We start from the raw sequence: 54,881 nt of genomic DNA on the forward strand, positions 1-54,881 counted from the left end.
GGCCTCACTCTAACCATAGCTTTCTAAAATTTCATCCAAACGCTGTAAAGATCATCTTGACGGCGTTTAGATTTGCGCTATCTAAGCATCGTCCAGATTGGCTTGGCCATGGTTAGCCGATGGTTCACCGTGAACCAGGACGCGAAAACGTATGAGGGGCTACCGATATGCTTCGTTCGTTGAATGCCTTTGAAACCGCCTTCGATCGCCTCGCGGGCGCCTATTTCCTGGTTCTCGCCTTGGCCATCGCCGGCGCCGTCATTGGCGTTGTGCTGTAAGCGATCCGTTCGTGATCGGCGGGCCGCCTTTGGCGCCCGCCGCCGCGTCCACGTCTTGAAGCCTTCCGTGTAGGGAGCTAACCAGACTAGGACGCGTTTGGCCTTCGACGCCGCGATCGCGCGTCGCGGGCGAATTCCAGATGATCCAGACTTCCGAGCGGCCATGAGCGTCGCTTTCACCAAAGAGGGCGACAGCGAGGCCTTCGCGGCCGATCTGCCCGATCGCCCGATCTCTCCCCATCCCAATCTCGTCACGCCCGAAGGGCTGGCCCAGATCGAGGCCGAGCTGGCCTCGGCGCGCGCGGCCTATGCCGCCGCGCAGAGCGCCGGAGGCGCGGCCGACGGCGACCGCACGGCCATGGCGCGGGCGACGCGCGACCTGCGCTATTGGTCGGCGCGTCGCGCCACCGCCCAGTTGATGGAGCGCGATCCGGCCAAGACCGTCGCCCAGTTCGGAGACCGCGTGACCTTCGAGCGCGAGGACGGGCGCGTACAGACCTTCCGCATTGTCGGCGAGGACGAAGCCGATCCGGCCAAGGGCTCGGTGTCCTACATCGCGCCGGTCGCCAGGGCGTTGCTGGGCAAGGCGGTCGGCGACTCGGCCGCGGCCCCGGGCGGCGAGATCGAAATCGTCGCGATAGAGTAGGCCGCAAGTTCCGGGTTGCCTTCGCCCTGCAAGGCCTCCACCTGCGATCCATGTTCGTTCCGCCCTCCGCAGACGCCCTCCTGAAAGCCCGCAAGATCCTGGCCGACGCCGATCCGGCGTTGGCGGCGATAGAGGCGGTGACCCCTTCGTTCGACTGGCGCGTGGGTCTGGGCGGCTTTCCAGGGCTGCTGAAAATGGTCGTGCAGCAGCAGGTTTCGCTCGCTTCGGCGGCCGCCATCTGGGCGCGGGTCGAGGCGGGGCTGCCGGACCTGACGCCAGAGGCGGTGCTGGCGCACGAGGACGCCCACCTGCTTTCGCTGGGGCTTTCGCGGTCCAAGGCGCGCTATGCCCGCGCGATCGCGGAGGCTCATGTGGCCGGGACCTGCGACTTCGACGCCCTGCCGGGCCTTTCCGACGACGAGGCGGTGGCCGCGCTGACCGCGATCACCGGGATCGGGCGCTGGACCGCCGAGGTCTATCTGATGTTCACCCAGGGGCGGATGGACATGTTCCCCGGCGGCGACGTGGCCCTGCAGGAGGCCATGCGCTGGATGGACAGGGCCGAGGTCCGCCCGAACGAGAAGCAGGCCTATCGTCGCGCCGAGCTTTGGCGGCCCTACCGGGGCGTCGCCGCGCACCTGCTCTGGGCCTGTTACGGGGCGGTGAAGCGGCGGGAGATCGCGCCTTTCTGAGGTATCGCGACAGATGTCTTGGTTCTGTCGCTGACTTGGCCCATCCTTTCCTCGCGTTCGGGAATGAATGCCGATTCCCAGAATTGCGTAGGAAGGAGGCCCGTCTTCAGTCCTGTCGCGTACACCCTCGGCCGACGCCCTGTTGGGCTAAGCCTCAGGCGTTTTGACGCCTGTCTCGAAGGGAGGATCTGATGCAGGTCCTCACACGCCCGCCGTCGGGCATGCCGGCCCTCGTGCTCAACGCCGATTTCAGGCCGCTCAGCTACTATCCGCTGTCCCTCTGGCCCTGGCAGGAGGTGATCAAGGCGGTGTTCCTGGATCGGGTCGATGTCGTGGCGAGCTACGACCAGGTCGTTCACTCGCCGTCGTTCGAGATGCGGCTGCCCAGCGTCGTGGCGCTGAAGCAATATGTGCCGCAAGAGCGTCCGCCGGCCTTCACCCGCTTCAACCTGTTCCTCCGCGACGCCTTCAGCTGTCAGTACTGCGGCTCGACCGAGGATCTGACGTTCGACCACGTGATCCCTCGGTCGAGGGGTGGGCGAACCACCTGGGAGAACATCGTCACCGCCTGCGCGCCCTGCAATCTCAGCAAGGGCGGCCGAACGCCGCGCGAAGCTGGGATGCAGCCCTATAACCACGCGCGCCGACCCTCGATGCACGAGCTGCAGGAGCGCGGGCGACGTTTCCCGCCGGGCAGGCTGCACGTCAGTTGGCTGGACTATCTGTACTGGGATATCGAACTGGAGGCCTAGGGCGTCGGTCGGCGTTTGGATGCAACCGGACCCATCGCGGCGGGGTTTTATCTCCGAGGCTCAAGCCATCGGAGACAAGCCATGACCCGACCCGACACCCAAAAGGGCGACGATCGCCACTTCACTCACGGCAATGCCGCCTCGACCGCCGACATGGCGGCTGATGGCGCGATCCGGCGCGAGGAAAAATCGTTCGACGCCCCTCACGCCCGCGAGGCGGATGAACCGCTCCGCGAGGGCGAGAAGCACGACCAACTCGCCGACAAGGTCGAGACGGCGGAGAACCGTCAGGAAGCCTTGCTCGACGAGGGTCTGGAAGAAAGCTTCCCGGGCAGCGACCCGGTCAGCGTCAAACGCATTACCTGATTAGCGGGCCGGAAAGCGGTGCGAGGCGCGTTCGGCGAAGCTGGCCGCGTCCGCGACGCCTTCCGAGGGCTCGAAAGTCACGTGGGCCCGACGCGACGCGCGGCGGGCGTCCATGGCGGCGATCTCGGCGAAGGTCAGGGCGCCTTGCTCGCGGATCATCCAGCGCCAGCGCTCGATCATGCTGATCACATAGACGCCGTAGATGCCGACGGCGTCCGCTACCCAGTCGGCTAGGCTGCTGCTGCGCGCGACGTAGGTCTGGGCGATCTCGATGACGGCTCCGATCGCCAGCGCGATGAGCATCATGTCAAAGCGGCGGCGGAACGGGAACGCGAAGAACGCGACCGTCAGCAGCGCCCCGAAGGCGAGCGCGTGGGCCACCTTGTCGCTCATGCCGAGGATTTCCTCGGCGCCCGCGAACGGGCCGATGGTCAGCGCCACGACAGCCAAAACACCCAGGACGAGGACGCCGCGGGCCACGGGAACGATATGGCGGGGCTTGAGGAACATGCGAGGATCTCCAAATGGCGTCCTCGTCTTAGGGTGAAGATTACGCCAACTGGTGAACGAACGGGGTTAGCCAAATATGACTTTTTCGTCTCTTGGCATGTCCTCGCCAGTATTATTTCTGTCCGGACTCGGCTTTCTTCTTTGCCTCGGCGGCCGCCTTGTCGGCTTCGTCCTTGGCTTTTTTCCAGACTTGGTAAGCTTCCAGATAAGGTTGACGGCGAAGGACTTTTGACGCCGGATCGACAATCACCGGAATGGCCTCGCCGACGGTGACCCTGCCGGTTCCGCCCGTCATCGGCGCGGTCACGATCTTGTCCCCGACCTTGACCTCCACCGGCATCGGGAAGGGCTTGTCCTTCGGCGTTTTCCAAGTCAGCACCAGATCGGCGCCGTCTCGGGTTTCGAGCAATTCGGGCTGCTGGGCCTCATACAGATAGACATCGAAGAACCAGCCGTAGTCCTTGCCGGTCACCTGGTTGACGATCTTGATGAAGTCCTTGGTGCTGAGATAGCGCGGCGTGAAATTGCCCGGCTTGGGTTCGGGCGTGCCGTAGACGGCGATCTTCGTGATCTTGAAGAACGCCTCGTCGCCGATCAGGGCGCGCAGCGTGTGCAGGACGTTGGCGGCCTTGTAGTAGATGTCGTTCCCGGGGCCGCGATCGCCGTTATAGACCTCGTCCTCCTTCAGCGGACGGCCCGAGACGATCGGGAACTGGTTCTTGGTGTCGACGCGCATCTGGTTCAGGCGCGCCATGTACTCCATGTCGCCATGCAGCCACTGGGAGAACAGCGGTTGCATGTAGGTGCCGTAGCCTTCGTGCAGCCACATGTCGTCGTTGTCCGCGTTGGTCAGCTGATTGCCGAACCACTCGTGCGCGAACTCGTGCTGCAGCAGCCAGTCGAAGCCGTAGACGTCCTTGCGGTAGTCGTTGCCGTAGGCGTTGATCGTCTGGTGCTCCATGCCCAGGTGCGGGGTCTCGACCACGCCCATCTTCTCGTCCCGGAACGGGTAGGGGCCGATCATCTGCTCGTAGAAGTCCAGCATCGGCGTGAACTCGGCGAACAGCGCCTTGGCCTTCTCGGCGCGGCCTTTCAGGTGCCAGAACGCCATCGGGATCGTGTCGCCGTAGCGGCTCTTGTAAGTGGCGGTCAGCGCCTCGTAGGGGCCGACGTCCAGCGCGATGGCATAGGTGTTGGGGGTCTTGGCGCGCCAGTTGTAGGTGCGCCAGCCGTCCTTCTCGGTCATGCCCAGGAAGACGCCGTTGGCCGGCGCGACCAGCGGAGCTGGCACGGTGACGTGCAGGTCCACGAGCTTGGGCTCGCCCGTCGGATAGTCGATGCACGGCCAGAAGAGGTCGCAGCCGTCGCCTTGCACGGCCGTCGCGATCCAGGGCTCGCCGGTCGGGGTTTTGCTCCAGACGAAGCCGCCGTCCCACGGCGCGCGCTTGGCCTCGAACGGGACGCCGGCATAGGTGATCGCGACCGTGACCGCCTTACCCTTCGCCACGCGGCGCGGCAGGGCGATGGTCATGCGGCCTTCGGGATTGGTCCAGGCCGAAGGCTTCAGCGCCTTGCCGTCGATCGTCAGCTTGCTGATCGCGAACACCCGGTCGAAGTCGAGGACCAGCTTGTCCAGCGGCGACTTGGCCGTGAAGGTCAGGGTCGCCTCGCCCTCGATCGCCTTTTTGTCGGGCAGGATCTTGAACTTCAGATCCGCGTGGTCGAACGCCAGGGCCTGCTGCTCGACAGGCATGGCGCCGCCGGTTTCCAGCGAGAGGGCGCTGGTCTTTAGCGGCTCGGCCGCGAAGGCGCCGGTCGCGGCGGATAGAGCCAGCAGGGAGGCGGCGCGCGCGGCCAGGGCGCGGATACGGACGGACAAGGCGGGCGACTCCCAACGCGAAGATGTTGGGCCGCATCGGTAGGCGTCGGCGAGAGCGGCGCCAAGCGCCGGGTTCAGATCTTTTCGCTGATCTTGATGGCGGCGCGGCAGCCGGCCTGGATGACGGCGCTGAGCAGCGGATAGCCCGGCGCCTCGTGGGCCCCCTCCTCGACGGCCAGGTCGCGGTGGGCCAGTTCATCGTCGCGGAACTGAGAAAGCTCGGCGGCCAGTTCCGGATCGCGATCCTTCAGCTCGGCGATCTGGCCGGCATAGTGCTTTTCGATCACGGACTCGACGGCCTCGGTGCAGGCGTGGGCGGCCTTGTCGCCCATCAGGGCCGTGCCGGCGCCCAAGGCGAAGGCGGCCGCGCGCCAGATCGGCGACATCAGCGTCGGGCGCACGCCGCGCTCGGTCAGCAGTTCGTTGAAGCGCGATAGGTGAACCTGCTCGTGGCCCTCCATCTCCTTCAATTGCTCGGCGATCCGCTCGCGACCTGGCGCGTTCCGCATCACCGCCGCCTGGCCGCGATAGATGTGAACGGCGGCCAGCTCGCCGGCCTGATCGACGCGGAGGATTTCACCCAGGCGAAGCTCCTGAGCGCCCATGCCAGGGCGAGGGGGCGTGGGCTTGGTCATGCCGCGGTTTCCGACTTGCGCAACGCCGCCAGGACGGACCAGACGGCCAGTTTCAGCGAGATCAGGACGTTCCAGCCGGCCATGGACAGGCCCAGGAACACCCAGGCGGCCTTGTCGCAGGCCGGAGCCTTGATCTTGGCCGTCCCCTTCAGCATCGCCTCGAGGTCGGCGGCGCCGGCCGAGCCGAGGCCCGAGCACGACGAGGGGCCCGGCCACCATTTCCACTCCGCCCCGGCGTGATAGGTCGCCAGCCCCGCGCCATAGAGGAACAGCGCCCCCAGCAGCAGGTTGGCGGGCAGGCGAAGACGTGGCCAGAGCGGCGTGCGCTGAAGGATAAGCGCGATCAGGCCGACGGTCCCGGCGGCCCAGTAGATCTCGCGCTGCTTCAGGCAGAGGTGGCAGGGCGCCAAGCCGCCAAAACGCTCGAAGGCGTGGGCGATGGCCAGCATCAGGGCGCTCGACAGGAACGCCAGCAGCGGCCAGTGGCGCGTAACCAGATCATAGAGGCGGCCGATGCGGCCGCCTGCTTCTGTCTGGGCGCTCTGGTTCGTCATGCCACGCAGGCTCCGCCGTGTCCGCTACCGCCAATGAAATGGCTCGCGGTCAGGCCGATGACAATGAGGGCGATCAAGATTCCGGCGAACAGAGCCAGGCGCCGTTCGACCACCGGCAACAGGGCGGGGCCGAATTTCTTGACGATGAACGCCACGAGGAAGAAGCGCGCGCCGCGGGTCGCCACCGAAGCGGCGATGAACATCGGGAAGCTGAACATCGCCAGGCCCGAGGCGATCGTCACCAGCTTGTAGGGGATTGGCGTCAGGCCCTTGGCCAGGATCACCCAGACGCCGTACTTGGCGTACCAGCACTGGAACTCGGCCAGGCCGCCCGAATGGCCGGTCGCGGTCATGATCCAAAGGCCGAAGTCGCGCAGGAAGTAGCCGATCGCGTAGCCGAGGATGCCGCCCAGCACCGAGCCGATCGTGCAGATCATGGCGTAGCGCCAGGCCTTCTCCGGCTTGGCCAGGCACATCGGCGCCAGCATCACGTCGGGGGGAATCGGAAAGAACGAGCTCTCGGCGAACGACACGGCGAAGAGGCTGGTCGGAGCGTGGCGGGAAGCGGCCAAGCTCATGACCCAGTCGTAGAGGCGACGCAGCATGCGAACTCCGAGTAAGGTGAGGGACCCGTAGCTAAAGCGAGATCGCCAAAAGTGTAAGCGGTTTCGGCGACTATCTGGCCTCCCGGCAAACGAACGCCCCAATCCGGGCGAATTGGGGCGAGGCGTCGGGCGATTGTTCGCGAGGATGTCGGCGCGCGCGGCTTCCCATCCGCGCGCGCCCTCCAGCTAGAACTTCAGCGCGAGGGAGACGCTGTAGTTGCGGCCAGGCTGGCTGTAGGCGTCCTTGACGGTGGAGTTGTCGGCCAGGCCGCGCATGTCGCTCCACCACCAGTACTTCTCGTCGGTCAGGTTGAAGACGCCCGCGCGCACCGTCACCGCGTCCGTCACCGCCCACCAGCCGGTCAGGTCGGCGACCGTGAACGAGGGCGGCATGAAGCAGTTGTTGGCCGAGCTGCCCCCGGTTCCGGCGCAAGTCACGCCCGCGCGGCCGGCCGACTTGCGGTCCGAATGGATCACGCTGAGCTCGCCCCCGAACTTGCCCGAAGGCGCGCGGTAGTTGACGCCGCCCGTGATCTTCACCGGATCGATCGAGACCAGCGGCGTGCTGACGCCGTTGGTGCGCGACGCGCCTCGGGCGTAGGAGACCGCCGCCTTGGCCGTGAACCCGGCGCCCAGGTCGAAGGAGCCCTTGGCCTCCGCGCCGCTGATCTTCACGCCCGACAGGTTGACGTACTGGTAGACGGCCGGATTGGCGGCGGTGAAGTTCCCCGAAACCTGCACCTGCTCGATGAAGTCGTCATACTCGCCGGTGAAGCCCGTCACCGCCACGCGCCAGCGATCGCGATGTAGACGGAAGCCGGCCTCCAGGGTGCGGCTGGTCTCGGGCTTCAGATCGGGATTAGAGATCGACTTGTAGTTCGACACCAGGTTGGCGAAGCCGGTGTTGACCTGAGACGGCGACGGGGCCTTGAAGCCGGCGGCGACGTTGGCGAACAGCGTCACCAGCTCGGTCGCGTTCCAGACGACGCCGATCTTGGGGCTCAGGTGCGTGTCGCTCTGGCCCGAAGCCGCCGTCGTGAACAGCGGATCGGCCTTCGGGTCCAGCTTGTAGTAGTCGAAGCGAACGGCGGGATAGATCGTCACCGGGCCGGCGGTGATCTCGTCCTGCACATACAGGCCGCCCAGGGTGAAGTCGGTGGTGGGGAACGCCTTGCCGGGGAAGGTTTCGCCGGCTGGCGGGACCGTGCCGTCGCGCGTGCCTTGCTGGCGCGTGATCGAGGCGTCGCCGCCCCAGACCACTTCGTGCTTCCAGTCCCCGCTCTCGAAGCGGCTGTGCAACTCAACGCCCGCGCCGAACACGCGATTGTCGAAGGTCGCGTCGCGGGTGCGGTCGGCGGCGGTGTTGCGGTCTTCCGCCGAGAACTGCCGGGTCTTGCCGCGCTGCCAGTAGAGCGTGGTCTGGGCGGCCTCGATCAGGCCCCGGCCGCTGTCGAAGCGGTGATCCAGGCTGACGCGGTCGCGCTTCATCCGGTCGAAGGCGGTGAGGCCCAGCACGCTGGTCGAGGCCAGCGGCGGCTTGGCGATGGCCGACAGCACCGTCCAGTCGACGTCGCGATCCAGATGGTCGACCGTCAGGCGGAAGCGATTGCGGTCATTGGGGCTGTAGATCAGCTTGCCGAGAACCGCGTTGGACTTGTTGTCCTCCGGATTGGCGGTGGTGCGGTCGGTGTTGGCCGATTCGTTGGTCCCGGCCGTCTTCTGGCCTTCGCCGTCGCGGCGGGTGTAGGCCAGCATGGCCTCCCAGCGGTCCGAGCGGCCCGCCAGCACCAGGCTCTCGCTCCAGCTTTCATCGGCCGAGGCGTAGGCCACGCGAGCGCGGCCGGCGACGTTCTGGCCAGGCTTGAGGATATCCGACGGATCCTTGGTGATGAAGCTGACCGAGCCGGCCAGGCCGTCGGCGCCGTAGAGCGCCGAGGCGGGACCGCGGACGATCTCGACGGACTTCAGGATGTCGAGGTCCACGTAGTCGCCGCGTCCGGTTGACTGGGCGCCGAAGGCGAAGCCGTCCGGCACGCGCACGCCGTCCACCACGATCAGGACGCGATTGCCTTCCAAGCCCCGGATGTTGAAGCCGGCGTTCCCGTCGCGACCCGTGGAGGAACCGGCGGCAGTGAAGCGGGCGGGGGCGGTGCGCACCGAGACCCCGGGCTCGTCGCGGACCAGGTCCTTGATGTCCTTGACCAGCCCGTCCTCCATCTCGTCCGCCGAGATGACGCTGACGGTCGCGGGCGCCTGAGACAGCGGCTTTTCCGAACGCGTGGCCGTCACCGTGACCTTATCGACCTCATTGGCGTCCGCGGGCGTGGAGGCGTTGTCGGCCGCTTGGGCCGTCGAGGCGAGCAGGGCGGCGGTCGAGGCGGCGGCCAGGGCGGCCAGCTTCAGGCGAGACATCGATATCCCCTTCGATGGTTTATGCGAACCATTCGCAATTGATGCCGACGGGGTAGAGGGCGGCCTCCGCCCGGTCAAGCTATTTGCAATTGATTCTCAGAACTAATCGCAATATCGGAAAGGCGCCGCGTCCGAGCGGCGTCAGGGAAGTCGTCGATGATCCGTTCTCTTCGCGCCGGCCTGCTAGGCGGCGCCCTTTTGCTGGGCCTGGTCGCGCCGGCCGCCCAAGCCCATTCGCCCTATCTGCTGCCCAGCGTGTTCGACGCTTCGGACCGCACGCTGGTGACGGTGGAGGGGGCTTTCACCGAAAGCTTCTTCACGCCCGAGGTCGTGATGAAGTCCGACGCCTACGCCGTGATCGGCCCGGACGGCGCGCGCGCGCCGCTGACCCCGACCTATCTGCGCCAGCTGGCGATCGCCGAGGTCGTGACGGAAAAGCCGGGCACCTACCGGATCACGACGGGCCAGCGCGCCGGCCGCGTCGCCAAGGCCGCCCTGGTCGACGGCGAGTGGAAGTTCTTCGAGGACGGCAAGGCGCCGGCCGACGCCATCGACATGCGAAGCATCACGACCGCCGACGTCTATGTGACGCGCGGGGCGCCCAGCGACGCGGCGCTCGCGCCGACGGGGCGGGGGCTTGAGTTCCGAGCGATCACGCATCCCAGCAAGATCGTCACCGGCCAGCCCGTGGTGTTCGAGGCGCTGTTCGACGGCAAGCCCCTGGCGGGCCTGACGGTGACGCTCAGCGCCGCCGATGACCGCTACGCGGACGCCAAGGCCCCGCCGAAGACCTTCTACAGCGACGCCAAAGGGCAGGTGTCCTTCAAGGTCGAGCGTTCCGGCGTCTACCAAATCCAGGCCCGCCATCGCGTCGCGTCGGCTGGACCAGGACAGCCCGGCCAGAGCCACACCTACGCCCTGACGTTCGAATCCCTCCGCTGATCCCTCATCGATTCAAGGACACGCCATGAACACCCGCATTCTCTTCGCCAGCGTCGCGCTGGGCGCTTCGCTGCTGGCCGGGGCCGCCAGCGCCGCCTCCCACGCGCGTGACATCTTCATCCAGGAGCAGGACCAGAACGGCGACGGCGTCGTCACCAAGGACGAGTACGCGGCCACGCGCACGATCCAGTTCAACAAGACAGACACCGACAAGAATGGCGTCCTGTCCCAGGCCGAGTACGTCGCCGAGTTCAAGGCGCGCCTCGAGAAGAAGCTGGCGGCCTCCGACCGGACGCCCGAGAAGAAGACGGAAGAGCGCGAGCGCCAAATGCGCCAGACCGACGTGCGCTTCCACGTGCTGGACAGCGACAAGAGCGGCGCCATCACCCGGGCCGAGTTCGACTATTCCGGCTGGCGGATGTTCAGCCACCACGACACCAACGAGGACGGTGTCGTCTCGGCGGCCGACCCGATCAAGGACGACCAGCAGACCTAGGCTGGCCACGGCGCGCGGCGTTCGATTTGGACTTTCGGCGTTTCGTGGGTATCACCGCCGGCCAAGACACGGGCCGCGCGCCCGCATCCAAGTTGGAAGACCATGAGCGACACGCCTCCCGACCGCCTCTCCGTCAATCCCGACAGCCCCCACTACGACGCCGATCTGCTCGAACGCGGCATCGGCATCCGCTTCAAGGGCGTCGAGAAGACCAATGTCGAGGAATACTGCATCAGCGAGAAGTGGGTGCGCGTCGCGGCCGGCAAGACGCTGGACCGCAAGGGCAACCCGATGACGATCAAGCTGCAGGGCGAGGTCGAGGCCTATTTCCGCGACACCGCCGAAGGCTGAGGTCTTGGCGGACGATCCCGATCTCGAGGCGATGGCCCGCGACGAGCTCTCGCGGGCCCTGACTCTGCGATGGCAGGATCTGCGCGGGATCATCCCTTGGGGGGACACCTTCGAGGGAATCTCGCCCGCCGGTCGCTATGTCGAGGTTGAGCGGAATTACATCTGGGCGACCGAGGAGGGCGGCGACATTCTCTGCGAAGTCGCCGTCTATGGCGGCCCCTCGCGTTACGATGGCGGCGCGCGCGCCTCGGCGATGATTCCGCGTCCGGCCTAGGGCCGCGGATCAGTCGGCGTTAAGACAAAAATCCGTATTTCTCGGCGGTCGAGGCATAGGAACGCCAATCAGGAAGGCGAGACAGCTATTCTCTGCCCACTGGGCGTGCGAAACTGTGTCATCGTTGGGACGGGCGCCGAGGGGCATTGTGACCCGAGCCGGCCGCGCTCAGATCAAGACGCGCACGGACCATAACGCCAGGGTCCGATACGCGCGATGGACTGGCGAAGGCCGCTCCTTCAAGGCGGCCGCGCCTGGGAGGACGAAAGGAACGGGACATGACCGCCACGGTCTCTCCGATCACGCCGGGCGCGCCGGACGCGCCTGAAACGGGTGTCAGTCTTTCCGACTACGTGCCTTATCGCCTGGCGACCGCCTCGGCGGCGGTCAGTCGTCTGATCGCGCGCGCTTACGAGGACCGCTTCGGTCTCACGATCCCCCAGTGGCGGCTGATGTCGGTGCTGGCCGAAGGCGCGCTGACCCCGCACGCCGCCGTCGCCCGCACGGCGATGGACAAGGTCCGCGTCAGCCGCGCGGCCCAAGACCTGGTCGTGCGCCGCCTGATCGCCCGCACCACGGTGCGCTCCGATCGCCGCTCGCACACCTTGGAGCTGACCGCCGCGGGCCGTCGGTTGTTCGCCGAAATCGCGCCGCTGGCGCTTGCCTACGAGGCCACGTTGCTGGCGGGGCTGGCGCCGCACGAGGTGGCGACCTTCAAGCGTCTGCTGAACCACCTCGAGACCGCCGCCATCCAGTTGGCCGGCGGCGAGACGATCACGCCGCCCTAGCCGCGTGGACGGCGCGGGCGATCGCGCGCGCCAGGCAGTCCGCCGCCGCCGAGCCCAGGCGCGCAAGCCCCGCCGCGCGGGCCGGACCCTCGCCAAGCGCCGTCGCCCCCGAGGCCAGGGCGAAGACGATATCGCCGTCGAACGTCGTGTGGGCCGGACGGATCGCGCGGCCCATTCCGTCATGCGCCATCATCGCCACGCGTCGCGCCTCGGCGGTGCTGATATCGGCGGTGGTCGCCACCACGGCCAGGGTGGTGTTGGCGCCAGGACGAAGCCGGCCCATCGCGCCCAGCTTGGTGTCGTCGGGCATGGGATCGATCGCGGCCGGCATCGGGCCCGGACGACGTCCGCCGAACTCGCCGTCGATCTCGAATGGCCAGGCCCAGAACGTCTCGCCGTCGGGCATGTAGACAGAGCCGACCGGATTGGCCGCCACCAGGGCGCCGACGATCAGGCCATCGCCCAGGTCCAGCGAGGCCGAGCCCAGGCCGCCCTTGACCACGCCCGCCATGGCCCCGCGCCCCGCGCCGAACGACCCGAGCGGGAAATCGACCCCGGCGGCCTCGACCGCCTTCACGCCCAGCTCCCGATAGGGCGGGGACAGCCCCCAGGCCTTGTCGCCGCCGTTGCCCAGGTCGTGCAGCGACGCGGCCGGCACAATGGGGATCGCGGGCGATCCAGCCGCCAGCTTCACGCCCACGTCGCGGGCGGAAAGGGCGATCGCCGCGCCGTCGGCGGCGCCCAAGCCGAACACCGAACCGCCGGACAGGCAGATCGCGTGGGCGCGGGAAAAGCTATTCTCGGGGCGCAGGGTGTCGGTCTCGCGAACGGCCGGCCCGCCGCCGCGCACATCGACCGCCGCCGTCCAGGCCTCGGGGCAGAGCAACACCGTCACGCCCGTGCGGACGGCTTCGTCCTCGACGCATCCGACGGTCAGGCCGGGAACATCGGTGATCAGATTGCGGGGGCCGGGACGGGGCATCGGGAATCTCCGTGATTTTCGATGCTAGACCGGTCTTCGCGAGACTGGAATTCGCCCGCGACGCCTGCTAGGAAGACCACCCTTCGCGTTGCGAAGCCTGCGGGCGTGGTGAAACTGGTAGACGCGCCGGACTCAAAATCCGGTTCCGAAAGGAGTGTCGGTTCGACCCCGACCGCCCGCACCAACTCTGTCTTCCCTTTAAATGCAAGCGCCGGATTCGGCTTGAAAAAGCGCTGGCGCCGCAGCAGCATCGATGCTGATACCGGTGTCAGGAGACGCATCGGGGGAGGAGACGCCATGACCGTGTTCAAGGGCGCTGGCGAGCTTTCGCCGCCGATCGGACGGCGAGTCGTTTTGGGAGGTCTGGGCGTTCTATCGGCTGGCCTTCCAGCCGCCGCGATGGGCCGGCGGCCGCCGCGTGACGCGCCCGACCAGACGCGCTGGGTCTTCGATCGGCTCTCGAACATCGGCGGCGCCGCGACAACGATCGAGGGCGATCCGCGCTTGATCGACACGCCCCATGGCAAGGCCGTGGAGTTCGACGGCGTTGACGACCGGCTGGTCATCGACCGTCATCCTCTGGCCGGCATGTCGCAATTCACGTTCGAGGCGCTGTTCCGGCCCGACGGCGGGGTCTTCGCCCAGCGCTGGTTCCACTTGAACGAGGAGGACCCGACGCCTGGCGCGGCGCCGTCCGTGACCCGCATGCTGTTCGAAATCCGAGTGACCGGCGAGGTCTGGAGCCTGGACGCCTTCGCCACCGGGCCCGGCTACAAGCAGACCCTTCTGTTCCAGGACAAGACCTTCCCGGTCGGGCGCTGGTACTGGGTCGCCCAGAGTTATGACGGCAAGACCTACCGAGCGTTCGTGAACGGCCAGCTGCAAGGCGAGGCCGAGATCGACTTCAAGCCGCAAGGGCAAGGCCGTTCCTCGGTCGGCGCGCGGATGAACAGAGTCGACTACTTCAAGGGCGCTGTTCGGGAGGCGCGCTTCACGCCGCGCGCCTTGGCGCCCGAGGCGTTGCGGCGCATCGGTGGCGACTAGAGCCGCCGCGTCGCCCCGACCCGGTCGATCAAACCCTTGAGCAGCGGCCGCCCCTTCAGCCAGGGGCCATGGCCCGAATCGACGTTGATGTGCCCGGCGCGGCCCAGGTCGACGAACTCAGAGCCCCAACCGCGCGCGAAGGCTTCCGCGCGCTCGATCTCGACATAGGGGTCGTTACGGCTGGCCACGACCAGGCTGGGGAAGGGCAGGCGCTGGCGCGGGATCGGCGAGAAGCCGACCAGCAGGCGGCCGGCCGGACCCTCGCGATTGACGTCGGCTGGCGCGACCAGCATCGCCCCGCCCACGCCGCGACCGCCGGTCACCTGGGCGAAGTGGGCGACAAGCGCGCAGCCCAGGCTGTGGGCGACGAGGATCGCCCCAGGGCGCTGGCGGACGGCTTCGGCCAGGCTGATCGTCCAGTCGCCCAGCAGGGGGCGCTCCCAGTCCTGCTGCTCGACACGTTCGGCGTTGGGGAGCTCGCGCTCCCAGTGGGTCTGCCAGTGATCGGGCCCCGAATTGTAGAGCCCCGGCACGATCAGGATCGGCGGGCCGTCGGCGTCGTCGCGACCGCGGCGACGCGGCGTTTCGAAGATGTGCGGGGCGGGGGTCATGGATGCGCTCGGGTCAACGGGTGGCCGTCGAGCGCACATGGCTCCTTTCGCGGTCTCTGCTCAATTCATATGAATTCAATAGGAATTCAGAAAAGCTGGGGCGAGACCGTGGTTTCGCGCCTTGATCAGGCGATCTTGTCGCCGCGATGCAAGGGATCGGGCAGGGGATCGCCGGATGTCACGAACTGGAGCGAGACCGAATTGATGCAGTAGCGCAGCCGCGTCGGGGCCGGGCCGTCCGGGAAGACGTGGCCCTGGTGGCTGTCGCAGCGGGCGCAGCGAGTCTCGATGCGGACCATGCCGTACGAGGTGTCACGGACGCCGACCACGTGGTCCTCGGCGAACGGCGCGTAGAAGCTGGGCCAGCCGGTGCCGCTCTCGAACTTGGTCTCGTGCTTGAACAGCGGCAGACCGCAAAGCCGGCAGCAATAGGCGCCCGGGCTCTTCTCGCCCAGCAGGCCACCGCAGAACGGCGCCTCGGTGCCGTGGTGAAGGAGGACGCGCGCCTCCTCGGCCGTCAGGTCGGCCTCCAGGCGTTCGCGTTCCGGCTCCGTCGGCGGGGTTAGATCGAAGCCGGCGGTTGAAAGGATGGCTGCGTCTGTCATGACAGCCAATGTAGGCGCTCGCGCGCCGAAACGGTAGAACCAGGAGCGTCTCATGACCGTCGCCGTCGCCTTTTTGCAGCCGGGCTGGGCCGATTGGGAGGCCGGCGCCGTGTTGGCCCTGCTGCGCGAGCACCTGAAGGTTCAGATCGAGATCGCCACCCCGACCGGCGATCCGGAAACCTCGATCGGCGGGATTCTGGCCGCCGCCGACTACCGGTTCGGCGACCCGGTGCTCGGCGACGCCGACCTCTTCATCCTGATCGGTAGCGACGAATGGTCGAAGGGCGAGAACCCGGCGATCACCGCGCTGCTGCGCCAAGCCTTCGCCGACGGCAAGCCGGTGGCGGGCATCTGCGCGGGCACGACGGCCCTCGCGCGCGCGGGCCTGTTCGAGGGGCGCAAGCACACCTCGAACGGCAAGGACTGGCTGGAGGGCGTGGTCCCCGGCTACGCGGGAGCCGAGCACTACGTGGACACGTCCAAGGCGGTGGCGGATGGCAGGGTTGTCAGCGCCTCGGGCCTGGCGCCCGTCACCTTCGCCGCCGCCGTGGCGCGGCTGGTGGCGCCAGAGGCCGAGGCGATGATCGCCGAATACGAAGCCCTGTTCGCCCGGGAGTTTTCCTAGATATAAATATACCTCATAGATTGTAATTCACCGTCGTTCCCTCTATGTTCTCGATGCTGTAGAGAGAGGGGCGGCGAATGGCGGATCCGTTTCCACCGGGGCGAGGAACGGTCGAGGCGGCCGGACGGCTGAACGTCCGACGCGACAAGCCGCGCACCATCTCGCCGAAGGCGCGGGTGCTGGAGGCTGGGACGCGTTTCACCGTCAGGAACTCGGTGACCGGAGACCTCGTCTCCGGTGTCAGCCAGTGGTTCGACCTGGGCGGCGGGGAGTATGCGTGGGCCGGCGGCTGCCGGGACTTCCAGCCGCTCGTGGAAGAGGACGCCGATCGCCCCGACCGAAGTCAGCTTCACGACTATGTCCCGCCGCGTTTCAAGATCGCGCGGGGCGTCCGCCACAGGATCCAGGGCCGCCGGCCCAACGGCCTCGAAGGCCTGATCATCCACTTCGACGCCTACCGCGTCAGGAAGGCGGGCAACGGGGTCGAGGATTCCGACGCGCGAACGCTGGACATGATGCGCTCGGGTCAGGCCAACGGCTTCCACTACGGCGAGATCAGCCGCACCGGGACGATCTTCCTGCCGGAGAATTTCGAGTGGAGCGAGTGGGGCTCGCACGCCGGCGTCAGCCAGTGCCCCGTGACCCAGCGGACGGGCGTGTCGCGCTACTATGTCGGCTTCGAGATGAACAATCCGGGCCGGCTGTACGAGGCCCAGGAGGATGGCGTCTTCTGCCCATGGTTCAACGCCGTGCGCGACGCCGACGGTGAGGTCGTGCTGGACGCGCGCGGCCGCTGCCAGCGCAAGTCGATCCATGACGAGTGGTATTCGGCCTCCGACGTGCGCACGGTCACGGCGGACGGAAACATCAAGGCCGGGACCTATCTGCCCTATAGCTTCGACCAGTTCGAGGCGCTGACGAACCTGTGCCTGTATTTGGCCAGGACCTTTCCCGCCAACTTCAGCCTGGACCGGGTGTTTGGCCACGACGAGGTGGCGCCGAACCGCAAGAACGATCCGGGCGGAGCCTTGGCCGACCCCGCCCGTCTGATGACCATGGCCGCGTTCCGGGCCTATCTGAAGTCGCTTATTTGAGCGTCGCGGCGGCCGCGCGCGCGATGATCCCGTCCTGCGGCGCCGAGCCGCCTGAAACGCCGAGCGCGCCGACGATCTTGCCGTCCACCAGCAACAGCTCGCCGCCCTCGATGGCCATGGCGCCGGTGAAGATGGCGTTCAGCGTGCCGGCCTTCACCGCGTCCTGGAAGTAGGACGTCGGACGACGGAAGTTGGTGGCGGTCTGGGCCTTCTTCAGCGCCACGTCGATCGAGCCATACTGTGCGCCGTCCATCTTCTCGGAAAGCACGACCGCGCCGTTGGACTCCACCACGGTGATGACCATGGACCAGCCGTTCTTGCGCGCCTCGGCCTCGGCGGCGGCCACGACCGACTTGGCCTCGGCCAAGGTGATCACGCGGGCCGCGTAGGTCGGATGGACCGCCGGGGCGGTGGTCTGGGCCAGGGTGGGCGCGCTCGTTAGGCAGAGACCGGCGGCGACCAGAGGGAGAAGCTTCTTCATGGCAGCACGACCTCGTCGTTCAGGCGGGTGTTCTGGGGTTGGCTGGTGGCGATCCGCACCCGCAGGCCCTGAGCCTTGACGCCGGCGGGGATCCTCAGCTTGACCGAGGCGGTCTTGGGCAGCAGGTCGCGCGGCGCCTTCAGGGCTGGAGTGGGGGCGCTGGCCAGCACCTTGCCCGCGGCGTCGACCAGCTCAAGCTTGGCCGGCGCGGCGTCCTGGGCGCCCAGGCTGTGGACGGTGGCGGTGACGGCCGCGCCCTTCACCACGACATCGCCGCGACCGACGCCAAGGTCCGCGCGCTTGGCCGGGTCGTCACCCGCCCTTTCCAGCTTCATGTCGATAACCGTAGTCTGGCGCGGGGCCAGAACCACCTGGGTCCCCAGGCTGCGCTCGAAGGCGACCGAACGAGCCTCCCCCGCGCCATCGATGGCGTCATCGCCATTGGCGTCGAGGCCTTGAGCCAGGCTCCACTGGCCCGGCGCGACGTTCCAGCCGGTCATGGTCGCCGTCACCGGCTTGTCGGTGGTGTTGTAGGCGATCACCTTGAAGCGGGTCTTGGTCGCGTCCTTGACCAGCAGCGCCACGTCCGTGCCGTCGGCGTTGTCGAAGCGCCAGGAGACGACGTGGCCCGGCGTCATCTGGGCGCGCTTGTTGGCGATGCCGCCCAGACGGGTGCGTTGCAGGTAGTCGGACGGCAGCTCCACCCGGTCGGACCACCAGTGGCCCTCCGTGTGCATGTACATGTGCTGGGCGTTCCACTGGATCTCGTCGGCGTAGAGCGCCTCCAGGAACGACTTGTCGCCGGTCAGCGACCAGGCGGCGTAGCGCTCGAACGCGCCGCCCTTGCCCGCGGCCTTGACCAGGGCGTCCTTGTTGGCCTCGCCGAGCTTCAGCTCGGTCAGGGCGTTCTCGTTGACGTTCTGCAGCGACTTCAAGCCGTTCTTGCCGATCCGCCATTGGACGGGGACCAGGTATTTCGGATCACCCGTCAGGCGATAAGCCGCCCAGAACACCTGGAACGGACCATCCGCGCCCGAGCCCTGGAGCACCGTGCCGCCGCGCTCGGCGTCGGTGCGCCAGTTGATTTCGTTGGGATACGAGCCGTCCGGCCGAACGTGGGCCAGATAGCCGTCGGCCAGACCAATCACGGTGTCGCGCGCGGTCGGATCGCCGTTGTAGTCGCTGATCAGGATCGACGGGTGGGTGACGCCGAACGAATAGGGCTTTTGCCACTCCCACGGGCCTTCGCGATAGAAGACCTTGCCGCTGTACCAGTTGGTGTTGAAGTGGACATGGCCCGCGGGGTTCTTGCTGACCACCTTGGGCAGGGCCTTGACCGTCGTGAACAGCCGCTCGACCGCCAGCGGATCGCCGTAGTTGACGTACATCGCCTCCGAGTTGGAGTTGATGCCCTCTTCGTAGGCGTGAAGTTCGTCCGTCACGATGGTCGAGAGTCCATCGGTGAACATGTCGTTCTTGTAGACGGCGTCGGTCAGGCGGTTCAGTGAATGGGTGATCTTGTCCGGCTGCACGCCCATCAGCGCCACGCCGGGCCATTGCTGCAAGAGATCGCTGTCGTCCGACAGGCCGCCGCCGAAGTCGCCGAAGTCGGCCTGGCGTTCATCGATCCACCAGTTGACGTACTTGGAGACCAGCTTGAGGTCCTCCAGCTGGCGGAACGCCCAAAGCGGCGTGTCGTCCTTGGGCTTGGGCTGTTCGAACGCCGGCCAGCCCTGGCTGCCATAGGTGATGTCGCCCCAGTACTCGCGACCGATCTGGTTGTCGGGATCGACGCGCAGCAGGTCGGAGATGTCGGCGTAGAGGCGGCGATAGAGGCCCTGGCGTTTCGAGGTCGTGTGCTCCTCGACCAGGAAGGCCCAGTTGTCCTTCACCTGGTTCAGGCGGTCCTGGATATGCTCGACCTTGGCCTTGTCGCGGGCCTTCAGCACCAGGCGGATCTTGGCGCCGTCCAGGGCCTTGGGACCAAAGTCGGCGCTGTCGGCGGCGAGGGTGAGATAAAGGCTGTCGGCGGTCAGGATGCGGTCGCGCAGGTCGAGCCACACGGTGCGGGCCTCGCCGGCCTTCACCGAGACGCTGACGTCGATCATGTTGCGGCCCGGCCAGATCGGGTCCTTCACCTGAATGTTCAGGGGAATGATCGCGCCGGCCGCGCCGGGCAGGGCGGGGATGTCGATGGCGATCCCATCCAGGCCGTCGCGCGCGTTCTCCCAGCCATAGGCCCAGTTGCGCGCCAGCGGCTTGGCCGCCGGCGCGTCGCCGAAGCCGGACGGGATCAGGACGTGGACGATCGGCAGGCTCTTGGCGGTCAGATCGGTCGCGGGACGCGGGCGCGCGGGCGCGGCGTCCGGAATGGCCACGACGGTGGCCCGCTCGCCCGCTGGATGACGACCGGCGATGTAGGCGTTGAGCTCGGCGAGGTTCAGATAGTCCGGCGCCACGTCGGCGCGGACCGTGTAGCTCATCTTGAACGCGTCCTTCGGCTCGGCGCCGGCCGAGACGTTGTAGGTCCATAGCTCCTGGATCGGGGTCTCTTGCGCGATGTTGGTGAAGGTCAGCACCCCGCCCTTTAGCGGCTGGGCGAGGGGGGTGACCGTGCGCTGCTGGTCCTTGGGCCGCGTCCCGACGCTGTTTCCCTTCTCGCCCGCCTTGGCCGACCAGGAGAGGGCGCCATAGGCCGGCCCCTGGATTTCCAGTCGGTTGATGGGCTCGTCGGGCAGGGTCAGCGTCAGCGCCTTGCCGCCGTCGACATAGACGTTCCAGTCCGGCAGCTGGAAATAGTCGTCGCGGCCGGGCAGGCGCGAGCGGTTGTAGACGCCGGGCCAGGTGGTCTCCGAGATCCCGTCATTGGCCCGCCACATCCATTGCTTGATGTCCTTGGCGTCGGCGATCTCCACCTTGCGGATCGTGGTCTGGGCGTCGGCGAGGAGGGGCGGCAGGTCCTTGTTCCAGCCGTGGCGCTGTTTCCAGGCGGCGCGGATGGCTGGGTCGTCGAGCGTGGCGACCGGCGCGGCGACTGTTGGTGTTTCGTCGCGGGCGAGGGCGGCGATGGCCGAGCCCTCCAGCGCGCGATCATACACCCGAAGCTCGTCCAGATCGCCGCCGCGCGTGAAGTTGTAACGGCTCTGCACCTGGTGCGGGGCGATCACCCGGCCGGCGACGCCGAACTGATCAAGACCGGCGTCATAGACCGCCTTGGCTTCCTTCTTCGCCGCCAGCTTGCCGTCGACGTAGAGCTGGACGCCGCTCGTCTCGTCCCAGGTGAAGGCCAGGTGCGTCCACGCGTCGGGCGCGGGGTTCTTGTCGACCTTGAAGGAGACGCGGGTGCGCGAGAGGCCGTTATCGGTGACGAAGGCGTCGAAGCCGTGGCCGTTCCAGTCAATGCGCAGGAACGCCATGTCCCAACTGGAGTGGTCGGCATAGCCCACGCGGAAGATGACGAACGGCGCGACGCCCACCGGATAGCCCGAGCGCCAGAAGAGCGAGAGCGTGCCGCGCTGGGCCAGGATGTTGCCGGGCGCGTTCCACGAGACGATCCCCTCGTCGGCGGCGCGGAAACCCTTGCCGGTCTTGCCGTCGATCGGCGTGACCTTGTCGGCGAAGTTGGGAACGGGATCGCCGGCGGCGACGTCGGCCACGAGGCCCTTGTCGCCCGAGAGCTTGAACAGCAGGCCTGGCTCAGCCGAGGCTTGGGCGGCGGCCGCGTTGGCCACGATCAGCGCGCAGGCCGAGCCCAGTAAAATCGCCTTCATGCAACCGTCTCCTCCGGCTAGCGGATGTCCCGTTTTTTGGTAACCGGTGTCATTCCACTTCCTTGGTGTAGCGCCGTAAGGGCAGGGTTGCAAACCCGACGCGGCCTGATAGGCCATGCTGCAAAGCACAAAAAATCACGGGCGGAAGTAGCCGATGTTCAGCAAGATCCTGATCGCCAACCGCGGCGAGATCGCCGTTCGGGTCATCAAGACCTGCCGTCGCCTGGGGATCGCCACGGTGGTGGTCTATTCGGACGCCGACGCCGGCAGCCTGGCGGTCGAGATGGCCGACGAGACGGTGCACATCGGCCCGTCGCCGGCCGCGCAATCCTACCTTGTCGCTGACAAGATCATCGCCGCGTGCAAGCAGACGGGCGCCCAGGCGATCCACCCAGGCTTTGGCTTCCTGTCCGAGAACGCCGGCTTCGCCCAGCGCTGCGCGGACGAGGGGATCGTCTTCATCGGTCCCAATTCGGGCGCCATCTCGGCGATGGGCGACAAGATCGAGAGCAAGAAGTTCGCGCAAAAGGCCGGCGTCTCCTGCGTGCCCGGGCACATCGGCGAGATCGCCGACACGGCCGAGGCGGTGAAGATCTCCGAGGAGATCGGCTATCCGGTGATGATCAAGGCCTCGGCCGGCGGCGGCGGCAAGGGCATTCGCGTCGCCTGGACCCGCCAGGACGTCGAGGAGGGCTTCCCGGCCGTGCGGGCCGAGGCCAAGGCCAGCTTCGGCGACGACCGCATCTTCATCGAGAAGTTCATCGAAAGCCCGCGCCACATCGAAATCCAGGTGCTGGGCGACAAGCACGGCAATGTCGTCCACCTGTTCGAGCGCGAATGCTCGATCCAGCGTCGCAACCAGAAGGTCATCGAGGAAGCCCCGTCTCCCCTGCTGGACGAGGCGACCCGCGCCGCCATGGGCGCCCAGGCCGTCGCCCTGGCCAAGGCCGTGAACTACGACAGCGCCGGCACGGTCGAGTTCGTCGCCGGCCAGGACAAGAGCTTCTTCTTCCTGGAGATGAACACCCGCCTGCAGGTCGAGCACCCGGTCACCGAACTGATCACGGGCCTGGATCTCGTCGAGCAGATGATCCTCAGCGCGGCCGGCGAGAAGATGGCCTTCGAGCAGAAGGACCTGAAGATCAACGGCTGGGCCATCGAGAGCCGCATCTACGCCGAGGACCCGTACCGCAAGTTCCTACCCAGCATTGGCCGACTGGTCCGTTATGACCCGCCTTCGGAAGGCGAGAAGGACGGTTACAAGGTCCGCAATGACGCCGGCGTCCGCGAGGGCGACGAGATCTCGATGTTCTACGACCCGATGATCTCCAAGCTCTGTACCTGGGCGCCCACCCGGATCGCGGCGATCGACGGCATGGGTCGGGCGCTGGAGGACTTCCACATCGAGGGCCTGGGTCAGAACATCCCGTTCCTGGCCGCGGTGATGGACCAGCAGCGCTTCCGGTCCGGCAAGATCTCGACCAACTACATCAAGGACGAGTTCGCCGAGGGTTTCCATGGAACGGAACCGACCCCCGAGCAGATCGACATCCTGACCGCCGTCGGCGCGGCCATGCAGCGCGTCTACGCCGCCCGCGCGCGGTCCAACGCCTCGGGTCTGGCCTCGGCGGCGCGTGACGAGTGGATCGTGTTCGTCGGCCACGCCAAGCGTCGGGTGAAGGTGGCCGGAGAGGGCGACATCACCATCGAACTGCTCGATGAAGGCCGGGTTCTAAACCTGACCGACATCGACTGGCGTCCGGGCAAGCCGGTGTTCAAGGCGGCGCTGGACGGCAAGGCCTTCACGGTCCAGGCCAGCCCGGCCGCCGAGGGCTTCACCATCCGCCACCGCGCGACCAAGGCGCGCGTGCTGGTCCTGACCCCGCGCAGCGCCGAGCTGCACGGCAAGCTGCCCGAGAAGCAGGCGGCCGACACCTCCAAGCTGGTGCTGTCGCCGATGCCGGGCCTGGTGGTCTCGATGGACGTCGCGGCCGGCCAACAGGTCCGCGAGGGCGAGGTCGTCTGCGTGCTCGAGGCCATGAAGATGCAGAACATCATCCGCGCCGAGCGCGATGGCGTGGTGAAAGCCGTCAACGCCAAGGGTGGCGACCCGGTCGCGGCCGACGAGGTGCTGGTGGAGTTCGCCTGAAGCCGCGCTTAGATTGGGCGTGAGCCGAGTCGGAGCGAAGGTGAGATGAGCGAACGTAGCGAGTGGGCGGAGCTGTTCCTGTCGTCGAACGGCCGGCTGGCGCGCACGCCGTTCCTGATCGCCGCGGCGGTGCTGCTGGGCGTGGCGGTGCTTTACGAGGCCATCGCCGGCTACACCCTGCACTGGCTGACCGGCTGGGTCGTTTATCCGGCCCTGCTGTTCTCGGGCGCCTGCGTGCTGTCCAAGCGCTTGCATGATCGCGGCCGGTCGGGCTGGTGGGCGCTGTTGATCCTCGTGGCCTTCATCGCCGTCTGGCCCCAGCCCGAGCACTTCCTGGACTTCATGTTCTGCCTGGTCATCGCCTGGGCGGTGGTCGAGCTAGGCGTGATGGGCGGCGAGCAGGGCGCGAACCGTTACGGTCCCAATCCTCTGAAGACGATTTCGATCTAGGTCGTCGGTCCTAGACCGGCGTCGTGGCGTCCTCGGCGGGCCCGAACACCTTCTCGAAGCTCGCCCGTAGCGCCGCGTCCGCTTCGTCCAGAGTGACGGGCAGGCCAAGATCCACCAGGCTGGTGACGCCGTGCTCGGTCTGGCCGCAGGGCACGATGCCGGAGAAGTGCGACAGATCCGGCTCCACGTTCAGACTGATCCCGTGGAAGCTGACCCAACGGCGCAGCTTGACGCCGATGGCGGCGATCTTGTCCTCGCGGCTCCAGCCCGCGCCCTTGCGCTCGACCCAGACGCCGACGCGGCCCTCGCGCAGCTCGCCGGTGACGTTGAAGGCGGCCAGGGCGTCGATGATCCAAGCTTCCAGCGCCGCGACGAAGGCGCGCACGTCGCGCCCGCGCTTGGTCAGGTCCAGCATCACATAGGCCACGCGCTGGCCTGGGCCGTGATAGGTGAACTGCCCGCCGCGCCCGCTCTCGAACACCGGGAAGCGGTCGGGTGTCAGCAGGTCGCCGGCCTTGGCCGAGACGCCGGCGGTATAGAGAGGCGGGTGCTCCAGCAGCCAGATCAATTCGCCCGCCGTCCCGTCTGCGATGGCGGCGGCCCGCGCCTCCATGGCGGCAACGGCTGCCGGGTAATCCACGTAGTCGGTCGAAACCGCCCAGCCAACGGGCGCCGCGTCATCGCGCCTCATGGTCGGAAGTCCAGTGTTTTCAGCGTTTAACGGGAGCGCAAGCATACGGCCCTAATCTTGCAATCTTGGACGCGGCGACCCGGTCGGTCGCGTGTGTCAGTTCAGGGGCCTTACTTCGTGACCCAGGTCAACGCCGTCAATGTCGAGATCTCCGTCCTTTTGGGCCGTTCGATCCTGCCCATGCAGCAACTGCTGCGCATGGGCCGTGGCGCCGTGATCCCGCTGGACGCCAAGACGAACGACGAAGTCTGGATCCTGGCCAACAACCATCCCATCGCCCGCGGCGAAATCCAGATCAGCGACGACCGCATCGCCATCCAGGTGACCCGCGCGGCCGACGTCTACGACTACATGGCGGGCGGGACCTAATTCGTCGCGGGGGAGAAGTTCGCGATAGGCGAACTTCCGACTTCCCAAAGCCGATTCAGTTTGCTACGTGCCGCCCCTCACCACGAGCGGTCGTGGCGGAATTGGTAGACGCGCAGCGTTGAGGTCGCTGTATCGCAAGATGTGGAAGTTCGAGTCTTCTCGACCGCACCAGGTGAACTTGAATAGGGCGCTCCGGCGAAATCGGTTTCCGACTCGCAAGGGGCGCTCTAATCGTTTCTGGCCCTGATTTCGCCTCGGGGTCGCTTCATCGGACCAACCAGCACGAACCCACGCGCTCTAAGAGCTCAGGAGGCCCCCATGACCCGGGACACCGCCGAACTGACCGACGACGTGCTGGACGACATCCCGCTGGCCAAATCCGAGACCCCCGAGGAGCTGGAAGACCTGGCCCTTGGCGAGGACTACGCCCTCAATCCCGAATACGTCGAGATGGTGGTCGACGCCGCGGACAGCGGCGACGCCAAGCGCCTGCGCGAGCTGGTGGGCGCCCTGGACCCGGCCGACGTCGCCGACCTGATGGGCTTCCTGACCGCCGACTATCGCGAGCAGATCATCCCGCTGCTCGATCCCGAGGCGCTGGGCGAGATCATCTCCGAGCTCGAGGACAACATCCGCGAGGAGGTGCTGGAGGCCACGCCGTCGGTGACCCTGGCCCGCGCGCTGGAAGAGCTGGACACCGACGACGCCGCCGACGTCATCGACGACCTGGACGACACCAAGCGCTTCCAGGTGCTGGCCGCCATGGGCGAGACCGACCGCGCCGCGATCGAGACGACCCTGTCCTACGAGGACGAGACGGCCGGCCGCCTGATGCAGCGCGAGTTCCTGGCCGCGCCCGAGTTCTGGACGGTCGGCCAGACGATCGACCACGTCCGCGAGGCGGGCGAGACGCTGCCGGAGCTGTTCTTCGACGTCTATGTGGTCGATCCGACCTACAAGCCCGTCGGCGCCATTCCGATCAGCATCCTGCTGCGCAGCCGGCGCGAGACGCCGCTGGCCGAGCTGATGGAGGCGGTCACCGAAATTCCGGTCGACATGGACCAGGAAGAGGTCGCCTACATCTTCGACAAGTACCACCTGATCAGCGCGCCGGTGATCGAGCCGGGCGGGCGGCTGGTCGGCCAGATCACCGTCGACGACATCGTCGAGGTCATTCGCGACGAGGCCCAGGAAGACATCCTGGCCCTGGCCGGCGTGTCCGACGCGGGCCGCGACGCCTCGGTGGTCGAGATCGTCAAGTCGCGCCTGCCGTGGCTGATGCTGAACCTGGCCACCGCCACCCTGGCCGTCAGCGGCGTCGCCATCTTCCAGGCCGAGATCGCTCAGTTGGTCGCCCTGGCCATCCTGATGCCGATCGTCTCGTCGCTGGGCGGCAACGCCGGCACCCAGACCCTGGCCGTCGCCGTGCGCGCCCTGGCCAGCAAGGAGCTGACCACGGCCAACGCCCGCCGGATCATCCTGCGCGAGCTGCTGGTCGGCCTGGTCAATGGCCTGTGTCTTGCTTTGGTGATGGGAACGGCGACCTATCTGTTCTTCGGTCCGGCGGATCATCACGACAAGCTGGCGATCATCGTCGGCGCGGCGTTGGTGGCCAACATCTTCACCGCGGCGGTGGGCGGCATCCTGATGCCGCTGGCGCTGGAGAAGATGGGGCGCGACCCAGCGGTGTCCTCGTCGATCTTCGTCACCTTCCTGACGGACTTCACGGGCTTCTTCGCGGTATTGCTGATCGCGTCCCTGCTTTTGCACTGAGGAATCCAGCCAAACTGGCGCGGTCCTTGCGCCGGGACAGGCGAGCACACCCGCGTCTGTCTCAATTTGGGTCAAACTAGGCGATGAAACCGCGTCATCAGGTCTCCCGCGCCGCCGTCGATCTCATCAAGAGATTCGAAGGCTACCGTCAGTCGTCCGCCCAGCTTCCCGATGGGCGCTGGACGATCGGCTATGGCCACACGCTGACCGCGCGCCCGGGCGCGACTGTCTCGGAAAAGGACGCCGAGGCGCTGCTGCTGTACGACCTGATCTCGGTGGCCCACTCGGTCAACGAGCACACCTATACGCCGCTGACCCAGAACCAGTTCGACGCCCTGGTCTGCTTCGCCTTCAATATTGGTCTCGAGAACTTCCTGCGCTCGGGCGTGCTGCGCCGGATCAACGAGGGCTCGCTGCTGCAGGCCGCCTGCGCCATGGAGATGTGGCGCAAGGCTGACTTCGAGGGCGAGCGGATCGTCATCGACGCCCTGGTTCGCCGCCGATCGGCCGAGAAAACCCTGTTCCTGACGCCCGCCAACGGCGAGTGGGTGCCCGCGCCCAGCCCCGTCTTGCGGCCCAAGATCGACTACGACGCCAGCAACGCCATTCCCAAGCAGACGCCGGCCGCCGTCAGCACGCGCACCGAAGGCGATCGCATCGTCGCGCATCGCGACGGTGATTTGCCCTTCAGTATCGCTGTCCCGGAAGAGGACAGGCCCTCCGCGACGGAACAGTCCGCCGCCGCCGTGAGCGCGCGGCTGGAGGCCATTCTCGCCGAGACGGACGCGACGCCCAGCAAGGCGCAGCCGGATCTTGGCTTGCCCGAACCGCCGGTCCCGCGGATCGAGAAGGCCGCTGGCGCCGCGTCCGGCCCCGTCCTGTTCCAGGACACGCCGGTCGTCGAGCTGACCCCATTCCGCCCGTCGCCCCAGGCGCCCGAAAAGCCGGCCGCCGCGGAAGCCTTCGCGCCGGGCCCGGTCGCCAACGAGCCGACGCTGTTCGGCGCGGCGACGGACGGCGGCTCGGCGTTCAATCTCGACGGCTTCTCGATCAGCGCCGCCACGGATGCGTCGCCCGCGGCCGAAATCGCGGGTGGCCGTCGCAAGCCCCCGCGCTCGCGCGGCAGCGCTAGCCTGTTGATCGTGCTGGGCCTGTTGGGTCTGTCGCTGTTCGGCGGCGGCGTCCTGTGGATCCTGACCGTCGCGGTCGGGGCCGCCGATCAGGTCCGGCTGTTCGGCTATGGCGCCAGCATAGTTGGCGCGATCTGCTTCGTGGTTTCGGCGTATCTTCTGTTGCGCCGACTGGCCGGGCCGGATAGGGCGGGCGAATAAGAAGTTTCCTTACTCAAGGGAAGCTGAGCAAGAACGCCCGCGGGTCTAGCTGATCCGCGGGCGTTCGTGCCATGGGAGGACTATCATGACGAATTTCGCACCCACGATGGACTTCGCGCTGGGCGAGACCGCCGACGCGATCCGCGAGACGACCGCCCGCTTCGCCGCCGACCGCATCGCGCCCCTGGCGGCCGAGATCGACGAGACCAACACCTTCCCGCGCGCCCTGTGGGTCCCGATGGGCGACCTGGGCCTGCACGGCATCACCGTCGAGGAGGAGTTCGGCGGCCTGGGCCTGGGCTACCTTGAGCACGTCGTGGCGATGGAGGAGGTTTCCCGCGCCTCGGCCTCGGTGGGCCTGTCGTACGGCGCGCACTCTAACCTCTGCGTCAATCAGATCCGTCGCTGGGGTACGCCCGAGCAGAAGCGGCGCTACCTGCCCAAGCTGATCAGCGGCGAGCATGTCGGCTCCCTGGCCATGAGCGAGGCGGGGGCGGGCTCCGACGTCGTGTCGATGAAGCTGCGCGCCGAGCAGCGCGGCGACCGCTACGTCCTGAACGGCACGAAGTTCTGGATCACCAACGCCCCGCACGCCGACACCCTGGTGGTCTACGCCAAGACGGGGGAGGGGAGCCGCGGCATCACCGCCTTCCTCGTCGAGAAGGGGATGAAGGGCTTCAGCGTCTCCAAGAAGCTGGACAAGATGGGCATGCGCGGCTCGGACACCGCCGAGCTGGTGTTCGAGGACTGCGAGATCCCGGAAGAGAACGTCATGGGCCCCGTTGGCGGCGGCGTGGGGGTGCTGATGAGCGGCCTCGACTACGAGCGCGCGGTGCTGGCGGCGGGGCCGCTGGGCATCATGCAGGCCTGCCTCGACATCGTCCTGCCGTATGTGCGCGACCGCAAGCAGTTCGGCCAACCGATCGGCGGCTTCCAGCTGATGCAGGGCAAGATCGCCGACATGTACGTGGCCCTGAACTCGGCCCGGGCCTATGTCTATGCCGTGGCGCGGGCTTGCGACGCCGGAAAGACCACGCGCTTCGACGCGGCCGGCGCGATCCTGATGGCCAGCGAGAACGCCGTGAAGGTGTCCCTGGAGGCGATCCAAGCCCTGGGCGGCGCGGGCTACACCAAGGAATGGCCGGTCGAACGGCTGCTGCGGGACGCCAAGCTCTACGACATCGGGGCCGGCACCAACGAAATCCGCCGCTTCCTGATCGGTCGCGAGCTGATCGGGGCCTGAGACCAGCCAAAGCAGGCGACGGACACGAAAAAGGGCCGCCCCGATCGGGACGGCCCTTCCATCGTCGTAGCCGCTCGCGCAGCGCGTGACTTAAACCTAGGTGCTCAACACCTTAGGCGGAAACCTCGTTCTTCAGGCTCCAGGTCACGACTCGCGACCGCGGTTGGAGACAATGAGACACTGGATCACCTCCTTTCAGTGGTTGAACAACACAAGGAGGATATGGGCCTTTTCTCCCCGATGGGAAGAGGCTCCGCGCGCGACGCGAGGTCGCGGTCAGAGCGTCAGCAGGCGAAGGCCAATCAGGATCGCGGCCCACATCGCCATCGCGGCGCCGATGGCCAAGGGGCGGCTCAGGTTAAGCCGGCGGAGGCTGGGGGCGGGGGCGGGAGCGCCGCCGGGAGCCAGATGAATCTGCGTGACCATTCCGCGTGATTTCCTTCCCTATGGCCCCTCTGTCGGAAGCCTGTCTCGAACACTATGATGAATCTTCTTCGTTGAGAAGAATTCTTCACAAACCGCGAAGTTGCACGGTGTCTGATTGTCGCACCGGGGAGGGATAGAATGGCGCGCTGGGATCCGGACATCTACGCCCTCTATCGTCGATACCGCGAGCGCCCCGCTCAGGACCTGATGTCGATTCTCCCCCCGGAGATGGCCCCCCGCGAAATCTGGGACCTAGGGTGCGGCATGGGCGAGCAGGCCGCCTTGCTGGCCGAGCGTTTCCCGCGGGCGCGGGTGCGCGGTCTCGACTCAAGCCCGGACATGCTGCGGCGAGCCCGGGCGCTGTCCCAGCAGGTGGAGTGGATCGAGGGCGACATCGAGGGTTTCGCTCCGGACGCGCCGGCGGACCTGATCTTCACCAACGCCGCTCTTCATTGGGTGCCCGATCATAAGATGTTGATCCCGCGCCTGGCCGCGGCCCTGGCGCCGTCGGGCGTGCTGGCGATCCAGATCCCGGTGGTCGACAGCCTGGGCTGGCGCGGCAGCCTCGCCGAGGTCATGCAGGTGGGAACCTGGGCCTCCAAGCTCGCGAACGTCGCCGGCGCCGGTCCGACCGCGTCGCCCGACGACTACTATGACTGGCTCGCGCCGCTGTGCGCCGAGATCGACGTCTGGACCACCACCTACCTGCACGCGCTGCGCGGCGAGGATCCCATCGTGGAATGGACAATGGGCGCGACCTTGCGGCCCTATCTCGACGCCTTGAATGGCGACGAGAGACCGCTTTTCCTCGACGCCTGGCGCGCGCGTCTGGCGCGTCGGTTTCCGCGTCGGGACGACGGGGTGACCCTGTTTCCGTTCAAGCGGCTGTTCGTCGTCGCCCGACGGTCAAGCGCGGCTTGAGGCGGCTTGGCGCTCGCGCAGGCTCAGCCTGCGACGCAGTGTCGTGACGGGTTGGCGCAGGGTGTCGAGCGCGAAGCCGGCGGCGACCCGACCAGCCTTGACCGAGGGCTCGAAGGCCCGCCAGTCGCGGATGTCGACGCCCTCCAGCTTGGGCGTGATCAGGACGTCGGTGGCTTCGCGGGCGGCGGTGATGTCGCGGCCGGACGTCACCGTGGCGGCCCGCATCAACAGGGCCACGATGGGCGGACCGCGCCGCCACTCGCCCGACGTGATCCAGCTCCACAACGAGGGCGGCGTCACCAGGTCCTCGGGCGTGATGCTGCGGCCGCGGGTAACGTCCACGCCGACGATCGGGCCGGGCTGAAGCGCGCGCATGACGTCGGCGGGGAAGTTCTTCATCACCGCCCCATCGACCAGCACCGAGCCATTGTCCGTGGCCGGCGGCATCACGCCGGGCAGGGCGATCGTGGCGCGCAGCGCCGCCTGTAGCTCGCCCGTGCGATGCAGTTGATAGGCGCCGGAGGTCAGGTTCGACGAGACGCAGAAGAACGGCAGCCAAAGGTCGCTGATCTGGACGCCGCCGAAGTGTTCCTCCAGCCGGATCCTGACCTTCTCGCCGCGGGTCATGGCGATCATCGGGAAGGCGATGTCGTCCAGCGGGCTTGAGTCCACGAAGGCCTTGTGGATGCGAGCCTCCATCTCGCCGTCGTCCCAGCCCATCGCCAAGCCCGCGGCGATGATCGCGCCCATCGAGGCGCCGCCGACGAAGTCGATCGGTATGGCCCGCTCCCGCATGGCCTGGATAGCGCCGATATGGGCGTAGGCCCGCGCGCCGCCGCCGGACAGCACCAGTCCCACCGACTGGCCGGTCATGACCCGCGCCAGGCGCTGCAGGTCGGCCACGCCGTTCTCGCGCAGATGGAACAGTCGGGCGGGCTGGGTGGCGGCGACCCAGGCCTCCGAGCCGCTGGGCCGCTCCAGGCTGGCCGATTGCAGCAGGATGAGGTCCACCAGGCGCTGGGCCTGCAGCGGGCCGGAGGCGTAGCTGGGGATCACGGTCGGCGGCGCCCGATCACCGCGCCCCACGCGGAACAGCCGGTCGACTTGGCGACCAACCACATGCTTCCAGGCGGTTTCGTCGGCCTCGGCGACATAGAGGACGAAGTCGTGCGCGTGCTCGACATTGCCGAACCACTCGGTCGGCGCCAGCAGCGCTTCGCCGCCCTCGACGGTCACCGTGTAGCCCAGGTTCTCGATGCAGCGCCCGAGCCGCTCGACGATCGGCCGGATCGGCGCGCCAGGCTCGACGGCGATGAAGCCGAACACCGAAGGGTCGCCGACCGCCGGCTGATTGCGCGCCTGTCGCGCTCGAAGGATCATCAGCCGCGACAGCTCCAGCAGGACGCTGGGATCCTCCTCGGCCGCCTCGAAGAAGATGTCGCGCGGCATGGCCAGCATCTCGCTGTCGCGCAACGCGACCATGCTGGCCGAATGGGCGGTGTCGCCGATCATCGCCATCTCGCCCGCGGGTTCGCCGGGGCGGATCAGGCCCAGGAACTGGGGCTCCTGGCCGTGCTCGCGGCGGAAAGCGCCCAGGCGTCCGGTCTTGAGAAAATAGAGCTGATCGGCCGGCTCGCCTGGCTCGAACAGAGTTGCGCCGCCCGGCAGCGAGAACCACGCCGCTGTTCCTTTCCGCCGCTCGCGGGCGAACAGGCGTGCTAGTGCCGAGTCATCAGGCAGGGGCGTTTCCACGGCGCGGACCGTAGAGCCCTCGGGGCAAAGCTGTAAACGGCCTCGCGAATGATCGGCAGGCTTGACCCCGCTCGGGCGTTCAGGCGCAATCATTGCTCTGGAAGATAAAATGTCCAAGAACGGTTTTGACCCTGAATCTCTGGCTTCGGGGTCCAAAAAACTCCGACTTCCGGGGATGGGTGGAAAAGGCTAAGCGTCGGTCATGCCGAAGTTGAACTCCGTTATCGACGCGTCCAGCGACGCCTTCGCCCGCAACGCCGCGCACAACCGCGCCCTGGCCGCCGAATTACGCGCCAAGGTCGCCGAGGCGGCGCTGGGTGGTCCGGAGAGCGCCCGCGAGCGTCACGCCGCGCGGGGCAAGCTGCTGCCTCGGGAGCGGGTGGAGCGCCTGCTGGATCCTGGCTCGCCGTTCCTGGAGATCGGTCAACTGGCGGCCTGCGACCTCTATGGCGGCGAAGCGCCGGGGGCGGGGATCATCTGCGGCGTCGGTCGCGTGTCGGGGCGCGAGGTGATGATCGTGGCCAACGACGCCACGGTGAAGGGCGGCGCCTACTTCCCGATGACGGTAAAGAAGCACCTGCGCGCCCAGGAGATCGCCGCCCAGAACCGCCTGCCGTGCGTCTATCTGGTCGACAGCGGCGGCGCGAACCTGCCCCATCAGGCCGAGGTCTTCCCCGATCGCGACCACTTCGGCCGCATCTTCTTCAACCAGGCGCGGATGAGCGCCGCCGGGATCGCTCAGATCGCCTGCGTCATGGGCTCGTGCACCGCCGGCGGCGCCTACGTCCCGGCGATGAGCGACGAGACGGTGATCGTCCGCGACCAGGGCACCATCTTCCTGGCCGGCCCGCCCCTGGTGAAGGCGGCCACGGGCGAGGTCATCAGCGCCGAGGAGCTGGGCGGGGCGGAGACCCACGGCCGCCGCTCGGGCGTGGTCGACCATGTCGCCGAGAACGACGAGCACGCGCTGGAGATCGTCCGCTCGATCGTCGCCAACCTGAACACCACCAAGCCGCAAGAGCTGGTCCTGGCCGAAGCCGAGCCGCCGCTCTACGACCCCGAAGAGCTGTACGGCGTGGTCCCCACCGACGTCCGCGCGCCTTACGACGTGCGCGAGGTGATCGCCCGCATCGTCGACGGTTCGAAGTTCGACGAGTTCAAGGCGCTGTACGGGACCACTCTGGTGTGCGGTTTCGCGCGCATCTGGGGCCAGCCGGTGGCGATCCTGGCCAACAACGGCGTGTTGTTCAGCGAGAGCGCCCTGAAGGGCGCGCACTTCATCGAGCTGGCCTGCAAGCGCAAGATCCCGCTGGTGTTCCTGCAGAACATCTCGGGCTTCATGGTCGGCGGCAAGTACGAGGCCGGCGGCATCGCCAAGGACGGCGCCAAGCTGGTCACCGCCGTCGCCTCGGCCGAGGTTCCGAAGTTCACGGTTCTGATCGGCGGCAGCTTCGGGGCCGGCAACTACGGCATGTGCGGCCGGGCCTATTCCCCGCGCTTCCTGTTCACCTGGCCCAACAGCCGCATCTCGGTGATGGGCGGCGAGCAGGCCGCCAGCGTGCTGGCCACCGTCCACCGGGACGCGGCCAAATGGACGCCGGAGGAGGCCGAGGCCTTCAAGGCCCCGATCCGCCAGCGATACGAGGACGAGGGCAACCCCTATCACGCCACCGCGCGGCTTTGGGACGACGGGATCATTGACCCGGCTCAAACGCGGGACGTTCTGGGGCTTGCAATCTCGGCTAGTCTCAACGCCCCTATTCCGGAGACGACCTTCGGCGTTTTCCGGATGTAGCGTTCAAAGGAGCTTTCCCATGACCAACCCCATCGCCGATCCCATCGTCGAGGTTCCCGACACCGACGCGATGAGCCCGCTGGTCCACATGGAGAGCACGCCCGAGGGCGCGGTCACCGTCTGGATCAATCGCCCGGAAAAGAAGAACGCCTTCGACGCGGCGACCATCGCGGCCCTGCGCCAGACGTTCGAGACCCTGCACGGCGCCGAAGGCGTGCGCGTGGTGTTCCTGCGCGGCGTCGGCGGGGCGTTCAGCGCCGGCGCGGACCTCTCTTGGATGGCCGACGCCGTCGAATGGGACGAGGACGACAATCGCGACGACGCGCTCGAGTTGGCCCACATGCTCAAGGCCCTGCACGACATCCCGGCCCTGACCGTGGCCCTGGTCGAAGGCGCGGCCTACGGCGGCGGCGCGGGTCTCGTCGCGGCATGCGATCACGCCCTGGCCACGGCCGACGCCCAGTTCTCGTTCTCCGAGGTGAAGCTCGGCCTCACCCCGGCGACCATCAGCCCCTATGTCATCGCCGCCCTCGGCCCGCGCACGGCCAAGCTTCTGTTCGCCACGGGCCGCGTGTTCGACGCCGACGCGGCCTGGAGCTACGGCCTGGTCGACGAGGTGTTCGATGACGTGGCCGGCCTCGAAGCCGCCCGCGATGCTCTGATCGAGGAGATGGTCCCCTGCGCGCCGGGCGCGATCGGCGACGCCAAGGCCCTGGTCAACGACTTCGCTGGTCAGAAACTCGACAGAGGCCTCGTCGAGGAGACCGCCCGCCGGATCGCGCGCCGCCGTGTGTCCGAGGAAGGACAAGAAGGCGTGCGCGCCTTCCTCGCCCGTCGTAAACCGTCCTGGACTGAATAGATTCAACCGGGGGGATATGGGGTGGTTACAGGCGCGGAACTGGAAGCGGCGGCGGCGGATTCGGCGGGGAGCTTCGCTCGGTCGAAGAAGAAGCCGTTCACGCACAAGGGCGAACCTTGCAAGAACTGCGGGACGCCCTTGGAGGGGTGGTACTGCTATTCGTGCGGCCAGAACGCCGACACGCATCATCGCTCCATCCTGCACCTGATCTGGGAGACCATCGAGGGGATGTTCCACCTCGATGGTCGCCTGGCCAACACGCTGCCGCTGCTGTTCTTCAAGCCGGGCGTGCTGGCCAAGGACTTGATGGAAGGACGGATCGCGCGGCACGCGCCGCCGTTCCGCACCTTCCTGGTCGCCCTGCTGCTGTTCATCTTCGCGGCCGAGCACGCCATCCATAAAATCCGCCACGAGATCGAGCTCAAGGAGGAGAGAGAGATCGCGGCGCTCGTCACGCCCGCCGGCCGTAAGGCCAAGGCCGACGAAATGCGCAAGGAAGCGGTCGAGATCCGGGACGGACGCATCCGGGACGCCGCCGAGGCGCGCGACGAGGCGCTCAAGGAGCCCGGCGCGGACAAGGCCAGGATCGCCGCCAAATACGACGAGAAGGCCAAGAAGGCTCAGGACCGTTACGCCGCCAAGGTCGCCGAGGCGGACGCCCTGGAAAAGAACCCCAACGCCGCCGCCGAGGCCAAGGCCAAGATCGAGAAGCGCGGCGAGGAAGTCGCTCAGCAGATCCGCGGGTTGGATCTCGATGACCCGGACAACATCGACGAGAACACTCAGAAGATCGCCGAGGCGCAGATCGGCGGCCAGCACTTCAACGTGGTCAGGCCCACTGGCGCGCCGCGGCAGGAAGCCGCGCCGCATGCGGGCGCCTCAACTCAAAAAGAGGTGACGGCCGACATCGATCTGGGCGGACATTCCAAGGGAAACAGCGTCGCCTGGTGGCCCAAGGAGGGCTTGGCGAAGGCCATAGCCAATCCTGAATACTATCTCATCGTCATGTTCGGTTGGGCTCACCGCCTGGCGGTGCTGTTGCTGCCGATCATCGGTCTCAGCCTCGCGCTGGTCTATGTGAACCGCCGCCAGTTCTATATCTACGACCACCTGCTGGTGGCGACGAACCTCCTGTCGTTCGCGTTCCTGACCAACGCCATCGGCATGGTGCTGCCCTCCGCGCTGATCGGCCCGTGGTTCGCCATCCTGACCTTCTGGACGCCGATCAATCTCTTCCAGACTCTGCGCGGCGGTTACGGCTCCTCCATCGTGGGGGCCATCTTCAAGACGCTGGTGGTCTGGTTCATGAGCGTCTTCGCCTTCGCCATGCTGATCACAGCGTTGATGCTGTTCACCCTCACACAGATGTAGGTCCCGCTTGATCGCCTCCGTCCTGATCGCCAATCGCGGCGAGATCGCCCGCCGCATCATCCGCACCGCCCGCGACATGGGCGTGCGGACGGTCGCGGTCTATTCGGAGGCGGACGCCGATGCGCCGTTCGTGATGGAAGCCGACGCGGCGATCCTGATCGGACCCGCGCAGGCCAAGGAGAGCTATCTCGACCCGCGCAAGATCCTGGCGGCGGCCAAGCAGATGGGCGCTGACGCGATCCACCCCGGCTATGGCTTCCTGTCCGAGAACGCCGACTTCGCCCAGAGCGTGATCGACGCCGGCCTGACCTGGATCGGCCCGCCGCCCTCGGCGATCCGCGCCATGGGCCTGAAGGACGCCGCCAAGGCGGTGATGATGGAGGCGGGCGTGCCCACGACGCCTGGCTATCTGGGCGAGGACCAGTCGGTCGAACGCCTGGCGGCCGAAGCCGGCAAGATCGGCTACCCGGTGCTGATCAAGGCCGTGGCGGGCGGCGGCGGCAAGGGCATGCGCAAGGTCGAGCGGGCGGAGGACTTTGAGGCGGCCTTGGGCTCGTGCCGTCGCGAGGCCTCGGCCGCGTTCGGCGACGACCGCGTGCTCTTGGAAAAGTACGTCACCCGGCCACGCCATATCGAGGTGCAGGTGTTCGGCGACAGCCACGGCGACGTCGTCCACCTGTTCGAGCGCGACTGCTCGCTGCAACGCCGCCACCAGAAGGTCATCGAAGAAGCGCCGGCTCCCGGCATGGACGAGAAGACCCGGCAAGCGGTCTGCGCCGCCGCCGTGAAGGCCGCCAAGGCCGTGGGCTATGTCGGCGCGGGCACGGTCGAGTTCATCGCCGACGCCAGCGAAGGCCTGCGGGCCGACCGCATCTGGTTCATGGAGATGAACACCCGCCTGCAGGTCGAGCATCCGGTCACCGAGATGGTCACCGGCCAGGATCTGGTCGAATGGCAACTGCGCGTAGCCGCCGGCGAGCAACTGCCCTTGGAACAGGACGAAATCACCCTGGACGGCTGGGCCATGGAGGCGCGCCTCTACGCCGAGAACCCGGCGACCGGCTTCCTGCCGTCGACGGGCAAGCTCAAGCACTTCCGCCTGCCCGAGGGCGACGTCCGCGTCGACAGCGCGGTGGAGGAGGGGGGCGAGGTCACGCCCTTCTATGATCCGATGATCGCCAAGCTGATCGCCCATGGCGTCGATCGCGAGGACGCCGCCCAGCGCCTGGCCGAGGCTTGCGCCCTGGTCGAGGTCTGGCCGGTCAAGACCAACGCCGCCTTCCTGGCCAAATGCGCCAGCCACCCGGACTTCGTCGACGGCGCGGTTGACACCGGCTTCATCGAGGCGCGGTTGGATGAGCTGACCGAGCGGACGTTCAGCGACGAGCCGGCCATGGCCGCGATCGGCTGGCGGCTGGACAGCTTCCTGGAAGCCGAGGCGCGACCCGATCCGTGGGAGAGCGCGCCGTCCAAGCTGCTAGGCTTCCGGATGAACGCCGATCGCGCGGCCATGACCCTGCCGATGTCCGCGGACGGCAAGCCGACGCCGCTGCGCGTGGCCTTGCTGGGCGGCGGGACCGAGGACTGGTCCTGGGACATCCGTCATGTCGACGGCCGCACCTTCGATGAGGTCGCGCGCCTGCCGACGACCTACGGCACGGGGCCGATCCACGTGTTCGAGGGCGGCGACGTCCAGGCGTTCGACTTCGAGGCCCATGTCGGCGGCGCGGGCGAGGGCGCGGCCTCGGACGGCGCGATCCTGTCGCCGATGCCGGGCAAGATCGTCTCGGTCTCGGTGGAAGCCGGCCAGACCGTCAGCAAGGGCCAGACCCTGCTGACCCTGGAAGCCATGAAGATGGAGCACGCCCTGGTCGCGCCGTTCGACGGCGTGGTGGCGGAGCTTTCGGCCTCGGCCGGCGGCCAGGTCAGCGAGGGCGTGGTGCTGGCCCGGCTGGAAGGCGCCTGAGCGGAAGAGCGGGCCAGGCCGCGATCGGCCCGGCCCTCGCGCCTCAGCTGAGCTGGGCGAGCAGCGCCTTGGCCGCGTCTTCGGAGCTGGCGGGGTTCTGGCCGGTGACCAGCTTGCCGTCCACGACGACGAAGGGACCCCAGTCGGCGCCCTTCTCGTAGGTCGCGCCGAGTTTCTTGAACTCGTCCTCGACCAGGAACGGAACGACGTCGGTCAGTTCGACCGCGGCTTCCTCGGAATTGGTGAAGCCGGTGACCTTGCGCCCCTTCACGAGCGGCGAGCCGTCGGCCGCCTTGACGTGGCGCAGGACGCCCGGCGCGTGGCAGACGAAGCCGATGGGCTTGCCGGCGCGCTCGAAGGCTTCGATCAGCTGGATCGAGGCGGGCAGTTCGGCCAGATCCCACAGCGGGCCGTGACCGCCGGGATAGAAGACCGTGTCGAAGTCTTCCGCCTTTACGGTGTCCAGCCTCACGGTGCTGGCGAGGGCCTTCTGGGCCTCCGGATCGGCTTTGAAGCGATGCGTCAGTTCGGTCTGGGAGTCGGGCTGGTCGCTCTTGGGGTCGATGGGCGGCTGGCCGCCGGCGGGCGAGGCCAGCACGATCTCGGCTCCGGCGTCCTTGAAGGCGTAGTAGGGCGCGGCGAATTCCTCGAGCCAGAAGCCGGTCTTCTTGCCGGTGTCGCCGAGTTCATCATGCGAGGTGAGAACCATCAGGATCTTCACGGGCCTTCTCCTTTTTCGGGGCGGGGGCGGGCGTCGTTCGCGCCGCGGGGAGTAACGCGCGACGACGCGACTGGATCGCGAGAGGCCTTATTTGGTGAGGCAGGCGTCACGAAACCAGGCTCGCCTTGAGCCTGAAAAAGAGAACCGCCGCTCTGGACGCATGCGACAACGTCCATAGCGGCGGCGCCGGGCGGACGAATCCGCCGAGTCATCGCGCCCTGGTGAAGCGCGATGGTTCCAGCATACCGGCGTGATGCGGGGCGGCGAGGGCATTCACCCTTCGCGCGAATGGCGGACCCGGCTTGAGCGATTGCCTTGCCACGCCAGCGCGCTATCTACCAGGCCATGGCGCTGCACATCATCAAGCTGGTCGTCGGCTGCGACACGATCGAGGATCTCCTGGCTTGGCACAAGGAAGGTCACCCTTGGATCATGCACACCCGCATGACGCCCAAGCGGATCGACGATGTCCTGGACGGCGGCTCGCTGTACCGGGTCTTCAAGGGCCAGATCCTGTGCCGTCAGAAGATCCTGGCCATTGATACGGTCGGCTCGGGACCGTCGTCGCGCTGCGAGGTCACGGTCGATCCGACCATCGTGCGGGTGGCGCCGCAGCCGCGGCGGCCGTTCCAGGGGTGGCGCTACCTGACCCCCGAGGACGCGCCGCCGGACCTGACGGAAGGCGAAGCCGCGGACCTGCCGCCGGAGCTGGCTCGCCAACTGCGCGAGCTGGGCGCCTGGTAACTCACGCGGGCGTTGTTAGTTTAGTGGCAACCAGGGCGGGTGTTCTCTTTCTCCGTAGGGAAACGGAGGGCGCGATGAAGGCCGGTTCCGCCATCTTGGGCGCGGCTATGGCGTTCGTGGGCTTTGCCGTCGGCGTCTTCATGGCGCTGAACCCGATGCTCTGATCCGATGAGGTCAGGCTGGCCCGACGGCCATGTTGTCGATCAGGCGCGTGCCTCCCAACCAAGCCGCGACCAGAACGCGACCCTCCGCGGCGCCGATCGGGCCTGGTCCCAGCCGCGATAGATCGCTGGCTTCGCGAATCTCCACGTAGTCGACCTGGCGGAAGCCGGCCGTCTTCAGCGCCTCGACCGCGGCCGCTTCGGCCGCGTCGATCCGGCCGCCCGCCGCCACCGCATGGGCGGCGGCCTTCATGGCGTTCGGCAGGGCCACGGCCGCCGCGCGCTCTTCCGCCGACAGGTAGGCGTTGCGCGAGGAGAGGGCGAGACCGTCCTCGGCCCGGGCCGTTGGCGCGCCGATGATCTCGATCGGGATGTCCAGGTCGCGGGCCATGCGCTTGACCACCTGCAGCTGCTGGTAGTCCTTCTCGCCGAACACGGCGACGTCGGCCTGGGACTGGATGAACAGCTTGGCGACCACGGTGGCGACGCCACCGAAGAATTGTGGGCGCGCCGCGCCTTCCAGCGGCTCCGACACCCCCGACACCGTGATCAGGGTCGAGAAGCCTCGGGCATACATCTCGCTGGCGTTGGGCGCGAACATCAGGTCGCAGCCGACCGAGGCCAGCTTTTCGGCGTCGACGGCCTCGCCGCGCGGGTAGGCGTCGAAGTCCTCGTGCGGGGCGAACTGCTTGGGATTGACGAAGACGCTGGCGATCACGCGGTCGGCGTTCTCTTGCGCCAGGCGGATCAAGGAGAGGTGGCCCTCATGCAGCGCGCCCATGGTCGGGACCAGGGCCACGCGCTGGCCGGCGGCCTTCCAGGCGCGGACATGCTCGCGCATTTCGGCGACGGTGCGGACGATGGTCGGTTGGGTCATGGCGGCCTCCACGCGGACAGGCGAGCCTGTCTGGTTTAGATGGAACCATCTAAGCCAGATAAACAGGCTCGAATTCATAGACTTAGAGCGCGCTCGAACGGTTTGGCCGCTCGGGCGCGCTCGGGGCTTATGGCCTTCGCGCGGCCGAAGGTCCACCGCGACGCAAGGGAAACCCTCATTCGGGAGTGATGCGACAATTAGGGCTGTGGATTGACGCCGTTGACCCCATGAGGCGGCGGTAACATCGTGTTAACCTCCGTCCAAGGTCGCGCGAGTCGCGACGCATCAAGGATCGAACTCATGGCTGAAACGCGTGTCATCGTCGTCGGCAACGAGAAGGGCGGGGCGGGCAAGTCGACCATCGCCGTCCATCTCGTCACCGCGCTGCTGTACGGCGGCGCCAAGGTCGCGGTCATCGACCTGGACCTGCGCCAGAGCACCTCGGCGCGGTTCTTCGAGAACCGGCGCGCTTGGCTGGAAAGCAAGAAGCTCGAGCTACCCGAGCCGCTGTCGCTGCGCCTGTCGGGCAACGACATCGCCCTGGCCGAGAAGTCGGACGAGGAGCAGGTCGCCGGCTTCGAGGCGGCCTTCGCCAAGGGGCTGGCCGAATGCGACTTCGTGCTGATCGACACCCCCGGAGGCGACACCGCCGTCTCGCGCCTGGCCCACGGCCGCGCCGACCTGATCGTCACGCCGATGAACGACAGTTTCGTCGACTTCGACATGCTGGGTCATGTCGATCCGGTGACCATGGAGCTGACCAAGCCCAGCCTCTATTCGCTGACCGTCTGGGAAGCGCGGAAGCAGAGGGCGCTGTCGGGCCAACGTCAGGCTCTTGATTGGGTCGTGTTGCGCAATCGTTTGGCGACCACCGAGGCCCGGAACCGCAAGCGCCTGGAGGATCGTCTGACGGCCCTGGCCAAGCGGGTTGGCTTCCGCATCGGGCCTGGCCTGCGCGACCGGGTCATCTATCGCGAGCTGTTCCCCTTCGGCCTGACCATCGCCGACCTGTCGCCGCAAGTGCGGCCGGTGCCGGTCTCGCTGCAGCATCTGGCCGCGCGTCAGGAACTCCGCGCCCTGATGCACAGCCTGGGCCTGTCGGCCTATTCGGGCGAGACGCTGCTGGCGGCGCAGTAGTCCAAGGGCTACATGATCTGGGGCGGGCGGCCGGGGCGACCCTGCCGCCCGTTTCGTATCCGGAGTCGTGATGATCTATCTGCTGCTGGGCGCGGCCATCCTGGCCTTCCTGCTCTGGCCGCGCCGTCGCAACCTGCTGAAGGGCGACGGCTGGCGGGTCGGGGCCGGCGTGGCGGCGATCGTCGCCTTCGCTTTCGCGGGATACGCCACGATCCGGGGCTCGTGGGGCACGGGCATTGTGCTGGGCGTCCTGGGTCTGTGGACCGTCACCGAGGCTCGCCGGCGGCCGGTGATCCGTCGCCAGTTTGTTCAGCCGCCGCGCGACGAACTCAGCCTATCCGAGGCGCGCGCCATTCTGGGCGTCTCAGCCGATGCGACCCTCGACGAGATCAAGGCCGCCTACGCCCGCCTGATCCGCATGGCCCACCCCGACGTCGGCGGCACCGAGGGCTTGGCCGCCCAACTGAACGCCGCGCGGGATCGTTTGATCAAGCGGCGCGGCTGAGCTAGGACAGACGCCATGATCAATCGCGAACGCTTCTGGCGCCGCCGCTCTTCGGGACCGACCTGCTCGGTATGACGCCCTGAACCCCTTGTTCAGGCGAGACGCCGTCGCGCGTCTCTTTACAGTGTCTTTCCCCTTCGGACTTCTGATCGCCCCATGACCGACCAATCCCACGACTGGGCCGCGCGCTTCAGCGACCGCATGGCCCGCGTCCGCGCCAGCGAGATCCGCGAGCTTCTCAAGCTTCTGGACCAGCCCGACATCCTGTCCTTCGCCGGCGGCATTCCCGATCCTGGCCTGTTCCCGGCCGAGGAGATTCAGAGCGGCTACCACGCCGTGCTGGCCGATCCGGTGCTGTCGCGCCAGGCGCTGCAGTACTCGGTCAGCGAGGGCTATCTGCCTCTGCGCCAGTGGATCGCCGAGCGCATGACCCGCGACGGCATGCCGTGCGAGCCGCATAATATCATGCTGACCGCCGGTTCGCAGCAGGCCCTGGACCTGATCGGCAAGCTGTTCATCAGCCCGGGCGACCCGGTGGTCGTGGCGCGCCCGACCTATCTCGGCGCTCTGCAGGCCTTCAACGGCTACGAGCCCGCCTATCGCGACCTGCCGGACGGCGCGCTCGCCGCGCCGGAGGCGGTCGATCTGCCCCGCGGCGCGCTGGGCTATTTCGTGCCCGACTTCGCCAATCCGACGGGGGTCAGCCTGACCCTGGCCGAGCGCGAGGCGCTGCTGGCCCTGGGCGACCGGCTGGACATGACCCTGGTCGAGGACGCCGCCTATCGTGAGCTGCGTTTCATCGGCGAGCCGACGCCGACCCTGCTGTCGCTCGACATCGCTCGCGCGGGCGGCATCGACAACACCCGCACCATGTTCCTGGGGACCCTGTCCAAGACCCTGTCGCCGGCCCTTCGGATCGGCTGGGTCTGCGGGCCCAAGGCGGTGATCGAGAAGCTCGTGCTGCTCAAGCAGGGCGCGGACCTGCACGTGTCGACGATCAACCAGATGGTCGCCCACCGCGCGGTCTCGGAAGGCTATGACCAGCACCTGCACCGTCTGCGCGGCGCCTATGGCCACAAGGCGCGGGTGATGCTGGCGACGCTCGACAAGACCATGCCCAAGGGCGTGACCTGGTCGCATCCGGAAGGCGGCATGTTCGTCTGGATCGACCTGCCAGAGGGGATCGACGGCGCCGAGCTGCTGGCGCGGGCGATCGCCGAGGAGCGCGTGGCCTTCGTGCCGGGCGCGCCGTTCTTCGCCGAGGTTCAGCGCGCCAACGCGATCCGCCTCAGCTACTCCTTGCCCACCGACGAGCAGATCGAGGAGGGCGTCCAGCGCCTGGCCCGACTGATCGGACGGGTGATGGCGGAGGCCTAGGCAGAAAAAAGCCCCGGAAGGACGACCTTCCGGGGCTTTTCTTTGTTCTTGGAGCGTGTGGGGCCTAGCGCGGCGACAGCACCATGCATGGCACGCGCTTGGCCTTCAGCGTCGAGCAGGCGCCGCGAGCGGCGTCGGCGGTCAGGCCCTGGAACTGGGCGCGGAACGTGCCGCCCGCGCCTTCGACGGCGGCTTCGGCGTCGGCGACGACCTTGGCGAAGCGGCCCCGCACCAGTTTCAGCTGCTCGTTGGCCAGCGACTTGGACTTGAACGCGCCGACCTGCACGGCCCATTCGCCTTGCGGCTTCTTGGCCGGCTTGGCCTGGGCCGCGCGCAGGGTGGGGGAGACCTTCATCGGGCCCGGATTGTGCGGGTTCTCGGTCAGGACGATCTTCAGCCCGGCCTGGTCGCCGTCGCCCTGTTCGACCGACGGACGATCGATCGGACCCGAGGGCTCGTCTTCATAGATGTTGGCGGCGATGGTGGTCCGCTCGCCGCGCGAGCGACGCTTCATCACGTCGAACCCGGTCAGCAGCAGGTCTTCCATGTTGTTGTCGCGCCAGGCGGTCGAGGGGCCGCCCAGGACCACGGCGATCAGGCGGCGCCCGTCGCGGACGGCCGAGCCGGCCAGGTTGAAGCCCGAGGCGTTGGTGTAGCCGGTCTTCAGGCCGTCGAAGCCTTCCATGTTGTCCAGCAGGCGGTTGTGGCCCTTGATGTAGTTGCCCCGGAACGTGAAGCCCCGCACCGAGAAGTAGCTGTAGTACTGTGGGAAGTCGCGCATGACGGCGCGCGACAGGATGGCGAGATCGCGAGCCGTCGAGATCTGGCGGCTGTCGGGCAGGCCCGAGGCGTTCACGAAGCGGGTGTTGCGCATGCCCAGTTCCTGGCCGCGCAGGGTCATCAGGGCGGCGAATCGCGACTCGCTGCCGGCCAGGCGCTCGGCCATGGCCACGGCGACGTCGTTGGCCGACTTCACGGTCATGGCCTTGATGGCCTCGTCGACGCTCATGCTGTCGCCCGGGCGCAGGCCGATCTTGGTCGGGGCCTGGGCGGCGGCGCGAGGTGACATCACCACCCGGTCGGTCAGCTTCATTCGGCCTTCGCCGAGCGCTTCGAAGGTGAGGTACAGCGTCATCACCTTGGTCACCGAGGCCGGGTAGCGGGGGCTGTCGGCCCTTTTGTCGTAAAGGACTTCACCCGAATTGGCGTCGATCACGATGGCCGCGTACTTCGGTTCCGAAGCGTTGAGCTGGAGATAGGGTATGGCGGCCGAGGCGGGCGCCGGCGCGACAGCGCCAATCAGGGTCGCCAGCGCCAAGCCGGCGGCTGCCAGAACGGAACGAGCGGAGGTAAGCTTGGCGAACATGAGGGACGTCCGTCATTTGAACTGAGCGGTTCCGCACCGCCACACGCGTGTCCTTAGCATGATGGCTGGCCCCTTTCGCTAAAGTAAACAAGTGGTGAGCGAACTTGCCGCGGGGGCGAAAAAAATGAGCGCGTGGTTCCAATGCTGCAGCTTGGGTGAGCGGCACGGAAGCATGACCTTAAGTCATGGTGCGCTGCACAAAATCCTTGACTGCTGCACTGCAACATGGCAAACCGCCGTTGTCCCAAGCGCAGGTGGACGAGTTGCAGCTCGCGCCATCGGCCCCGCCTCCGTCCTCCCCAGGAGAGATCCCCATGGCCGCCGCCGAAACCGTCAAGAACACCGTCGAACAGTTCACCACCGCCTCGAACCAAGCGTTCAAGGACGGCGTCGAGAAGTCGCTGGCCGCCCTGGCCGAAGCCAACACCCATTCGAAGAAGAACCTCGAAGCCGTCGTCGCCTCGGTGACGGCCGCCACCAAGGGCGCCGAAGCCCTGGGCGCCGAGACCTTCGCCTACGGCAAGAAGCTGGCCGAAGACCAAGTCGCCGCCGCCAAGTCGCTGGCCGCCGCCAAGAGCGTGCAGGAAGCCGTCGAGCTGCAGACCGCCTGGGCCAAGTCGGCCCTCGAAGCCTACATCGCCCAGGTCAGCAAGGCCTCGGAGATCGTCTCGGCCTCGATCAAGGACTCGGTCAAGCCGCTGAACGAGCGCATGAGCGCCGCGGTCGAGAAGTTCCAAGCCGCTCGCTAAGAGCAGCCTGTCGCGTCCCGCCGACGCGACCCAAGACCAGAAAGCCCGGGCCGGAAGGTCCGGGCTTTTTTCTTTTGCGCCCGCGCCGCCCGCGTTAAGGATGCCATGGAAATCGTGGGAGCGTTTGTATGTCGAAGGTTGAAGAGCGTCTGAAGGCGATTGGCGTGGAACTGCCCCAGCCGGTGGCGCCGGTGGCCAACTATGTTCCCTTCGTCCGCTCGGGCAATCTCGTCCACATCTCTGGCCAGATCTCGCTGGACGCCGGCGGCGGCATCAAGGGCACGGTCGGCGTCGACGTCGACCTTGAGACCGCCCAGAAGGCCGCGCGCATTTGCGGGATCAACCTGCTGGCCCAGATGAAGGCCGCCTGCGACGGCGACCTGGATCGCGTCGTGCGCGTCGTCAAGCTGGGCGGTTTCGTCCAGGCCGGTCCGGACTTCATCGACATCCCCAAGGTCGTCAATGGCTGCTCGGACCTGATGGTCGAGGCGCTGGGCGACGCCGGACGCCACGCCCGCTCGGCGGTGGGCGTCTACAAGCTGCCTCTCGGCTTCGCCGTCGAGGTCGACGCGGTGGTGGAGATCGCCTGATGCGCTCGCGCGAACGCCCCTCGACCGAAACCTTCGGCGAGGCGTGGGAGCGCCTGTTCGACCCGCCGGCGGCCCATCGGGGCCTCTGGAGCCCCGAGGGCGCGCCGGAAAACTCCTTGGCCGCGTTCCAGGCCGCCTGCGCCCACGGCTACGCCATCGAGCTGGACGTCCAGCTGACCGCCGACGGCGAGGCGGTGGTGTTTCATGACGACCGCCTAGAGCGAATGACGGGCCGGGAAGGGCGCTTGCGCGACCACACCGCCGCCGACCTCGGGGCCATGACCCTGAAGGGCACGGACGAGACGATCCCGACCCTGGCCGACGCCCTGACCATGATCGGCCACCGCGCCATGGTCTTCATCGAACTGAAGACCCCCTTCGGCGAGGTCGGGCCGCTGGAAAAACGCGTGACCGACGTACTGGTCGACCATAACGGCCCGACCGCCGTGATCGGCTTCAATCCCTATTCCCACGCCTGGTTCGCCGACCACCACCCGCAGATCCTGCGCGGCCTGAACTCCTACGGCTGGAACGATGACAACGCCCGCAAGCTGGCGCCGGAGATGCGCAAGTCGTTGGCGGCGCTGGAGCAGGTCGAGCTGGCGCGACCCGACTTCCTGTCGCTGGGCCTGGACATGTTGCCCAGCCCGCGCGCCGACCTATATCGCGGCAAGGGCATGCCGGTGATCGCTTGGACCGTTCGCGGCCCCGACCAGTGGGAAGGCGTGCGAGACCATTGCGACAACCTGATCTTCGAGGGCTTCCACGCGTGACGGAACGTCCCCTGGGCGTCCGTCCGGCGGTTCGCGTCCATCGCGCGATCGCCGAGATTGGCAAGGACGCCTGGGACGCTTGCGCGGGGGCGACCGGCGATCCGTTTGTCTCCTACGACTTCCTGTCGATCCTGGAGGAAAGCGGTTGCGTCTCGGCGCGCACCGGCTGGGCGCCACAGCACCTGTCCGTGGAGGACGAGGACGGCGTCGTGGCGGGCGTAATGCCCCTCTATCTGAAGTCCCACAGCCAGGGCGAATACGTCTTCGACCATGCCTGGGCCGACGCCTATGAGCGCGCCGGCGGGCGCTACTATCCCAAGCTTCAGTGCTCTTCGCCGTTCTCGCCGGTGACCGGCTCACGCCTGATCACGCGGCCCGACATCGACAGCGACGAGGGGCGTTCGGCCTTGCTGGGTGGGGCTCTGACCCTATGCGAGCGCATGGGCGCCTCGTCGGTCCACGTGACCTTCCCAATCGAGGATGAGTGGCGCTGGATGGGCGAGCGCGGGATGCTGCTTCGCCAGGACCAGCAGTACCATTGGGAGAACAAGGGCTACGCGACCTTCGACGACTTCCTCGCGGCCCTATCGGCCAACCGTCGCAAGACGATCCGCCGAGAGCGGCGTGACGCTCAGGAGGGGCTCGAGATCGTCGCCCTGACCGGCGCGGATCTCACCGAGGATCACTGGGACGCGTTCTTCGCCTTCTACATGGATACCGGAAGCCGCAAGTGGGGGCGGCCCTACTTGAACCGCCGCTCTTTCTCGTTGTTGGGCGAGCGGATGGCGGACAAGGTGCTGCTGCTGATGGCTCGGAGACCGGGCGGGCCGTTCATCGCGGGGGCGCTGAATCTGCTGGGCCGCGATTGTCTCTACGGCCGCCACTGGGGCTGCGTCGAGGACGTGCCGTTCCTGCACTTCGAACTCTGCTACTACCAAGCCATCGAGCACGCGATCCGGCTGGGGCTGCCGCGTGTCGAAGCCGGCGCGCAGGGGCAGCACAAGATCGCGCGGGGCTATCTGCCTAGTCCCGTCTACTCGGCGCACTGGATCGCCGATCCGGCGCTCCGCGAGCCGGTGGCGCGCTATCTCGAGCGCGAACGCGAGGCGGTGGCCGCCGACATCGAGATGCTGACCGAGGAATATTCGCCGTTCCGGGAGGAGCGGTAGGGCCCCTCCCGATCGGGGCGGCTACTGCAGGCGGACTTCTGCGGCCTTGTCCTTGTAGTCCTTCTTGGGATCGGCCCCGAGCATCATCTTCAGGCCGGCGAACAGGCTGTTCTCGTTCAGCCAGATCTGGGCGTCGCCCGGCTCGAAGCGCAACAGGCGCAGCTTGTGGTCGTCCTTGCCTTCGTACCAGGCGGCGATGAAGGGGTTCCAGAGGCGCTCGATCGTCTCGCGATCGTTGTCGATCCGCATGCGGCCCTCGACGGTCGCGAAGACGTCGTGGCCCTTCGAGGCGAAGTGGAGGATGGCGTCATGCTCGCCGTTGTCCACCGCCCGGACCAGATCCACATCGACCGCGCTGAAGATCCAGATCGGACCGGAATGATCGCCCTCGAACACCGCGGTCATCGGTTGGGCGCGGCCGTTCTCGTGATCGGGTAGGCCCAGCATCACGGTGCGGTCGGACTTCAGGGCCTTCCAGAACTTCTCGGCCAGCTCGGCTTCCTTGGACATCGTCGTCTCCTTTGCTCGTGAGACGAACGGCGGCGAGGGAGCCGCGTTCCTAGGGTGAAGCTTGGCGACTTCAGGACCGGTCGCACGCCGCCTTCAGCAGCGCCTTGACCTCGGAGTCCACGTCGGCTGGCGAGGCGAGGGCGAGCTTGGCCTTGAGGCGCTCGGACCAGCCTTCGTTCTTGGGTTCGGAGAGGCGCGGCGAGGCGTCTGGCGTCACCGCCAGCCCCAGCACCGCCTGGCCGCCCTTGAGGGGCTTCAGCGCCGCGAACTGGGCCTTGTGGGACCAGGCCGTGTAGCCCTTGCGCTGGCCGGTCACGAGGCCCGGAAAGTCCGCGATCGCGGTCTCCACGGCGCTCAGGATCGCGGTCGACGCCGGATCGGTCCACAGCGCCGCGCGCAGGCCGGCGGCGTCGTCCCAGCCGCCGCTCTCCGGATAGGCGACGGCGAAGATGCTGGCGGCGCGGTTCTGGCCCAGGCCATGGGTCGCCTTCAGCCACTCGGCGCGGGCCTTGGGCTTGGTCTCCGTGCACTCGCGGCGGACGATCTCGACCCATTGGTCCAGGGTCTTGCCGGTCTCGCGCTCGAGGTTGGCGCGCAGGGACGCGAACCACCTCTGTTGTTGCTCCGTCAGGCCTTGAGGCTTCTCGTCCATGGTTGCGCCCGTCCCCTGGTTTGCTACGACCGATCCGAGACAGGGAGACGGTCATGAGCCTCGACGGACGCTACGACGCGGACAACATCTTCGCCAAGATCATCCGGGGCGAGATCCCCAGCGTGAAGGTGTTCGAGGACGACCGCGTCCTGGCCTTCATGGACGTGTTCCCGCAGTCGCGCGGCCACGCCCTGGTGATTTCCAAGGTCAGCCAGGCCCGCAATCTGCTGGAGGCCGAGCCAGAGGTGCTGACCGAGCTGGCCGCGGCGACGCAGAAGCTCACCAGAGCGGTGGTCTCGGCCCTGAAGCCCGATGGCGTGGTCGTCACCCAGTTCAACGGCGCGCCGGCCGGCCAGACGATCTTCCACCTGCATTTCCACGTGATCCCGCGCTACGAGGGCGAAGCCCTGGGGCGGCACGGGGAGGGCGGCATGGCCAACACCGACGAACTGAAGGCGTTGGCGGCCAAGATCGCGGCGGCGCTGTAAGCAAAGAAAAAGGCCCGGATCGCTCCGGGCCTTTCCGTTTCAGGTCGAGGCGGAGGCCTACTCGGCCATGGCCGGTTCGGTCTCGTCGGTCTTGCCGGCCTTCGGATCGACATTGCTGTCGATCTCGAACTCGATCTTGCCATTGACCAGCATGACCTTGACGTGGCCGCCACGGACCAGGCGTCCGAACAGGATGTCATCGGCCAGGGGCTTCTTGATGTGCTCCTGGATGACCCGGGCCAGCGGACGGGCGCCGTAGAGCTCGTCGAAGCCGTTCTTGGCCAGCCAGTCGGCCGCGTCGTCGCTCAGCTCGATCGTGATGTTGCGGTCGGCGAGTTGCGCCTCCAGCTGCATGACGAACTTCTGCACGACCTGACGGATGATCTCCGGCGTCAGCGGCTTGAAGGCCACGACGGCGTCCAGGCGGTTGCGGAACTCCGGCGTGAACAGGCGCTTGAGGGCGGCCTCCTCCTCGCCTTCGACCTTGCTGCGGCCAAAGCCGATCGAGTTGCGCTGAGCGTCCGAGGCCCCCGCGTTGGTGGTCATGATCAGGACCACGTTGCGGAAGTCGACCTTCTTGCCGTTGCTGTCGGTCAGGGTGCCATTGTCCATCACCTGCAGCAGGATGTTGTAGACATCCCCGTGCGCCTTCTCGATTTCGTCGAGCAGGACGACGGCGTGCGGGTGCTGGTCGACCGCGTCGGTCAGCTGACCGCCTTGGTCGAAGCCGACATAGCCGGGAGGGGCGCCGATCAGGCGGCTCACGGTGTGCCGTTCCATGTACTCCGACATGTCGAAGCGCAGCATCTCGATACCCAGGGTCTGCGCCAGCTGCTTGGCGGCTTCGGTCTTGCCGACGCCGGTCGGGCCGCTGAACAGATACGAGCCGATCGGCTTGTTCGGTTCGCGCAGACCGGCGCGGGCCAGCTTCATGGCGGCCGACAGCTGGGTCAGGGCTTCTTCCTGGCCGAACACGGCGCGCTTCAGGTCGGTCTCGAGTTCCTTGAGGGCCTCGGTGTCCGACTTGCTGACCGACTTCGGCGGGATGCGGGCGATCTTGGCGACGACGCTTTCGATCTCCTTGACGCCAATGGTCTTCTTGCGGCGGCTTTCCGGCAGCAGCATCTGGCTGGCCCCGGCCTCGTCGATCACGTCGATCGCCTTGTCCGGCAGCTTGCGGTCGGTGATGTACTTGGCCGACAGCTCGACCGCGACCTTCAGGGCCTCGGCCGTGTACTTCAGCTTGTGGAAGTCCTCGTAGTAGGTCTTCAGGCCCTTGAGGATCTTGATGGTGTCTTCCACCGTCGGCTCGTTCACGTCGATCTTCTGGAAGCGACGGACCAGGGCCCGATCCTTCTCGAAGTGCTGGCGGAACTCCTTGTAGGTGGTCGAGCCCATGCAGCGCAGCGAGCCAGAGGCCAGTGCCGGCTTCAGCAGGTTCGAGGCGTCCATCGCCCCGCCGCTGGTCGCGCCGGCGCCGATCACCGTGTGGATCTCGTCGATGAACAGCACCGCGTTCGGGTGGCTTTCCAGCTCCTTGACGACCTGCTTGACGCGTTCCTCGAAGTCGCCGCGATAGCGGGTGCCGGCCAGCAGCGCGCCCATGTCGAGCGAGTAGATGGTGGCGCCTTCCAGGACCTCGGGGACCTGGTGCGTGACGATCTTGCGAGCCAGGCCCTCGGCGATGGCGGTCTTGCCGACGCCGGGATCACCCACGAGCAGCGGGTTATTCTTGGTGCGACGGCACAGGATCTGGATCGCGCGTTCCACTTCGTTCGCGCGGCCGATCAGCGGGTCGACCTTGCCCTGGCGGGCCTTTTCATTGAGGTCGACGCAGTAGGCTTCCAGAGCCTCGCCGCCCGTCTTGGCGTTGGGCTTTTCGCCGTCGTCCTCGGTCTGGTTCGAGCCGGCGCTGGCGCCCTTGACGCTCTTGGCTTCCGAGGCGCCGGCCTTCTTGGCGATGCCGTGAGCGATGAAATTGACCGCGTCGTACCGCGTCATGTCCTGCTCTTGCAGGAAGTAGGCGGCGTGGCTCTCGCGTTCGGAGAAGATCGCGACCAGCACGTTGGCGCCGGTCACTTCCTCGCGGCCGGACGACTGGACGTGGATCACCGCGCGCTGGATCACGCGCTGGAAGCCGGCGGTCGGCTTGGCGTCTTCCTCGTCGTCGACGACCAGCGAGGCCAGCTCGACGTCTAGATAGTTCGAGAGGCTCTTCTTCAGCGCGGCGAGATCGACGTCGCACGCGCGCATGACTCCGGCGGCGTCGTCGTCGTCGGTCAGGGAAAGCAGAAGGTGCTCCAGCGTGGCGTACTCGTGCTTACGCTGGTTGGCGTACGCGACGGCGCGATGCAGGGACTCTTCGAGGGGGCGCGAAAAAGAGGGCAACGGGGAGGCTCCTCAGTCCTTTTCCATGGTGCACTGTAGGGGGTGCTGATGGCGTCGCGCCGAGTCGATGACCTGGGCGACCTTGGTTTCTGCGACTTCGTAAGTGTAGACGCCACACACGCCCACGCCGTTTTGGTGGACATGCAACATGATGCGGGTCGCATCTTCGCGCGACTTGTTGAAGAACCGTTCGAGTACGTAAACGACGAATTCCATCGGGGTGTAATCGTCGTTGAGAATCAGAACTCGATACAGCGAAGGCTTCTGCGTCTTCGGCTTCACTTCCGTGACGACCGACGACCCAGCGCCGTTGCTTTGTCCGCCTTGCTTCCGCTCGGCCATCGACTTGTTCTCTCCTGGCGAGCAAATCACCCGCCTACTCTGGATTAGATATGGAAACGCGGCGTCTTTGGAAGGCCCTGAAGCGCCGCTGCGCCGCTTTAGCACAGGGGCGCCTCGGAAATCGGCTTCACGTTTGGGAGAGCGAAGACCGCGCGCGAACGGTTCCGTGGTGGAGAGGCCCAAATGGTGAACCAAAACCTACCCCGCAAGAGGGGGGCGCGCGACTCAGCGGCTCTTCAGCGCGCGGCCTGTGACGACGGCCGCGGCGCCGAACTTTCCGCGCAGGGCGTCGATGGCGGTCTCGCTTTTCAGGGAGCGCCGCTCTTCATCGGCGAACATGTCCGAGCCGGCCGTCTCGGCGTCGACGAACTCGGTCAGGCCGGCGCCGATCAGCCGGTAGGAAAGACCCTTGGGTTCCGCCGCCAGCAGCTCGCGGGCCACCTGGAACAGGGTGCGGGCGGTCTGGGTCGGCACCGCCAGGGTGCGGCGGCGGGTGTGGATCTTGAAGTCGGGCGTGCGCAGCTTCAGCGTCGCCACGCGGCCCGCGACGCCTTCCTTGCGCGCCTGCTTGGCGACCTTCTCGCAGAGGGGCCAGAGCTCGTCCTCCAGATCGTCGCGCTTGTGGAGGTCGTCGTTGAACGTGGTCTCGGCGCTGATCGTCTTGCGGGCCTGGTCGGGATCAACGAGGCGGCTGTCCTGGCCGTGGGCCAGGCGATGCAGGCGCAGGCCGCCCGAGCCCAGGCGGTTGGCCAGCAGCTTCAGGTCGGCGGCCGCGATGTCGCCGACGGTGCGCAGGCCGATCTCGGCCAGGGCCGAGACGGTGGCCGGACCCACGCCGGGCAGGATGGCGACCGGCTTGTCCGCGAGGAAGGTTTGAGCTTCGGCCGCGCCGATGGCCGAGAAGCCACGCGGCTTGTCCAGCTCCGAGGCGATCTTGGCCAGGAACTTGTTGGGGGCCAGGCCGATCGAGACGGTCAGGCCGATGTCGCGCTCGATCTCGGCCTGCAGCTTGGCCAGCATCGCCGCCGGCGGCGCGCCATGCAGGCGCTCGGTGCCGGTCAGGTCGATCCAGGCCTCGTCCAGCGACAGCGGCTGGATCAGCGGCGTCAGCTTGTCGAGCTTCTCGTGGATGCGCCGGCTCTCTTCCTTGTACTTGGCGAAGTTCGGCTTGATGACCACGGCGTCGGGGCACAGCTTCAGCGCCTTGAACATCGGCATGGCCGATTTCGCGCCGCTCATGCGGGCGATGTAGCAGGCGGTGGTCACCACCCCGCGCTTGCCGCCGCCCACGATCACCGGCTTGTCGCGCAGGGACGGATCGTCCCGCTTCTCGACCGAGGCGTAGAAGGCGTCGCAGTCCAGGTGCGCGATCGAGAGCGTCCCCAGCTCTTCATGAAACACCGTGCGCGGCGAGCCGCAGGACGGACAACGCGCGGCCTTGGCCTCGCCCGTCCACCCGCAGTCGCGGCACAGGGATTTCATGCAGGGCTCCCTAGATCTCCCGCGGCCACAGCCAGGCCGCGCCGCGCACGCCGGAGCTGTCGCCGTGGATGGCCTTGCGGACCGGCGTCTCGAAGACGTCGGAGAAGACGTGCGGGGCGATGGCGGCCTGAAGGCGATCATAGAGCGCGTCGACGTTCGACATGCCGCCGCCCAGCACGATGACGTCAGGATCGATCAGGTCGCAAACCACGGCCAGGGCCCGGCCGAGCCGGTCGACATAACGATCCAGCGCCGCGGCGGCGGAAGCGTCGCCGGCGGCCATCGCCTCCATCGTCGCCTGGCCGTTGGGGAAGCCGGCGTCGCGGGCGAAGCTGGGACCCGCGATCCAGGTCTCGAGGCAC

The 54,881-nt window shown here is 67.3% G+C and carries 57 protein-coding genes, 2 tRNA genes and 2 pseudogenes (1 of these 61 running past the window's edge); 36 read left to right on the top strand and 25 right to left on the bottom strand.

Annotated features, from left to right (window positions below):
* Window positions 1–167 precede the first annotated feature (167 nt).
* The 5 genes from J2728_RS16990 to J2728_RS17010 all read left to right on the top strand — a co-directional run bounded on the left by J2728_RS16990 (window position 168) and on the right by J2728_RS17010 (window position 2,734).
* Window positions 168–278: a hypothetical protein gene (locus J2728_RS16990; RefSeq protein ID WP_310001063.1), complete on the top strand. Its 111-nt coding sequence runs from the start codon at window positions 168–170 to the stop codon at window positions 276–278.
* Window positions 279–441: 163 nt separating this feature from the next.
* Window positions 442–924, top strand: a complete 483-nt coding sequence (greA, locus tag J2728_RS16995; RefSeq protein ID WP_310001065.1) for a transcription elongation factor GreA — start codon at window positions 442–444, stop codon at window positions 922–924.
* 50 nt (window positions 925–974) lie between these two features.
* Entirely contained in the window at window positions 975–1,616 is a 642-nt protein-coding gene (locus J2728_RS17000) for a DNA-3-methyladenine glycosylase family protein (RefSeq protein WP_310001066.1), read from the top strand.
* A 188-nt stretch (window positions 1,617–1,804) separates the two neighbouring features.
* Window positions 1,805–2,368, top strand: a complete 564-nt coding sequence (locus J2728_RS17005) for an HNH endonuclease (RefSeq protein WP_310001212.1) — start codon at window positions 1,805–1,807, stop codon at window positions 2,366–2,368.
* 81 nt (window positions 2,369–2,449) lie between these two features.
* The gene (locus tag J2728_RS17010) at window positions 2,450–2,734 is read left to right on the top strand and encodes a hypothetical protein (protein ID WP_310001068.1); all 285 of its coding nucleotides are present in this window, start codon (window positions 2,450–2,452) and stop codon (window positions 2,732–2,734) included.
* On the opposite strand, the gene J2728_RS17015 is transcribed toward J2728_RS17010, so the two are convergent.
* The 6 genes from J2728_RS17015 to J2728_RS17040 form a co-directional block, all read right to left on the bottom strand.
* Window positions 2,735–3,244 carry a VanZ family protein gene (locus J2728_RS17015; protein WP_310001070.1) on the bottom strand — a complete coding sequence of 170 codons (510 nt, stop codon included), beginning with the start codon at window positions 3,242–3,244 and terminating at the stop codon, window positions 2,735–2,737. It abuts the gene before it with no gap.
* A 112-nt stretch (window positions 3,245–3,356) separates the two neighbouring features.
* Window positions 3,357–5,123, bottom strand: coding sequence for a M1 family metallopeptidase (locus J2728_RS17020; RefSeq protein WP_310001071.1), 1,767 nt, complete (start codon window positions 5,121–5,123; stop codon window positions 3,357–3,359).
* A 74-nt stretch (window positions 5,124–5,197) separates the two neighbouring features.
* Entirely contained in the window at window positions 5,198–5,758 is a 561-nt protein-coding gene (locus J2728_RS17025) for a demethoxyubiquinone hydroxylase family protein (protein ID WP_310001072.1), read from the bottom strand.
* Entirely contained in the window at window positions 5,755–6,312 is a 558-nt protein-coding gene (locus J2728_RS17030) for a disulfide bond formation protein B (protein ID WP_310001074.1), read from the bottom strand. Before J2728_RS17030 ends, J2728_RS17025 begins: the two co-directional genes overlap by 4 nt.
* Window positions 6,309–6,917 carry a YqaA family protein gene (locus J2728_RS17035; protein WP_310001075.1) on the bottom strand — a complete coding sequence of 203 codons (609 nt, stop codon included), beginning with the start codon at window positions 6,915–6,917 and terminating at the stop codon, window positions 6,309–6,311. Before J2728_RS17035 ends, J2728_RS17030 begins: the two co-directional genes overlap by 4 nt.
* Before the next feature lie 186 nt (window positions 6,918–7,103).
* The gene (locus tag J2728_RS17040) at window positions 7,104–9,329 is read right to left on the bottom strand and encodes a TonB-dependent hemoglobin/transferrin/lactoferrin family receptor (RefSeq protein ID WP_310001077.1); all 2,226 of its coding nucleotides are present in this window, start codon (window positions 9,327–9,329) and stop codon (window positions 7,104–7,106) included.
* A 156-nt stretch (window positions 9,330–9,485) separates the two neighbouring features.
* Here J2728_RS17040 and J2728_RS17045 point away from each other — a divergent pair, with 156 nt between their 5' ends.
* From J2728_RS17045 to J2728_RS17065, 5 genes are all read left to right on the top strand, one after another.
* Entirely contained in the window at window positions 9,486–10,271 is a 786-nt protein-coding gene (locus J2728_RS17045) for a DUF4198 domain-containing protein (protein ID WP_310001079.1), read from the top strand.
* 25 nt (window positions 10,272–10,296) lie between these two features.
* Entirely contained in the window at window positions 10,297–10,767 is a 471-nt protein-coding gene (locus J2728_RS17050; protein ID WP_310001082.1) for an EF-hand domain-containing protein, read from the top strand.
* Window positions 10,768–10,869: 102 nt separating this feature from the next.
* Window positions 10,870–11,118 carry a DUF3297 family protein gene (locus J2728_RS17055; RefSeq protein WP_310001084.1) on the top strand — a complete coding sequence of 83 codons (249 nt, stop codon included), beginning with the start codon at window positions 10,870–10,872 and terminating at the stop codon, window positions 11,116–11,118.
* 31 nt (window positions 11,119–11,149) lie between these two features.
* Window positions 11,150–11,392 carry a hypothetical protein gene (locus J2728_RS17060; RefSeq protein WP_310001214.1) on the top strand — a complete coding sequence of 81 codons (243 nt, stop codon included), beginning with the start codon at window positions 11,150–11,152 and terminating at the stop codon, window positions 11,390–11,392.
* A gap of 278 nt (window positions 11,393–11,670) precedes the next feature.
* Complete coding sequence (locus J2728_RS17065; RefSeq protein ID WP_310001086.1) at window positions 11,671–12,180, top strand: MarR family winged helix-turn-helix transcriptional regulator; 510 nt, start codon at window positions 11,671–11,673, stop codon at window positions 12,178–12,180.
* Here the strand turns inward: J2728_RS17065 and J2728_RS17070 are convergent.
* A complete protein-coding gene (locus J2728_RS17070; protein WP_310001089.1) occupies window positions 12,167–13,162 on the bottom strand; it encodes a P1 family peptidase in 996 nt (331 codons plus the stop codon). The genes J2728_RS17065 and J2728_RS17070 overlap by 14 nt on opposite strands.
* A 99-nt stretch (window positions 13,163–13,261) precedes the next feature.
* Here J2728_RS17070 and J2728_RS17075 point away from each other — a divergent pair.
* Window positions 13,262–13,346 (top strand) — tRNA-Leu (locus J2728_RS17075).
* Window positions 13,347–13,459: 113 nt separating this feature from the next.
* Window positions 13,460–14,206: a LamG-like jellyroll fold domain-containing protein gene (locus J2728_RS17080; RefSeq protein WP_310001091.1), complete on the top strand. Its 747-nt coding sequence runs from the start codon at window positions 13,460–13,462 to the stop codon at window positions 14,204–14,206.
* Here the strand turns inward: J2728_RS17080 and J2728_RS17085 are convergent.
* Complete coding sequence (locus tag J2728_RS17085; RefSeq protein WP_310001093.1) at window positions 14,203–14,817, bottom strand: alpha/beta hydrolase; 615 nt, start codon at window positions 14,815–14,817, stop codon at window positions 14,203–14,205. The genes J2728_RS17080 and J2728_RS17085 overlap by 4 nt on opposite strands.
* A 125-nt stretch (window positions 14,818–14,942) precedes the next feature.
* Window positions 14,943–15,422 carry a peptide-methionine (R)-S-oxide reductase MsrB gene (gene msrB, locus J2728_RS17090; protein WP_310001095.1) on the bottom strand — a complete coding sequence of 160 codons (480 nt, stop codon included), beginning with the start codon at window positions 15,420–15,422 and terminating at the stop codon, window positions 14,943–14,945.
* Window positions 15,423–15,474: 52 nt separating this feature from the next.
* Between msrB and J2728_RS17095 the strand changes: the two genes are divergently transcribed.
* Complete coding sequence (locus J2728_RS17095; protein ID WP_310001097.1) at window positions 15,475–16,047, top strand: type 1 glutamine amidotransferase family protein; 573 nt, start codon at window positions 15,475–15,477, stop codon at window positions 16,045–16,047.
* 77 nt (window positions 16,048–16,124) lie between these two features.
* Window positions 16,125–17,141, top strand: a complete 1,017-nt coding sequence (locus J2728_RS17100) for an N-acetylmuramoyl-L-alanine amidase (protein ID WP_310001099.1) — start codon at window positions 16,125–16,127, stop codon at window positions 17,139–17,141.
* Here J2728_RS17100 and J2728_RS17105 read toward each other — a convergent pair.
* Entirely contained in the window at window positions 17,134–17,622 is a 489-nt protein-coding gene (locus J2728_RS17105; RefSeq protein WP_310001101.1) for a GlcG/HbpS family heme-binding protein, read from the bottom strand. The two genes, J2728_RS17100 and J2728_RS17105, sit on opposite strands and share 8 nt — an antisense overlap.
* Window positions 17,619–21,523 (bottom strand): annotated as a pseudogene (locus tag J2728_RS17110) (LamG-like jellyroll fold domain-containing protein). The gene J2728_RS17105 and the pseudogene J2728_RS17110 overlap by 4 nt, the downstream one beginning before the upstream one ends.
* A gap of 23 nt (window positions 21,524–21,546) precedes the next feature.
* Between J2728_RS17110 and J2728_RS17115 the strand changes: the two are divergent.
* Together J2728_RS17115 and J2728_RS17120 are read left to right on the top strand one after the other, a co-directional pair.
* On the top strand, window positions 21,547–23,541 hold the full coding sequence (locus tag J2728_RS17115; protein ID WP_310001103.1) for an acetyl/propionyl/methylcrotonyl-CoA carboxylase subunit alpha: 1,995 nt from the start codon (window positions 21,547–21,549) through the stop codon (window positions 23,539–23,541).
* A 45-nt stretch (window positions 23,542–23,586) separates the two neighbouring features.
* Window positions 23,587–23,991: a DUF805 domain-containing protein gene (locus tag J2728_RS17120; RefSeq protein WP_099536080.1), complete on the top strand. Its 405-nt coding sequence runs from the start codon at window positions 23,587–23,589 to the stop codon at window positions 23,989–23,991.
* Between the two features lie 10 nt (window positions 23,992–24,001).
* On the opposite strand, the gene lipB is transcribed toward J2728_RS17120, so the two are convergent.
* Window positions 24,002–24,727: a lipoyl(octanoyl) transferase LipB gene (lipB, locus tag J2728_RS17125; protein WP_310001106.1), complete on the bottom strand. Its 726-nt coding sequence runs from the start codon at window positions 24,725–24,727 to the stop codon at window positions 24,002–24,004.
* A 12-nt stretch (window positions 24,728–24,739) separates the two neighbouring features.
* Between lipB and J2728_RS17130 the strand changes: the two genes are divergently transcribed.
* From J2728_RS17130 to J2728_RS17150, 5 genes are all read left to right on the top strand, one after another.
* Complete coding sequence (locus J2728_RS17130) at window positions 24,740–25,051, top strand: FliM/FliN family flagellar motor switch protein (protein WP_310001108.1); 312 nt, start codon at window positions 24,740–24,742, stop codon at window positions 25,049–25,051.
* A gap of 86 nt (window positions 25,052–25,137) precedes the next feature.
* A tRNA-Leu gene (locus J2728_RS17135) sits at window positions 25,138–25,222 on the top strand.
* Between the two features lie 147 nt (window positions 25,223–25,369).
* Window positions 25,370–26,824 carry a magnesium transporter gene (mgtE, locus tag J2728_RS17140; RefSeq protein WP_310001110.1) on the top strand — a complete coding sequence of 485 codons (1,455 nt, stop codon included), beginning with the start codon at window positions 25,370–25,372 and terminating at the stop codon, window positions 26,822–26,824.
* Window positions 26,825–26,907: 83 nt separating this feature from the next.
* The gene (gene spmX / locus J2728_RS17145) at window positions 26,908–28,155 is read left to right on the top strand and encodes a lysozyme-family localization factor SpmX (protein WP_310001112.1); all 1,248 of its coding nucleotides are present in this window, start codon (window positions 26,908–26,910) and stop codon (window positions 28,153–28,155) included.
* 82 nt (window positions 28,156–28,237) lie between these two features.
* Window positions 28,238–29,398: an isovaleryl-CoA dehydrogenase gene (locus J2728_RS17150; protein WP_310001216.1), complete on the top strand. Its 1,161-nt coding sequence runs from the start codon at window positions 28,238–28,240 to the stop codon at window positions 29,396–29,398.
* A gap of 112 nt (window positions 29,399–29,510) precedes the next feature.
* On the opposite strand, the gene J2728_RS17155 is transcribed toward J2728_RS17150, so the two are convergent.
* Window positions 29,511–29,597: a hypothetical protein gene (locus J2728_RS17155; protein ID WP_310001217.1), complete on the bottom strand. Its 87-nt coding sequence runs from the start codon at window positions 29,595–29,597 to the stop codon at window positions 29,511–29,513.
* A 77-nt stretch (window positions 29,598–29,674) separates the two neighbouring features.
* Window positions 29,675–29,824, bottom strand: a complete 150-nt coding sequence (locus J2728_RS17160) for a hypothetical protein (RefSeq protein ID WP_310001227.1) — start codon at window positions 29,822–29,824, stop codon at window positions 29,675–29,677.
* A 138-nt stretch (window positions 29,825–29,962) separates the two neighbouring features.
* On the opposite strand from J2728_RS17160, the gene J2728_RS17165 reads away from it, so the two are divergent.
* Window positions 29,963–30,745, top strand: coding sequence for a methyltransferase domain-containing protein (locus tag J2728_RS17165; RefSeq protein ID WP_310001113.1), 783 nt, complete (start codon window positions 29,963–29,965; stop codon window positions 30,743–30,745).
* On the opposite strand, the gene J2728_RS17170 is transcribed toward J2728_RS17165, so the two are convergent.
* Window positions 30,731–32,497, bottom strand: a complete 1,767-nt coding sequence (locus tag J2728_RS17170; RefSeq protein ID WP_310001114.1) for a patatin-like phospholipase family protein — start codon at window positions 32,495–32,497, stop codon at window positions 30,731–30,733. The two genes, J2728_RS17165 and J2728_RS17170, sit on opposite strands and share 15 nt — an antisense overlap.
* A 202-nt stretch (window positions 32,498–32,699) precedes the next feature.
* Here J2728_RS17170 and J2728_RS17175 point away from each other — a divergent pair, with 202 nt between their 5' ends.
* Genes J2728_RS17175 through J2728_RS17190 form a run of 4 tightly spaced genes read left to right on the top strand, consistent with a single transcriptional unit; the run spans window position 32,700 to window position 38,488 of the window.
* On the top strand, window positions 32,700–34,292 hold the full coding sequence (locus tag J2728_RS17175) for a carboxyl transferase domain-containing protein (protein WP_310001116.1): 1,593 nt from the start codon (window positions 32,700–32,702) through the stop codon (window positions 34,290–34,292).
* A 19-nt stretch (window positions 34,293–34,311) separates the two neighbouring features.
* Entirely contained in the window at window positions 34,312–35,151 is an 840-nt protein-coding gene (locus J2728_RS17180) for an enoyl-CoA hydratase-related protein (RefSeq protein WP_310001118.1), read from the top strand.
* A gap of 21 nt (window positions 35,152–35,172) precedes the next feature.
* A complete protein-coding gene (locus J2728_RS17185) occupies window positions 35,173–36,522 on the top strand; it encodes a DUF3667 domain-containing protein (RefSeq protein WP_310001120.1) in 1,350 nt (449 codons plus the stop codon).
* Between the two features lie 7 nt (window positions 36,523–36,529).
* Window positions 36,530–38,488, top strand: coding sequence for an acetyl/propionyl/methylcrotonyl-CoA carboxylase subunit alpha (locus J2728_RS17190; RefSeq protein ID WP_310001121.1), 1,959 nt, complete (start codon window positions 36,530–36,532; stop codon window positions 38,486–38,488).
* 43 nt (window positions 38,489–38,531) lie between these two features.
* On the opposite strand, the gene J2728_RS17195 is transcribed toward J2728_RS17190, so the two are convergent.
* Window positions 38,532–39,209 (bottom strand): type 1 glutamine amidotransferase domain-containing protein, encoded by a 678-nt coding sequence (locus J2728_RS17195; RefSeq protein WP_310001122.1) that lies wholly within the window; start codon window positions 39,207–39,209, stop codon window positions 38,532–38,534.
* Window positions 39,210–39,554: 345 nt separating this feature from the next.
* On the opposite strand from J2728_RS17195, the gene J2728_RS17200 reads away from it, so the two are divergent.
* Entirely contained in the window at window positions 39,555–39,953 is a 399-nt protein-coding gene (locus tag J2728_RS17200) for a DUF1489 family protein (protein ID WP_310001219.1), read from the top strand.
* Between the two features lie 174 nt (window positions 39,954–40,127).
* Here J2728_RS17200 and panC read toward each other — a convergent pair whose 3' ends face one another.
* A complete protein-coding gene (gene panC, locus J2728_RS17205; RefSeq protein WP_310001123.1) occupies window positions 40,128–40,991 on the bottom strand; it encodes a pantoate--beta-alanine ligase in 864 nt (287 codons plus the stop codon).
* Between the two features lie 300 nt (window positions 40,992–41,291).
* Between panC and mipZ the strand changes: the two genes are divergently transcribed.
* The 4 genes from mipZ to J2728_RS17225 all read left to right on the top strand — a co-directional run bounded on the left by mipZ (window position 41,292) and on the right by J2728_RS17225 (window position 44,010).
* A complete protein-coding gene (gene mipZ, locus J2728_RS17210; RefSeq protein WP_310001125.1) occupies window positions 41,292–42,128 on the top strand; it encodes a division plane-positioning ATPase MipZ in 837 nt (278 codons plus the stop codon).
* Window positions 42,129–42,198: 70 nt separating this feature from the next.
* Window positions 42,199–42,633 (top strand): J domain-containing protein, encoded by a 435-nt coding sequence (locus J2728_RS17215; protein ID WP_310001126.1) that lies wholly within the window; start codon window positions 42,199–42,201, stop codon window positions 42,631–42,633.
* Window positions 42,634–42,648: 15 nt separating this feature from the next.
* A complete protein-coding gene (locus J2728_RS17220) occupies window positions 42,649–42,708 on the top strand; it encodes a hypothetical protein (protein WP_106907314.1) in 60 nt (19 codons plus the stop codon).
* Window positions 42,709–42,789: 81 nt separating this feature from the next.
* Entirely contained in the window at window positions 42,790–44,010 is a 1,221-nt protein-coding gene (locus J2728_RS17225) for an aminotransferase-like domain-containing protein (protein WP_310001127.1), read from the top strand.
* A 64-nt stretch (window positions 44,011–44,074) separates the two neighbouring features.
* Here the strand turns inward: J2728_RS17225 and J2728_RS17230 are convergent, their stop codons facing one another.
* Complete coding sequence (locus J2728_RS17230; RefSeq protein ID WP_310001129.1) at window positions 44,075–45,376, bottom strand: serine hydrolase; 1,302 nt, start codon at window positions 45,374–45,376, stop codon at window positions 44,075–44,077.
* 314 nt (window positions 45,377–45,690) lie between these two features.
* Between J2728_RS17230 and J2728_RS17235 the strand changes: the two genes are divergently transcribed.
* From J2728_RS17235 to J2728_RS17250, 4 genes are all read left to right on the top strand, one after another.
* A complete protein-coding gene (locus J2728_RS17235; RefSeq protein ID WP_066681968.1) occupies window positions 45,691–46,125 on the top strand; it encodes a phasin family protein in 435 nt (144 codons plus the stop codon).
* 128 nt (window positions 46,126–46,253) lie between these two features.
* Window positions 46,254–46,715, top strand: coding sequence for a RidA family protein (locus tag J2728_RS17240; RefSeq protein WP_310001130.1), 462 nt, complete (start codon window positions 46,254–46,256; stop codon window positions 46,713–46,715).
* Window positions 46,715–47,488, top strand: coding sequence for a glycerophosphodiester phosphodiesterase (locus J2728_RS17245; protein WP_310001131.1), 774 nt, complete (start codon window positions 46,715–46,717; stop codon window positions 47,486–47,488). The genes J2728_RS17240 and J2728_RS17245 overlap by 1 nt, the downstream gene beginning before the upstream one ends.
* Entirely contained in the window at window positions 47,485–48,657 is a 1,173-nt protein-coding gene (locus tag J2728_RS17250; protein ID WP_310001132.1) for a GNAT family N-acetyltransferase, read from the top strand. The genes J2728_RS17245 and J2728_RS17250 overlap by 4 nt, the downstream gene beginning before the upstream one ends.
* Before the next feature lie 21 nt (window positions 48,658–48,678).
* On the opposite strand, the gene J2728_RS17255 is transcribed toward J2728_RS17250, so the two are convergent.
* Both J2728_RS17255 and J2728_RS17260 read right to left on the bottom strand, forming a co-directional pair.
* A complete protein-coding gene (locus J2728_RS17255; RefSeq protein ID WP_310001133.1) occupies window positions 48,679–49,167 on the bottom strand; it encodes a pyridoxamine 5'-phosphate oxidase family protein in 489 nt (162 codons plus the stop codon).
* A 70-nt stretch (window positions 49,168–49,237) separates the two neighbouring features.
* The gene (locus tag J2728_RS17260) at window positions 49,238–49,819 is read right to left on the bottom strand and encodes a DUF4287 domain-containing protein (RefSeq protein ID WP_310001134.1); all 582 of its coding nucleotides are present in this window, start codon (window positions 49,817–49,819) and stop codon (window positions 49,238–49,240) included.
* A 53-nt stretch (window positions 49,820–49,872) separates the two neighbouring features.
* Between J2728_RS17260 and J2728_RS17265 the strand changes: the two genes are divergently transcribed.
* Window positions 49,873–50,307 carry an HIT family protein gene (locus tag J2728_RS17265; protein WP_310001135.1) on the top strand — a complete coding sequence of 145 codons (435 nt, stop codon included), beginning with the start codon at window positions 49,873–49,875 and terminating at the stop codon, window positions 50,305–50,307.
* A gap of 57 nt (window positions 50,308–50,364) precedes the next feature.
* Here J2728_RS17265 and clpA read toward each other — a convergent pair whose 3' ends face one another.
* From clpA to J2728_RS17290, 5 genes and pseudogenes are all read right to left on the bottom strand, one after another.
* Entirely contained in the window at window positions 50,365–52,695 is a 2,331-nt protein-coding gene (gene clpA, locus J2728_RS17270; RefSeq protein WP_310001136.1) for an ATP-dependent Clp protease ATP-binding subunit ClpA, read from the bottom strand.
* Between the two features lie 12 nt (window positions 52,696–52,707).
* Window positions 52,708–53,037 carry an ATP-dependent Clp protease adapter ClpS gene (gene clpS, locus J2728_RS17275; protein WP_013079900.1) on the bottom strand — a complete coding sequence of 110 codons (330 nt, stop codon included), beginning with the start codon at window positions 53,035–53,037 and terminating at the stop codon, window positions 52,708–52,710.
* Between the two features lie 36 nt (window positions 53,038–53,073).
* Window positions 53,074–53,232: pseudogene (locus J2728_RS17280) on the bottom strand (hypothetical protein); the annotation flags it as partial.
* Window positions 53,233–53,262: 30 nt separating this feature from the next.
* Window positions 53,263–54,519: a DNA polymerase IV gene (locus J2728_RS17285; protein ID WP_310001137.1), complete on the bottom strand. Its 1,257-nt coding sequence runs from the start codon at window positions 54,517–54,519 to the stop codon at window positions 53,263–53,265.
* 10 nt (window positions 54,520–54,529) lie between these two features.
* Window positions 54,530–54,881 carry the end of an ROK family protein gene (locus tag J2728_RS17290; RefSeq protein WP_310001139.1) on the bottom strand. Its footprint extends 539 nt past the window's final position, so only the last 352 of its 891 coding nucleotides appear in the window; its start codon lies off the right edge, out of view; the stop codon is at window positions 54,530–54,532.

Origin of the sequence: Caulobacter segnis, from assembly GCF_031454995.1 — a bacterium.
Taxonomy (GTDB): Bacteria; Pseudomonadota; Alphaproteobacteria; order Caulobacterales; family Caulobacteraceae; genus Caulobacter; species Caulobacter segnis_E.

Coding starts and splice junctions, on each gene's coding strand:
- J2728_RS17105 (WP_310001101.1), bottom strand. CDS start 17,622: ATGAAGAAGCTTCTCCCTCTGGTCGCCGCCGGTCTCTGCCTAACGAGC.
- J2728_RS17065 (WP_310001086.1), top strand. CDS start 11,671: ATGACCGCCACGGTCTCTCCGATCACGCCGGGCGCGCCGGACGCGCCT.
- J2728_RS17200 (WP_310001219.1), top strand. CDS start 39,555: ATGGCGCTGCACATCATCAAGCTGGTCGTCGGCTGCGACACGATCGAG.
- J2728_RS17160 (WP_310001227.1), bottom strand. CDS start 29,824: ATGGTCACGCAGATTCATCTGGCTCCCGGCGGCGCTCCCGCCCCCGCC.
- mipZ (WP_310001125.1), top strand. CDS start 41,292: ATGGCTGAAACGCGTGTCATCGTCGTCGGCAACGAGAAGGGCGGGGCG.
- spmX (WP_310001112.1), top strand. CDS start 26,908: ATGAAACCGCGTCATCAGGTCTCCCGCGCCGCCGTCGATCTCATCAAG.
- J2728_RS17175 (WP_310001116.1), top strand. CDS start 32,700: ATGCCGAAGTTGAACTCCGTTATCGACGCGTCCAGCGACGCCTTCGCC.
- J2728_RS17085 (WP_310001093.1), bottom strand. CDS start 14,817: ATGACCCCCGCCCCGCACATCTTCGAAACGCCGCGTCGCCGCGGTCGC.
- J2728_RS17120 (WP_099536080.1), top strand. CDS start 23,587: ATGAGCGAACGTAGCGAGTGGGCGGAGCTGTTCCTGTCGTCGAACGGC.
- J2728_RS17245 (WP_310001131.1), top strand. CDS start 46,715: ATGCGCTCGCGCGAACGCCCCTCGACCGAAACCTTCGGCGAGGCGTGG.
- lipB (WP_310001106.1), bottom strand. CDS start 24,727: ATGCTTGCGCTCCCGTTAAACGCTGAAAACACTGGACTTCCGACCATG.
- J2728_RS17235 (WP_066681968.1), top strand. CDS start 45,691: ATGGCCGCCGCCGAAACCGTCAAGAACACCGTCGAACAGTTCACCACC.
- panC (WP_310001123.1), bottom strand. CDS start 40,991: ATGACCCAACCGACCATCGTCCGCACCGTCGCCGAAATGCGCGAGCAT.
- J2728_RS17060 (WP_310001214.1), top strand. CDS start 11,150: ATGGCCCGCGACGAGCTCTCGCGGGCCCTGACTCTGCGATGGCAGGAT.
- J2728_RS17040 (WP_310001077.1), bottom strand. CDS start 9,329: ATGTCTCGCCTGAAGCTGGCCGCCCTGGCCGCCGCCTCGACCGCCGCC.
- J2728_RS17260 (WP_310001134.1), bottom strand. CDS start 49,819: ATGGACGAGAAGCCTCAAGGCCTGACGGAGCAACAACAGAGGTGGTTC.
- J2728_RS17115 (WP_310001103.1), top strand. CDS start 21,547: ATGTTCAGCAAGATCCTGATCGCCAACCGCGGCGAGATCGCCGTTCGG.
- J2728_RS17015 (WP_310001070.1), bottom strand. CDS start 3,244: ATGTTCCTCAAGCCCCGCCATATCGTTCCCGTGGCCCGCGGCGTCCTC.
- J2728_RS17165 (WP_310001113.1), top strand. CDS start 29,963: ATGGCGCGCTGGGATCCGGACATCTACGCCCTCTATCGTCGATACCGC.
- J2728_RS17010 (WP_310001068.1), top strand. CDS start 2,450: ATGACCCGACCCGACACCCAAAAGGGCGACGATCGCCACTTCACTCAC.
- J2728_RS17030 (WP_310001074.1), bottom strand. CDS start 6,312: ATGACGAACCAGAGCGCCCAGACAGAAGCAGGCGGCCGCATCGGCCGC.
- J2728_RS17055 (WP_310001084.1), top strand. CDS start 10,870: ATGAGCGACACGCCTCCCGACCGCCTCTCCGTCAATCCCGACAGCCCC.
- J2728_RS17050 (WP_310001082.1), top strand. CDS start 10,297: ATGAACACCCGCATTCTCTTCGCCAGCGTCGCGCTGGGCGCTTCGCTG.
- J2728_RS17265 (WP_310001135.1), top strand. CDS start 49,873: ATGAGCCTCGACGGACGCTACGACGCGGACAACATCTTCGCCAAGATC.
- J2728_RS17100 (WP_310001099.1), top strand. CDS start 16,125: ATGGCGGATCCGTTTCCACCGGGGCGAGGAACGGTCGAGGCGGCCGGA.
- clpS (WP_013079900.1), bottom strand. CDS start 53,037: ATGGCCGAGCGGAAGCAAGGCGGACAAAGCAACGGCGCTGGGTCGTCG.
- J2728_RS17000 (WP_310001066.1), top strand. CDS start 975: ATGTTCGTTCCGCCCTCCGCAGACGCCCTCCTGAAAGCCCGCAAGATC.
- J2728_RS17180 (WP_310001118.1), top strand. CDS start 34,312: ATGACCAACCCCATCGCCGATCCCATCGTCGAGGTTCCCGACACCGAC.
- J2728_RS17225 (WP_310001127.1), top strand. CDS start 42,790: ATGACCGACCAATCCCACGACTGGGCCGCGCGCTTCAGCGACCGCATG.
- mgtE (WP_310001110.1), top strand. CDS start 25,370: ATGACCCGGGACACCGCCGAACTGACCGACGACGTGCTGGACGACATC.
- J2728_RS17035 (WP_310001075.1), bottom strand. CDS start 6,917: ATGCTGCGTCGCCTCTACGACTGGGTCATGAGCTTGGCCGCTTCCCGC.
- J2728_RS17230 (WP_310001129.1), bottom strand. CDS start 45,376: ATGTTCGCCAAGCTTACCTCCGCTCGTTCCGTTCTGGCAGCCGCCGGC.
- J2728_RS17095 (WP_310001097.1), top strand. CDS start 15,475: ATGACCGTCGCCGTCGCCTTTTTGCAGCCGGGCTGGGCCGATTGGGAG.
- J2728_RS17045 (WP_310001079.1), top strand. CDS start 9,486: ATGATCCGTTCTCTTCGCGCCGGCCTGCTAGGCGGCGCCCTTTTGCTG.
- J2728_RS17255 (WP_310001133.1), bottom strand. CDS start 49,167: ATGTCCAAGGAAGCCGAGCTGGCCGAGAAGTTCTGGAAGGCCCTGAAG.
- msrB (WP_310001095.1), bottom strand. CDS start 15,422: ATGACAGACGCAGCCATCCTTTCAACCGCCGGCTTCGATCTAACCCCG.
- J2728_RS17215 (WP_310001126.1), top strand. CDS start 42,199: ATGATCTATCTGCTGCTGGGCGCGGCCATCCTGGCCTTCCTGCTCTGG.
- J2728_RS16990 (WP_310001063.1), top strand. CDS start 168: ATGCTTCGTTCGTTGAATGCCTTTGAAACCGCCTTCGATCGCCTCGCG.
- J2728_RS17080 (WP_310001091.1), top strand. CDS start 13,460: ATGACCGTGTTCAAGGGCGCTGGCGAGCTTTCGCCGCCGATCGGACGG.
- J2728_RS17070 (WP_310001089.1), bottom strand. CDS start 13,162: ATGCCCCGTCCCGGCCCCCGCAATCTGATCACCGATGTTCCCGGCCTG.
- J2728_RS17025 (WP_310001072.1), bottom strand. CDS start 5,758: ATGACCAAGCCCACGCCCCCTCGCCCTGGCATGGGCGCTCAGGAGCTT.
- greA (WP_310001065.1), top strand. CDS start 442: ATGAGCGTCGCTTTCACCAAAGAGGGCGACAGCGAGGCCTTCGCGGCC.
- J2728_RS17240 (WP_310001130.1), top strand. CDS start 46,254: ATGTCGAAGGTTGAAGAGCGTCTGAAGGCGATTGGCGTGGAACTGCCC.
- J2728_RS17285 (WP_310001137.1), bottom strand. CDS start 54,519: ATGAAATCCCTGTGCCGCGACTGCGGGTGGACGGGCGAGGCCAAGGCC.